Source organism: Streptomyces candidus, assembly GCF_014207445.1.
Taxonomy (GTDB): domain Bacteria; phylum Actinomycetota; class Actinomycetes; order Streptomycetales; family Streptomycetaceae; genus Streptomyces; species Streptomyces candidus.
Window position 1 is genome coordinate 1 of record NZ_JACHEM010000026.1, and the last position, 48,118, is coordinate 48,118.

Below are 48,118 nucleotides of genomic sequence, written 5' to 3' on the forward strand. Positions count from 1 at the left end.
CTGGGAGATACGCGACGACATCCACGAAGCCTTCCTTACCCTCGGATGCGCACTCATCTGCTGGCGACGCCTGAAGTCATTCCGATAGGAGTTCTTAGACAGGGGAGACCGGGTGCCGAGAGACGTCCACCAGCTCGTCGTGGAGCACGAATAGCACCGAGTGCGCGCCAAGCTGCAAACGACTGGGCTGGCCCCAGATCCCATGGAGCCAGCCCAGATCCTCTCCGCCCTGAGGGGCAAGGTCAGAGGTTGAACACGAAGTCGAACTCGCCGTCCTTCGCGCCCTCCAGCCACGCCTTTGCCTCAGACGGTGTGTAGACGTGGGGCAGCCGATCGGGATTCTGCGAGTCGCCGACCAGGACGTAGCCGCCCTGCACGCCGACTCGAACGCAGTTGCCACTGCCACCGCTGTGCGAGGAGACGGTCCACTCGACACTCTCGAGGTCGAAGCTGGACGGATCGGGCTTCACGACGGTCACTTTTGGAGCTCCTTGATCTTGTTCTCTAGGCGTATGTATGTCTCGTCGGGCTTGAGTGCCCGCTGCCACATTCCGGTGAAAGCATCGGTGTAGAGACGCACGCTTGCCTCAGTGTCGACGTACACCGAGTGGGTCATGGTCTCTGCCCAAGCGACCTCTCGGGCGGCTTCGGGGAAGTGCATGACGACAAACGGGCCCGCCATACCCGGGTGGAACCCGATCTTGGGCAGAAGCCGAATTTCCTGTTTCGGCTTCTCGCACTCCTGAAGCAGGCGCCGGATCTGGATGAGATCGCACGCTGCGTCGTTGACCGCTTCGAGGTTGATGAGAGCGCGGAAGGACGCCATGGCCCACTCGTCGACTTGCCGTTGTCGCTCCATGCGAACATCGACGAGAACCTTGACTTCCCTCGGGCTCAGGTCCGGTCGCATACCCGTGATCACGGCGTTCGCGTACTCCTCCGTCTGGAACAGGCCGGGAAGCAGATCCCTCTCGTAGTTGTCGATGGAGGACGCGCGGCGCTCCATCCGGAGGAAGCCCTCGAACTGCGTAGGACCCAGCAAGGTTGAGTTTCGGCGCCAGGAGGCTGGTCGGCGAGGACGGCCGGCGGGCGTCGTGTCCACACTGAGCAAATCAAGCACGTGCTGGCGCGCTTGCGGCTCGGCGCCGTACACGTCGAGCAGCGCTTCGACGAGCTCGCTCGGAAGCCGTTTCCTTTTGCCGTTCTCGATGTTGCTGAGCGTGGAGATGTTGGTCTTGACGCCGTGTTCCTGCAGCAGGAGGTCGACGGCGGCGCGCTGGGTCAGGTCGCGGCGCTCCCGCAACTCCTCCAGCCGGCTGCCCACCTCGCGATGGGTGAGTGACCACGGGGCACTGCCTGCGTCCGACATGACGTCAGTGTGGCGGGTCTGCCCAGCTCTCAACAACCGATTCTATGAAGAAATTTTCTAGTTTCTGTTGCGCAGGACACAGAGGGAGGAGCATCCTGACCGGGGTCACGATCTGTGTTGTTGGCGTCGCGCCGTGTGGGATGTGTGTGTCCGCTCCACCGTGAGAGCCGCGCTCCGTCGCTGTTCGAGGAGGGCCGTGTTGATGCCCCACCCCAGTCTGTTCCACGTCCTGCTCGTGGAGCGCCGGTGGGACCAATGGAGCGCATTCTGCCTGCAGTTCGAGCGAGTCGCCCGTGATCTGGCGCGAGAGCTGGGCAGGCCAAAGCTGGCCAGTGTCACGGTGTCGCGCAAGAGCTTCCACCGGTGGGCGAAAGGCGACTGGTACGGACGGCCCTGGCCCGACACCGCTCTGATCCTCGAGCACCTCTTCGAGGTCCCGGCAGCCGACCTGTTCAGCTCGGCACCGGATCCTGCGTCGGCAAGCACTTCCCCGTCCAAGGGCGGGGCTCTGCACGCCTCCGTGCTGGTCGCAGAGCAGTGGCCTACGACTCGGTTCTTCATGGGGCCCGGCGAAGCAGTCGGCGGGTGGGAGTTGGCCGGTCGGCAGGCGCTGGACGGCACGACAGCGGCTGTCGCCTTCCGCGCCGCCACTGGTGCAGGTTGCCAGGCCCACTTGGACGCCGGCGACGCGGGAGCGTTGGAGGAGTTTCTCCGCCCGGCCCGTCGCGGCTTTCTCATCGGCGTAGACGACCGGCAGCCCGCGCAACTGTTCGTTGCGACGCCGCGATTGCCCGCCGTGACCGGGCGGCATCGGCCGGCCAAGGTGCGTCACCCCTGCCGAGAGCTCACTTACTGGACGACCTCACGTACGGCTTGGTGTGGTCTCTCGTCCAGTTGGACGACGGACTCCTGGCCGATGACTTCGCTCTTGAGCAGGAGCAGAAGGTGCTGGAGACATACCTCGATCTTCCGAGATCGGCCCCCAGCCGCAGGACAGTTCCTGACCTCACGAAGGCGGGCGCCCAGTGGCTCGGATCCACCTACTGCGCCCGCCACATCATGCGGCGGCTGGACGGCCTGACGGATCCCCCGGCGTTCTGGACCCGGGAGCAGACGGGCGAGCAGGCCGCCGCGTGGCTGTGGCTCAGGCACAAGGCTGACTACCTCAAGGCGATTTCGGCGCGCTATGCCGGCTCGGCCCCGCTCTCCCGCGCCTTCTGCATTCCCGAGTCCGAGGTGAGCCGCAGCGGCAGGTACGAGCGGATCCTTCTGCTGCTGACGATCGCTCTGATGGAACTGCACGGCGTCCGCGTGGATGTGCTGTCCGATCCCGAGTACTCCCACGTCGACGGCTTCGTCCTCGTCCCCGGGCAGCGAGCCGTAGTGGCCAACTGGGCGCGGACAGACGAGGAGATCTGGGCTGTCGACACCGTCACACGGCGGCCGGCTCTGCGGGAGTACAGCGAGGCCCTTGGGGAAGCGCGGGAGCACAGCGTGATGCGGGGCCCCGACCCGGAAGCCCGGCTTCGCTCCATGGCCGGATACCTGGACATCGACTGGGTGTGGCTGGTCGAGAGGTCCCGTGAAATGAGCGAATACGGAACGGCGAGCATCGTCCGCCCCCGCAGCCGACACCTGACCGCGGAATCCCTCGACGAAGTATTCGCTTTCCTAGCCTCTCTAGCCCCGGACCGCTGAAAAGTTCGAAGCCGTTCCCGCACTCCTTGATCCGCTTCTTCGAAAGGCAGCTCTCATGGACCCCAGCCCTCGGGCCCAGCTCCCCTCCGCTCTGGTTCTCTCCCTGGGCGGCACCATCGCAATGGCGGCCCCGGGAGCAGGACACGGCGGCGTGGCGCCCCGGTTGACCGCCGAGGACCTCGTCGCCGCGGTTCCGGAGCTCGCCGAGGAAGCCGAGCTGGAGCTGCGGGACTTCCGGAAGATCCCCGGAGCGTGGCTGGAGATTGACGACATCGCCGCTGTTGCCGAGCTGCTCAACAAGCAGGCTGCGGCGGGTACGACCGGATTCGTGATCACCCAGGGGACCGACACCCTGGAGGAGGTCGCCTACCTTCTCGACCTGCTGTACGAGGGGGCAGCGCCCGTCGTCGTCACCGGCGCTATGCGCAACGCGCAGATGGCCGGGGCGGACGGGCCAGCCAACCTCCTCGCCGCTGTGCGTACCGCGGTCAGTCCCCAGGCACGTGACATGGGAGTCCTCGTCGCTCTCGCCGACGAACTGCACGCCGCTCGGCACGTCCAGAAGGTCCACAGCACCAGTCCCTCGGCCTTCTGCTCCCCGGGGGCAGGTCCGATCGGATACCTGGTCGAAGGCCGGCCGCGGTTCCACTTCACCCTCCAGCGCCAGCCGCACATCGAGCTCCCCCTGACCCGCCCTGCTTCCGTCGAGGTGATCGAAGCCACGCTCGGAAGCGAAGGCGCCTTCCTCGACGCGGCAGGCTCCCTGGACGGCTTGGTCGTCGCGGCCTTCGGTGCCGGCCACGTCCCCCGGGCCTGGGCGCCGCGGCTGGGCGACCTGGCTTCCCGTGTTCCTGTCGTCCTCACCTCACGCACAGGGGCGGGAAGCGTCCTTACCCACACTTACGACTTCGGCCCGGGCTCCGAAACCGACCTCCTGGGCCGTGGCCTGATCAACGGCGGTCGACTGGAGCCGCGCAAGGCTCGGCTGCTGCTCCTGGCACTGCTGCGCTCCGGCGCCGATCAGACCATGGTCCAGGCCGCTTTCGCGGCGCACCGCTGACCTACGCAACTCACGATCGGATCATCATGCGCGCCACCGAGATCACCGTCGGCCGGAAGTTCGCCGCCGTCTTCGAGCACGGCGAGGACTTCTTCGAGGCCCTGGACCGCTTCTGCCGCGAGACCGACGTCCGGGCGGGCCACCTCACCTTCATCGGCGGTTTCAGCCACGCCCGGCTGGTAGGAACCTGCGAGCCCTTGGAACACCCCGAGCGCCCTCTGTGGGATGAGATCGAAGTCGAGACCCTGGAGGTCCTCGGGAGCGGAACCCTCGCCTGGGACCCCGACGAGGAACGTGTCACGCCGCACATACATGTCTCCGCAGGGCTCAAGGCGGACTCCGCCGACGGACGCACCAGCCATCTGCAAGGCGGGACCGTTCAGTTCCTTGCCGAGGTCGTCATCGAAGAGTGGATTACCCCGGAGGTGACCCGGCCGCGCGACCCCGGTATGCACGACGTGCCTCTGCTCACGTTCGGCCGGACGGACTGAAGGCACCGGCTGGCGCGGCCAGCGCGCCGGGATCTGCCAGCAGAGCACGCGCATTCATCCGGAGCCCATCTGAAGGGGACGGCAGGTGAACACCACAACACGTTTCGCCCTCCTGGTGCAGGAACGGCGCTGGGACTCGTACGAGGTTTTCTGTATCCGCTTCGCCGACGCGGCCGCTCGAGCGGCCGAGAAGGAGAACAACCCCCGGCTCGCACGCACCGACATCGCCCGCAGCACCTACGCCCGCTGGATGGGACGTAAGGGCGCGATCACAAGCATCCCCCGCCGTGATGCCGCCCTCGTCCTTCGGCACATGTTCAACATGTCGCCCAAGCGGCTCTTCGAACCGATCGATGCCGGCGCCTGGAGCCCGGGCCCCCTCAATACCTCCCCTGCCGCGCCTGCGGACACCCTCGGGTTCGACGACCCCTTGACCATCGTGAGCCAGACACACAAGCTGACCAGCTCCAACACCGATGACCCCATCCTCGGCATGGTGAGGGGAACAATCGCCAGCATCGTGGCCCGGTACGAAACGCTTGGACCCCAGCATCTGGCAGGGGAGGCCAGGATCATCCGCGAGACGCTGCACGGCATCCTTGTCGGCCACCAACCACCCCGTACGAGGACGGAACTCTTCCGGCTTGCATCACAAGCCTCGGGACTTCTCGGATACATGGCCGTCAACGCCGGCGCCCGCTTCGAGGTGGTCGACGCGTACTGCACGGAAGCGGAGACCTTGGCCCGGGAGGTCGGCGAGGTGTCGATGGAGATGTGGGCGAACGGCACCCGCTCGCTCGGCTTGTACTACCAAAAGCGTTACGCCGAGGCGGATGACGCCGCCTCGGCCGGCATCGCCCTCGCCCCCGGTCACCCACAGGCCATCAGGTTGCTGGTCAACGGCCGATCGCGGGCACTCGCTCGCCTCGGCGATCGAGCAGGGGCTGAGACAGCCATCGGGCACGCCCTTGAACTCTCAGACCGCCAGACATCACTCCCCGACGGCCTGACCTCGTGCATCAGCTTCGAGCCCTACTCCATGGCGCGCTCCCTCGCCAACGCCATCACCACTCGCCTCTCCCTCGGGGACACCGCGGAGGTCCTGGCCCACGCCGACCAGATCGAAGAGCTGGTCGAGCATTCACAGTCTGAGTGGAGCCGTGCCCTGGTCGGGCTGGATGTGGCATCCGCGCTGCTGAAGCAGGGCTCGCCCGAGATCGAGCACGCCATGGCGCGAGGCCGTCGCGCGCTGAGATCCGGTACCGGCCGGCCGATCAAATCCGTCTGGGAGAGGGCGGTCGAGTTGTACCAGAACGCCGAGCGGTGGCACGACGAAGCCGAGGTAGGGGACTATGCCGAGGAACTGCGGACGTGGCAGTCACAGCCGCAGGTCGGACTGATCGCCGTCGGCTCGCCGTCGCGGATCGCACCCTGACCCTCCGAGGAGCCCTGTGTCACCCGAGCTGGACACCGATCCCAGCGCCTTTCCCAGCGCGCCGCCTGCGAGCCTTGATGATCCCGAAGTGATCATCGAGCACGATTGGCGCGCGTTCCAGAGCGTCGAGCGCACGGCCGATCACTGGGACCGGCCGGGGTGGTCGGAGCAGCAGCGCTCGTACTACTGGATGCACACGTTTCCGGACCCCGGCGAGTTGCTGCAGCGGACGGAACACTGTCAACGAGCCCTGCAGCATCTGGGCATGGATCCTGTCCCCGCGGACGGTCTACACGTGACCGTGCTGCGCGTGGGCGCAGTCGACCAGGTATCGACCGCGCAGGTGGAGCACCTCCTGGACTTGACGCAGCAGCTACCCGTCAGCGCTTTCCACGTCCTCGCTCACCCTCTCGCCGGCTCGCGTGGCGCCGTGCGCTACAGCCTCACGCCGTGGAAACCGCTGATCCGCCTCCACGCGGCTCTCCACGCCGCAGGAAAGCAGGCAGGAGTCCCCGGCGGCCCTCCGACGGCGGCGTTCCGTCCGCATCTGGGTATCGCCTATAGCAACCAGGAGCGATCCGCGTCCGCAGTCATCGACGCCGTCGCGCCTCTGCGGTCTCTTCCTCCGGTGCCGCTGCAGTTCACAGCCGTCGATCTCGTGGAGCTGCGGCGCCAGGACAGAACCTACCGTTGGAGAACGATCCGCTCGATTCCCCTGCCCTCTGCCGCACGCTCGCGTACGCCGTTCACCTAGGAGCCGATCGCGCGTTGATGGCCAGGGTCCGGCGGTGCTGCCTCGTCACATGCCGGTGCAGGCCGCCAGCCTCTCCTTCGGCTTGGGATGCGTCTGCGCGCGGATCTGGGCGTACGCGTCGTCGAGCAGCCGCAGCTCGACAGTGGTGAGGACGGGGCCGGAGAGAGACCCGAAGCTCTCTGCCAGATGGTCTTCGCTGGTAAAGCTGATGACCGAGGCACAGTGGCCGGCGCGCTGGACGCCGGACAGCAGCGCAAGGCGGGTCAGAGTTCCTGGAGCATTGCCGAAGTGGGCGTGCAGCGATTCCAGCCCGGCGGGTACCTTCTCGGCGCCGGCCGGAGCGAGAGCGGCCCGGAGACCCAGGGCATCCGGCGCCGCGAGGATCACGCCGACCCCGTGGCGTGCCGTGAACGCGAAGAGGTCATCGCCCTCCAGCGTGAACACCGGCGTGAGGGCGTTGCACCGAGTCCAGATCACGTTCGGTCTGATCAGTCGGAAGAGGTAGAGGAACCGCTCGGCGCAGGCAGCGCGTTCGGCGGGTGTCGCGCTGGCGGGTGTGTACGGCCCCCGCATACCGATGGCCTTGATGGCGCCGACTTCCCGCAGGGTGTGCATCTGATCGATTGCGGGGCCCAGATAGCGGTCTTGAGGACCGAAGTCCCACGACTCCAGGGTGTAGAGGTCCAGCTCCTCGACGTAGAGGTTCTCCAGGGTCTGCTGCAGCTGGTGGTGGATGTGCCGGTCGGCGTAGGCGTGCGGCGCGGAGCCTCGGACCTTCCCGACCTTGCTGCTGGTCAGGAAGGTCCGATTCGGATACTCCCGCAGCAGGCGCCCAAGCATTCGCTCGGCCCGCCCGGCTCCGTAGGAGTCGGCCGTGTCCAGGAGGTTGGCGCCGAGCTCCACGGCGCGGCGCAAGCCGTCGAGGAAGGGGCCGTCGTCCTCCTCGCGGGTGTGGCTCCCCAGCAGCTCCACGGCGCCGAGGTTGACGCCCAAAGGGTGAACTGCGAGGCCCTGTCCCAGATGACGACTCGTGAAGTCCAAGTCGGTCATCAGCGAGATCCTTCCCGCGTCAGCACAGCGATGACGATCTTTCCGTTCGCGGTTTCCTCGACCGACCAGGTGTCGGCGAGGTTCTGGATGATGAACAGCCCACGTCCGTTTGTGGCCACGGTGTCCGGCTTCACGGACGAGTTGCACGGGTGCGAGGGAAGGGCGTTGGTGTCATGGCCCAGGTCGATGACGCCCAGTGCCGTGCCGAGCTCGTAGACCTCGATCCTTATGAGGACCGCGCCAGGGCTGTGCTTGACGGCGTTGGCGATGAGTTCACTGGCGATCAGCATGGCGTCGTCGACCTGTCCCTCGTCGGCGTCGTCCAGGAAGCTGGTGAGCGCAACGCGTGCGGAGCGTTGCGGGGCCGGAAGTCCGGCAAGCTCGACATCGCAGTGGTCTAGCAAATTTCCGAGGCTCTGGTCGTGGACCAGCTCGGCGGTAGTCGGAGGCAACCTCGTCTCCTCATGATCGAGACGCCCTGCGGAGCGGCCGGAATCGACCCACCTCCACCGTGGCGGAACACCGCAGGCATCGGTACGCCAAACCGCGGCCACTTCTGTGTCACTTCGCCCTCTGCCCATCGCTCCACCGCACCCTCCACGGTGGGTAAAACGCACCAAACCGACCCTGATGTGTGCTCGCGCCTCGGGTGAAGTGGCCCAGAAGTGGCCGCGGTTTGGCGTACCGCTGTCCCCCCGGTTCCGTCACCGTTGAGTGAAGCCAGCGACCGCGGTCCCGGAGCCACCGGATTGCGGACCGCTGCTTGGACGGTCAGCTCTTCCCGGGGCGTCGTCCAGATCGGTGCCGCGCACGCCTGACAACTGCGGGACCCGTCCTTGTTCTGGTGCCGCGCCGGCCTCCCCCGCTACGGCGCGGCACCGGTACCCCTCTCACGATTCGTCCGACAGCGGTCTTCTTCTCTGGAGAGCAGTTCACATGAACTTACGGAGTCAGCACCTGTGGCAGGTCGCGATCGGCGAGCCACCAGGCGCGCTCCCCCGAGCCCACGACACTGTGCGCGTGGGCCTGGGTCTGGGGCTGCCCTCGATCGACGCCCTCGTGGCCGATGGCACGGGCGTCGGCCCGCTGATGTACTGCCTCGGCCACCAGAGGCTGCTGGTGCCGGTGGAGGCCGGCACGTTCCACCGGTGGAGGGCTGCCCACTCCGACTGCGTGCCCTCCGCCAGGACCGGGCGGTGCGTATCCGATGGATACAGCGGCCGCAGCTGTATGGGCCTGTGGGTGACCCGGCCGGAGGCGCTCGCTGTCTCCACCACCCCGGCAGCTGCGCTGCACGAGGCGCTCAGCCGGACCAGGGACCGCATGCGCGCGCCGCACAGCACACCCGTCCCGCAGCGCCGGGAAGTCTGCCGTGCCTAGTCCTTGCCAGACACGCCTCCGACGGGTCTGGCACCCCACCCCGCCGAGGCTGCGGTGACCAGCACCGGACTGATCATCATCGGTCTGATTGTCGGAGCCATGGCCGTCCTCGTCTTCCGAGGACAGAAAGCGAGCCGGCCGCCCCAGCCGGGCACCGACACGCGGTCATCTATGCCACGCGACCAGCCCTGAACCCCTCGGCCACATCACACAAGGACCATCATGCTTGACCTCCTCCCGCCGCCTACCGAAGTGCCCCAGCCACCTGCCCGGATCGTGCTGGGCGTCTACCTGCGCGGTCTGCGTGAAGCTAAGGGCATCACGCTGCAGGACGCAGCCTGCGTAGCGGGGGTATCGGCCTCGGCTGTCAGCCGGTGGGAGCGTGCCGAGTCCCCCATCCCACTCGACGCGCTGAGGACCCTGCTGCGCCACTTCGGCGTGACGGGGAAACACGCTGACTACCTGGCACTGCACCTGCCACCGAAGAACTACATCCGCCACGAGCGCGAGGAAGAAAGCTTCGCCCGACGCGCCCCGCACGATCACTGGGCGGACGTGGCGGGATCCGAAGCCGCGGCCCGCTGCATCGCGGTGATGCGCAGGGCGAGCACCCTCGTCGAGTTCTGCATGCTGGTCCCCGCCGGGCTGCGGACCCCCGCCTACCAAGCCGTGGTGCTTGACCCCGCAGACGGCCTGGACCCGGATGAGCCGGTACTCGGACTGCCGCGGTGGGTGCACCGCATCGAATGGGCTGGAGGGCAGCAGCGGACCGTCCTGCTGGACGAGACCGTGCTTGCCCGGCCAATCGGCGGCCCCGAGGTGGCAGCTGGCCAGCTCCGTCATCTGGCCGACCTCATGAGAGCTGAGACCCCGGACGGCCAAGGGCTGATCATCCGCATCCTGCCGATGGACCAGGCCCTGTTCATCCACACGGTCACCTCCCCCGCCGAAGTGACCGTCCACGGCCACCGCCTGGTGATGACTCGGGGCTTCTTCCCCGGCTACGAGACCGGCTCCGGCGCCGCGCACATCATGAGCGCCGGACTGCGCGAGGCCGTATCCGCCGCGTACAGCCGCGAGAAGACGTACGACCTGATCGTGGCCTCGGCACAGGCGATGGAACAGAGGGCTGCGTCGTGACCGCAGCCCGGCTGCTTGCCTTCCTCCTCGGACCGCCGGCCGGCACTCCCATGACCCGGCTCCTCATCCTTGACCAGGAGGCCTTCGACTGTCGTGCACGAAGCGCGCGGCGCGCCGACGGCGGGAACGAGGGAATCCGTCGCACCGCCTGCGCGCGACACAGCGCGGAGATGCCAGCGTGAACCGGGCCACGATCCCTTCGGACTATGTCGAGCGGCGGTGGTCGCCCGGGTGCAGGACTGCCTGGACGGCGGCACCGTCCCCCGTAGCAACACGACCCTTGCGGTGCTCCTCGGCCCGTGGAGCTTGCTGAGAGACCGCGAGCTTGTGACCACCGCCACCTGGCAGCCTCCCGGCGCCGCCTTCAGCCAACCGCCTTACGTGCACAGCTGGCTTGACCACTCACTCCCCCTACGCCGCACTCGCCCCGACCGGAGAACGGACCACATGACCCCCCAGCTCAAGAGCGCTCGCCCGCTCATCGAGGACCACGCCCTCATCGGCGACATGCAGACCGCTGCTCTGGTTGCCCGCGACGGCAGCATCAACTGGCTGTGCCTGCCCCGCTTCGACTCCGCCGCCACGTTCGCCGGACTACTCGGAACGGACAAACACGGGTCCTGGCGAATCGGCCCCGCCACTCCCGCGGGCGCGCCCGCTCCCTGCGCGGACCGCCGCCGGTACCGGGGAGAGACGCTCGTCGTCGAGACCGAGTGGGACACGGCCACCGGCGCGGTCCGCGTCTTGGACTTCATGCCACCCCGGGAGGGGCACGCCCCGCAGGTGATCCGCATCGTCGAGGGCGTCAGCGGCACGGTGGAGATGCAATCGAGGCTGTCCCCGCGCTTCGGCTATGGCAAACGGTTGCCGTGGATCCACGACACAGGCGGGCGAACGGCAGCGGTGTCCGGGCCAGACGCGCTCTGGCTCGACACGTCCGTGCCCGGCACGAAGAAGGACGCGATCGTGCATCACGCATTCACCGTCAGGGCCGGCGAATGCGTCGCCTTCACATTGAGCTGGCAGCCCTCCCACGCCCCGGCCCCCGAGGCCCCCGACGCCGAATTGGCCCTCGCCTTGACGACCTCCTTCTGGGAGGAGTGGGTCGAGCATCTGGTCTACGACGGCCCGCGCCACGAGGCTGTCACCCGCTCCCTGATCACGCTGAAGGCGCTCACGCACGCCCCGACCGGCGGAATCGTCGCCGCCCCCACCGCATCTCTGCCCGAAGAACTCGGCGGAGTGCGCAACTGGGACTACCGCTACGTCTGGCTGCGGGACGCTGCGGCCACCTTGTCCGCCCTGGTGCGGAACGGCTACATCGACGAGGCCGTGAGTTGGCGGCAGTGGCTGCTGCGCACCTTCGGCGGCGATCCGCAGAATCTGCAGATCATGTACCGCTTGGACGGGCGCCGGGACATGCCGGAGCGAGAGCTGGGATGGCTGCCTGGATACGAGGGGTCCCGGCCGGTCCGTGTCGGCAATGAGGCCGTGGACCAGCTCCAGTTGGACGTGCCCGGCGAGGTCATCGAGACGCTCGCTCTGGCTCACGCGCACGGCGTCGCGCGGTGCGAAAGCACGGAGGGGCTGATCCTGAAGCTCGTCGACTACGTCCGCGAGCACTGGCGCAAGCCCGACGACGGGATCTGGGAGGTCCGCGGCGGCCGCCGCCACTTCACCCACTCCAAGATCATGTGCTGGGTCGCGGCCGACCGCGTCGTACGCCTCGTCGAACAGGGCGTGCTCGATGCCGATCTGCGCGAGCTGGTGAGCCTGCGCGACGAGATCCACGCCGAGGTGTGCGAGCGGGCCTACGACGCAACCCGCAACACCTTCACGCAGGCCTACGGCTCTACCGAACTGGACGCCTCGCTTCTGCTGCTGCCACATACCGGTTTCCTGCCGGCCGACGATCCGCGGGTAGTCGGCACGGTGGACGCCGTCCGCCGGGAACTGGCCCCCGACGGGGTCCTGGTCCACCGTTACCAGACGGACGGCCCGAACGTGGGAAGGGACGGGCTCCCTGGTGGCGAGGGCGCGTTCGTGCTGTGCTCCTTCTGGCTGGTCGACGCGCTCGCGCTCACCGGCAGGCTGACCGAGGCCGAGAGGCTGTTCGAGCAGCTGCTGTCGCTGCGCAGCGACTTGGGCTTGCTCGCCGAGGAGTACGACCCGGTGGCCAGGCGGCAGTTGGGGAACTTCCCGCAGGCGTATTCGATGCTCGGTCTCGCGAACAGCGCCGTCCTGTTGAGCGATCTGCGGAAGGCCGCGGCCGTGCCGGTGATGGCCGCGTGAACCGACTGACGGACATCCTCTACGTGCACTTCCGGCCGGTGCGCTCCGCCCGGCCCGCCGAGCGCCGTCCGACAGCCGCGTCCGGCCGCGGCCGCGCTGCTACCTCCTGCCGTCTGCAGTCGACCCCCACGTATGAGGACACCCCATGCTCGATCCACAGATGACCGCAACTGCCCTGCTCAGCGTCGGTCTCTTCGCCACGTCGGCGGGTCTCATCGTGCAAACCCGCACCAAGCGGGCCCTCGTCGCCCGGGGCGAATCGCTGGAGAAGCAGCGTGATGCCGCCACGAAGCGTGCCGCGCACCTGGAGGCGGAAGAGCGGCACTTCGCCGAGGTGACGATGCCCGCCCTGGTGGACGTCCTGGCTCGCGGGCACCGCGGTGTGCCGGTCCCAGGCCTGTACCAGGAGGAGCTCGCCGGCTCCGCTGTCGACCTGTCGCATCAGGCTGTCCGACGGCTGCTGCAGGAGGCCGTGCGCGTCACGCGCGAGCAGATCGGGCGCGCGGCACGCGCCTCGGTACGCGACACCATCGACGAGGCCCAAACCCGTCTGCACCGCTGTCAGATGGGTGTCATCCAGGAGATGGAGCGGCATCCGGACAGCACCGCCTATCACCAGAGCCTGATGAATTTCGACCGCCTGGTCACCCAGGCGCTGCACACCCTCCAGCGCACGCGGATCCTGACCGGTTCGTGGCCCGGTCTGCAGCGGGCGGACTGCACGATGCGGGAGGTCGTGGAGTCCGCCCGGGGCAGGATCATGAACGACTACCTGCGGGTGACCTACACCTATGAGCCGGGCACCGGAGAGACCTGGCTGGAGGGGCGGGTCGTCGAGCCGGTCACCGTCGCGCTCACCGAGCTGCTGTCGAATGCTGCCGCGTACTCGGAGGGCAAGGTGTTCGTCGAGGTGCAGGCCTTCCAGACCGGGTACGGCATTGTCGTCGACGACGGCGGGCTGTCGATGAATGCCTTCCAGCGCGAGGAAGCTGCCCGGCAGCTGGCGCAGCGCGAGGTGCTGGACATCGCGACCGTGCAGGACACCGGTCGGCTCGGCTTCGCGGTCATCGGCCGTCTGGCCTCCGAATACGGCTTTGCCGCCGACGTCACCAGCACCTCCCCCTACGGCGGCGTGCGGGCCGTACTGCGCATCCCTCGGGCGCTGTTCGGGCACGGCCCGACCGCCGAGGACGTGCAGGCCGAGCGGCAGGCGGCCCAGGCGGCCCTCACCGCCGAAACGGCTTTCACCTCAGCATCCAGCGAGCCCGCCGCGGACGGCTACCCCGCATCCGGCACCGGCAGTGGCGGGCTGCCGAAGCGGCGCCGGCACGCCCCCCGCGCCGCGGTGGCTGCCGCAGACAGTGGGCCCGCGCCCCTGGACGACCCTGACACGTTCTTGGCTGGCTTCGCCAGCCTGGGGCGAACAATCCATGCCGCCGAGACGCACGGCACCGAAGGAGACCTCCATGGCTGAGCAGCAGCCGACCGCCGACACCCACGACATGACCTGGGTGCTCACCCGCCTCACCAGGGAGAAGGACGTCCTGCACGCTGTCCTCTTCACCACCGACGGCCTGGTGCTTGCGCACTCTGAGGATCTGCACCGCGATGTCGCCGACCGCACGGCCGCGGGCTCCTCGCCGCTCTTCTCTCTGGGCCGCAGCTTCGCCGAGTTCACGCAGACATCACCGAACTTGCCGCCCCGCAGAATCATCATCGATCTTCCCGACGGGTGCGTGCTCGTCTTCGGCGCCGGACACAACACGGCGCTCGCTGTCGCGGTCGCCGCGGAGATGACGGACCCTGCGGTGGCGGTCGCTTCCGCGGCGACCATCAAGGTCATCAAGGGGCTGGCCCCCGCCTTGTCTGCGCGCAGCCGGTCCAGGACGTCGTGACCTCCCGCGGACGGCGGCGCGCCGGGATGGTGCGGCCCTACACCCCCACTGGGGGCAGGGCCGCGCCCACCCGGCGCACCCTGGATCTGGCCACGCTCCTAATCGCCAGTCCGGACAAGCCCCTGGCCGGGCTGGATGCCCATTCCCACCGGTTGATGCTGCACTGCTTGCCCGGTGTGCTGTCGGTGGCCGAAGTCAGCGCCGACCTGCAGCTCCCGGCCGCGGTGACCAAAGTCCTCGTCGCCAGTCTCGTCGACAGCGGTCACCTCCACAGCCGCAACCCCGTACCCGCCGCTCAGCAGCACGACCATCAACTGCTGGAGAGGATTCTCGATGCGCTCCACAAGATCTGAGGGTCAATACCTGGCGCCCGGGATCGCTCAGTCCGTGAAGATCCTCGTGCTTGGGCCGTTCGCCGTGGGCAAGACCACCTTCGTCGGTGCGGTGTCCGAGATCAAGCCAACCTCTACCGAGGAACGCCTGACCAGAGCCGGTGAGACCGTCGACACCCTGCGCGGGCTGACGGACAAGACCACCACCACGGTCGCGCTCGACTTCGGCCGGCTCACCCTCACCGACGACATCGTGCTCTACCTGTTCGGCGGCCCCGGCCAGCCCCGGTTCAGCTTCATGATCGACGAGCTGATGTGCGGCGCCTTGGGCGGCGTGGTCCTGGTCGACACGGCGAGGTTCACCGAATCCTGGGACGCGATGGAGCGCCTGGAGGAAGCCGGCCTGCCCTACGTGGTCGCGGTCAACACCTTCGCCGCATCTCCCCACTACGGCGAAGCCGAACTGCGCCAGGCCCTGGACCTCCACCCGTCCACCCCGCTGGTCATGTGCGACGTGCGGCACAGGGAGTCGGCCAAGCAGCCGCTGATAGCGCTCGTCTCCCATCTGCTGTCCCGCCCCAGCCTGGAGCCCGCCTCATGACCACTCCTCCCCCGCTCACCGCCTCCGGCTGCCCGATGCTGCACGGCGCCGCCTTCGCCGCCCGTCCGGACGCCGTCTACGAGCAGCTGCGCTCCCAGGGCCCAGTCGGCTGGGCGGAGATCGCCCCGAACGTGTACGCGCTGATCGTCACCCAGCACCGGGCCGCCGTCACCCTCCTCAACGACCCCCAGACCTACTCCAAGGACTCCCGTTTGTGGGCGGCCCTGAACAGCGGTCAGGTTCCCCAGGACAGTCCGGTACTCGGCATGATGAGCTGGCGACCCTCCGTCCTGTACACCGACGGCGATGAGCACGCCCGCCTGCGCTGGGCCATGGACGACTGCATCGCCCGGATCGACCCCCACCAGCTCCGCGAGATCACCCGCCGCAGCGCGCTGACACTGATCGCACGCGTCATCGGCGCCGGCCGGGCCGACCTCATGAGCGACTTCGCCGACGTGGTCCCCATGCTCGTCTTCGCCGAACTCCTGGGCTGTCCTCCCGAGATGACCAGCCGGATGGTGACTGCCTGCCAAGACCTCATCAGTGCCGGCCCCGAAGCGGCCCGGGGTGCAGAGGACTTCGCGGGCCTGCTCTTCGAGCTCATCCAGATGCGACGCCAGCGGCCCGGGCAGGACCTCACCTCCTGGATGATCAACCATGCCGCGAAGCTGAGCGACGAAGAGGCACTCAACCAGCTCTTCTGCGCCGTCGGTGCAGGAGTCATCCCCGTCGCCGCCTGCACGGCCTGGACCCTGCACCTGCTGCTGCGCGACGACGCGTACGCCGGCAGCCTCGCCGCCGGCACCCTCACCGTGCGACGGGCTCTGGAGAAAGCGTTGTGGGAGCGCGCGCCGATGGCGAACTTCTCCGTCCACTTCGCCCGCCACGACACCCAACTCCAGGGCGCGCCCGTACCGGGTCATGTCCCGGTGCTGATCTCCCACGCGGCGGCGAACACCGACCCGTCGCTGCCGCACCTCGGCTACGACAGCCGGGCTCACCTCGCCTGGTCGGCCGGTCCGCACCGCTGCCCGGCCATCTCCCAGGCCACCACGATCGTGCAGACCGCTGTCGAGACGATCCTCGACCAGCTCTGGGACATGGCGCTGAGCGACGAGAGCGCTGATCCCCCGCTGCGTCACGGCCCCTTCCACCAGTGCCCGCAGTCGATGCCCGTCTCCTTCCCTCCCAAGTCGCACGACCGTCTTCCCGCAACCGCTCTCGCAGGAGGTTCCTCGTGACCAGCAACCCCGCCCCCATCCCGGCCGTCACCCTCGACAGCAGCGGCGGCCGCCGTTTGTTCGCTCAGGCTGAAGAGCTCCGCGCGGCCGGCCCGGCTGTCCAGGTCCGCCTGCCGGACGACGTGATGGCCTGGTCGGTCGTCCGCGGGGACGTCGCCAAACGGCTCCTGACCCACCCGCACGTGTCCAAGGACGCCCGGAGGACGTGGCCCTCCCACACCCCGGGGTCCATACCGTGGCTGTACGCCTGGGTCGACGTCGTCTCGATGTTCACCTCCGACGGCGACGACCACAAACGCCTGCGCCAGCTGGTCAGCCGCGCTTTCACTCCCGGCCGAGTCGAGGCGATGCGTCCGGTCCTTAAGGCCATCGTCACCGACCTCCTGGACGGCCTGGCCGGCCAGGACCGCAGCGTGCCTCTCGACCTGCGTGCCCACTTCTCCTACCGGGTACCCACCCGGCTGATCTGCGACCTCTTCGGCGTCCCGGCCGACCAGCGCCCCGAGATGCTCCGCGTCATCGACTCCGTCCTGACCACCGACGTCACCGCACAGGAAGCCGAAGCCACCAAGCGCGACCTCGGCCAGGCCATGCAGATGCTCGTCGATGTCAAGCGGACCGCCCCGGGAGAGGACATGACCAGCCTGTTGCTGGCCGCCCACGAAGAGGACGGCGACCGGCTCAGCCATACCGAGCTCATCTCGACTTTGATCCTGATGATCGGCGCCGGCAGCGAAACCGCCGTCGCCCTCATCAACGCCGCAGTACGCGAGCTCCTCACGCACCCGGACCAGCTGGCGACCGTGCTGGCCGACCCCGCACGCTGGCGCGACGTCATCGAGGAAGCCCTGCGGCTGCACCCGCCGATCATGCACCTCCCACTGCGCTACGCCACCACGGACATCGACCTCGGCGAGGGCGTCACTATCCGGGAAGGCGACGCCATCCTGATCGGCTTCGGCGCCCACGGCCGCGACCCGGGCATCCACGACGACCCCGCGGCCTTCCGCATCGACCGGGCCGACAAGGACCACATGGCCTTCGGCCACGGCGTCCATTACTGCCTGGGCGCCCCGCTGGCCAGGCTCGAAGCCGAGGTCGCACTGCCGGCCCTGTTCGACCGGTTCCCCCAGATCGCTCTGGCCGCCAACTCCGAGGACCTCAAGCCGCAGCGGTCCTTCATCGGCAACGACGTCGCCGCCCTGCCCGTCGTGCTGGAGGCCACGCCGTAGGAACGGGCACCGATCGCATCCCGGGTGGGACGGCCCGCTTGCCGACCCACCCGGCGAACCCCGTACCCCGTCCTCCCACCACACCAGCCGCCCTCCTCCGACCGGGACTTCAGATGGCCACCGCCCTACCGATCACACTCCTCACCGAGCCGCAGAGGCGCGTCGCCGCGCCCCTGGTCTACGGCATGTCCAACGAAGCCATCGCCGCCCAGCTCCACCTGTCGGTGAGCGGCGTCGCCAGTCAGCTCAAGGTGGTGCGCAAGAAGGTGCACCGCACGGGCTGCTCACGGGCCGTCCTCGTCCACACTCTGATTACCGCCAGGCAGGTCGCCCCGCCCGCGTGCCAGCGCCCGGCACCGGACTTCACCGATATCGAGCGGACGCTGCTGCACGCACTCGCGGAGCACTCCCTGAGCGAGGAGATCGGGAACACCATCGAAGTCAGCGCCTCCGACGTGCGAGCCGAGATCGACGCCCTCCTGAGCAAGGCCTGCGCCGACAACGCCGCCCACCTGGTAGGCCTGGCGCACACCTGGGAGATCCTCGGTGACAGCTCGCACGCGCAGCCCCCAGCGACGGCCGGGCGGGCGGCCCGATGAGCACCACGAGCACCGCCGTCGAGTGCGACCGCCCCCGGCCTCCGTGGAAGGGTCCCGCCGAGACGGCCTACGAGATGCTGCCCATCGACTCCGATGCCGCACACGCGGCAGTGGCCGCGCTGGCGGAAGACCGCGTGCACCTGCTCGCCAGCCAAGGCGTCACCGTCTCCGCCAGCCGCGCCACGGCACTTCTTCGCGAACCCGGCGCCCTGGGACTGTACGAGGACGGCCTCCTGGTCGGCTGTCTCGTCCTGCGCACCGGCCCCGACGTGCGGCATTGGGCCGCCGACGGCCACGACGCGGGACTTCTCGTCGCCCTCGATCCGGCCACCGTCGGCACGACCCAGGTCGGACGGCTGCTCACCCTGTGGCTCGCCGACCACGCGGCCCGGAAGCAGCTGTCATGGGTCTGGTGCGAAGTCCCCTCCCCGTCCGGCTCCACGGCCGGGACGAGCCAGTGGCTGCTCACGTATCTGTGCGACCTGGGGTGGGAAGCGCGGTACCCGGCCGTCCGGAGCCCCGCCGGCGGCCGGGTTGTCCGTTTGCGGCTGCGCGCCGAGGCCAGGGCTGCGATGGCCGCAGCGATCTCCGGCCCGCACACCGGCGCAACCGCGGCGGTGAGCGCGCCGTGAGCACACCCGCCCCTGCCAACCCGATCCGAGAAGGACTCCTCATGACGCCCGCGCGCCGCGCATCCTTTGGTCCCAGGGAGCCCTACCTCGCCCTGCCGGACTGGGTGCCGCCGGACGGTGGCCTGCGCACCTGGCAGTGCGGTGAGCACTTCGACGCCCTACGGATCCCGGCCCAGAGCGCGCCGCCGCTGATCGCCGCGCTGCAGGCGGCCGGGGGCCGAGGGCCGGTCCTGGCCGACCCTTACAGCGGCAGCTGGCACATCCTCCTCGACCCGGGCTCCGGAACCTCTGACCGGTGGGCGCTGAACGGGATGCGCCTGCTGCGGCGCGGGACCCGCCTCACCGTGCCGGCCGCCAACGTCACCGGGGGCGCGAGCCGCCGCTCGTCGACACCCTCGACTCCGTCGACCTGCGAACCGGCGGCGACAACCCCCTCCTGCGACGCGGCTACGCCCGCGCGTTGCAGATGCTCGCCGACCCCACCTGCCCGGTGCGCGGTGTGGTCGCGGTCAGCCGGACCGCGATCACCTCCGTCGACCGGCTCTACCAGGACCAGCTGACCTGATACGCCGACCGCCACGCCGGGCTGTGGCTCGTACGCAGCGAAACCCAGCTCTGACCCCCTACCGGACACAACGACGAGGTATCTGGCGATGACCGAGCAGGCCCCCGGGACTCCGCTCCCGCCCGCGGTGGTGACCAACACCGTCGGCGGGGACGCCGCCCTGCACACCAGCGTGCAGGCGGGCACGGTCGGCGCCGTCCATTTCCACCAGCCACGCCACGAACCCCCGGTGCCACGGCAGTTGCGACCGGTGGCTCCCGCGTGGACCGACCGGGAGCGGGAACAGGCCCAGCTCACCCGGTGGATCGAGACCCAGCCCGAGTACGCCGTGCCCATCGCCGTGCTGACCGGCCCCGTCGGCATCGGCAAGACCGCGCTGGCCGAACGACTCCTCCACGGGTTGTCCGCCCGCTACCCGGGCGGACAGCTCCATGTCGATCTGCGCGGACAGTCCCCGAACGGTCCCGCCCGCCCGGGGGAGGTCCTCGGCCGGATGCTGCGCTCCATCCTGCCGGGCCCGTTGCCCGCCGGGGCCGAGGAGCTCGCGGCCTGGTGGCGCTCCGCCTCGGCCGCCCGGCCTCCGATGTGCCTGCTGCTGGACGGGGTCTCCCACGCCGACCAGATCCACCATCTTCTGCCGGGCGGCAGCGGGCACCTCGTCGTCGCGACCAGCCGCATCCCGCTGCCTGAACTCGCCCGCCACGGCGCTGCCACCCTCGCCTTGAGCCCCTTCGACCACGCGGCCGCCCGCTCCTACCTGACGCGCTGCCTGGGACCTGACCGCGTGCAGCAGGAGACGGAGGCCGTCACCGAACTGACCGGGCTCACCGCCGGTCTGCCCCTCGCGCTCGCCCTCAGCATCACCCAGCTCGCCCGGCACCCGGACCGGCCGCTCAGCGCCGCCGTGCGCGCCCTGAGCGAACGCCGCCGCTGGACCGCGAGCACCAGCCCCGCTCCCGACCTCCCCGGAGCAATCGTGACCTCTGCTCTCGACACCGCGTACGCAGACCTCTCCCGCCCCGCCGCCCGCCTGTACCGCAAGCTCGCCCAACTGCCGGTGGAGAGCATCGACGGCTCCCTCGCGGCCGCCGTCGCGCTGTTCACCCCCGCCGAAGCGGCCGACCTCCTCCAGGAAGTCTCCGCCTGCGGCCTCCTGGTCCAGGACGGCGACCATCCCGTACGGGGCCCTGTCTGGCGCTACTCCAGTGCCGCTCTCGCCCACGCCCGGCACCACGCCACGCTGGAGCATCTGGACGGAGCGGAGACCGAGGCCCGTCGGCGGGCGGCCGACTGGTACCTGGCCGCGGCCACCGCGGCCGAGCGACTGCTGACACCCAGCCACCGCCAACTCGACCGGACCTACGTCTACCCCGCCGAGCACCCGCTCGCATTCCCGGACCGCGCGGCTGCCCATTCCTGGCTCGACGCGCAGTCCGCCAACCTCCTGGCCATGATCCGTAGCGCGCACGCGGCCGGCTCGTACGGAACGGTGTGGCAGCTCGTCCACGCCATGTGGCCCTGGTGGCGCGCCGCCAGGATGTACGACGCCTGGATCGAGGCGCACCGCCTCGGCCTGGAAGCTGCCCGCCTCTACAACAACGACCTCGCCGTGCAGGAGATGGCCAACACCCTCGGCATCGGCCTGCGCGGAGCCCGCGCCTTCGACGAAGCGAGCCGGTGCTTCACCGACGTCCTGGCCAGCGCCCGCGAGCGCGGCGACGCGCGGGGCGAGGCGCAGGCGCTCCACGAACTGGGCGCCACCGCATACGAGAACGGTCGGTCCGAGGAGGCCGTGGGGTATCTGGAGCAGGCCCGGACTCTGCGCGAGCGCAGGGAAGACCGCCGCGGAGACGCCCTCACCGGCATCCTCCTCGGGCAGGTCCATCTCAACCGCAGCGATGCCGCAGCGGCCGTCGAGGTCCTCACCGCCGCCCGAGCCGCCCTCGTCGAGGTCGACGATCCGCACGACGCGGCCCGGGCCCTGGCCTGGCTCGGCCGGGCGTACTCCATGGCCGGACGCCACGACGAAGCCCGGCAGGCCGGCGCGACGGCGCAGCAGGAGTTCGCGCAGACGGGGTCTCGTCCGTGGATGGCCCGGAGCCTGGAACTCCTGGGAGAAAGCGTCGCAGCGGCAGGCCACGAGGAAGAAGCTCGAGATTTCTTCGCCCGCGCACTGGCGTCGTACGAGCGGCTGAGCACCACGGACGCCGCACGCGTCCGCGCTCGACTGACCTGACACACGACCCGTTGCACGGATGGCTGACGGCCTCCGCGCCTCCCCTTCCCTCTCCCGGAGGATCCTCTGTGACCACGGCATCCGAGACCCGCAGTGCGCTGGGACAACGTCTGATGAGGCTGACTGACGACGACGCGAACCGGGGCGCCTGCAGCAGCGAAACGGCCCCGGCCCCGCCTGCAACACCACCCAGCCGTTCCCGGCTCCGGTCGGCCCTGGCTCGGGCCCACTGCGCGCCACAGCATCGTCATCCCACCGACGAGCAGCGTGAACGAAGCCTCCTGCGCCTCCGGGCCATCGTCGAGCCCTGGCTCCCGCTGGCCCAGGCTCGCCTCGCCCAGGCCGAAGGGTCACCGTCGGACCACGCACGCTGGAAGGCACTCGTAGCAGGCGTGCAGCCCCTTGTTGCCGCCGGGCCACCACCGACTCTCATGGCCTTGACCGACAGCGCTGTCGGTCTCCTCCAGGCCCTGAACAAGGCTGAGGCGGAGGGGCCTGGCGTCCAGGAGATTGCCGACCATGTACGGGCAGCGATCCGAGGCGGCGTCCTGCTGCCCGGCACGAAGTTGGGAGTAGGCCGGATCGCCTCCGACCTCGGCTGTTCTCGCTCCGTAGAGTCTCGGGCGGAGTTCGCGTTCCAGGATTTGCGGGCCGAAGGGCTGCTCAATTTCCGCGGCAGCATGTGGTGGGTCACCGAGCCCACCGATCAGCCCACCCAGATCGCCGGGATGATCCGCACCTTCATCCAGACCGGCGCCTACCCGCCGGGCAGCAGTCTTCCCGTAACCGTCGATCTTGCGCGTGCGCTCGTCGTCTCCACGATGAACCTGGGCGCTGCGTGGCACATCCTGCGCGACGAGGGAACGGTTGTCAGCCGGACCGGATTTGGCCCAGTGGTCTCCCCCGTGCCGCCGTTCCCCCTTGAGACACCGCTCGATCCTGACGCTCTGGCGACCCGGCTGCGCTCCTTGTCCGTGGGCAACGCGGATGTCAATGCTCATGCCATCAAGGAGAGCTGCGCTCAGGCACGGACCTGGTGGAGGACCCGAACATCTCCTCCCCCGGCGGCCCTGGAGCAGACATACGGCCACCTGATCACCGCTGTTCTGCACCTGCTTCGGTCGAACCCGGACACCCCTGAGGCGCACGTCCGACTGCGTCGCACCGCAGCCTTGGCCCTCGACCCGAACAGCGTCACCTCCAGCCGACTGTGGCGCACCGCCTGTATCGCGGTGGTCGTCGGCGAGCTCCTGAACCGGGGCCCCGCGTGAACCCGCGGCCGGGGCCGACCCATTCCGGTACGCCCGGCAAGCACGTTATTCGAAACTCAATTCCCGTACCCGGCAGGGTGAATGACCACACCCATGGCCGCGTACGCCACCTCAGTGGCGCCCGGGGACCGAGCTGCGGGCACCCCGCCCGGAAGTACGCGAACATCAGCCTTTTCGAGGAGCAGCGGCTGCGCCAACGGCTGGAGGCCGCTGGGGGCCATCCCTGCAGTGCCAGGACGGCCTGTCAGTGTTCCGCCTTCGTCCATGGCCTACTGGTAGGTCCAGTTCTGGCCGGTCCCGCGGTACTCCTCTACAGGGATCGGTTGCATGCCCGGTCGCATGCGCTCGCGGTACAGCACGCCGCCCAGGTGGTCGACCTCGTGGTGGACGAGCCGGGACAAGCCGTGGGTGAACCGCGACAGGTGGGTGGAGCCGTCGAGGCTGCTGTGAGCGACGACGATGCTCAGCGGGCGAGGCACGAGTCCTCGCACGTCGAAGAAGCTGAGGCAGCCTTCGTACTGTTCGTCCTCCTCCTCGGAGGCCTCGGCGACGTGGGCGTTCAGCAGCACGATGGGCTCTGTCCCGGCATCGGGTGGGAAGACGACGGCGGCGGAGCGGTCGATCCCGATCTGGGGGGCGGCGATGCCCATGCCCTTGCCGAACGTGTGAAGTTGGCGGACGCGGCCGACTGCGTCCATCAGCGAGGTGATGACCTCCTGGGCCTCTTCAGCTTCGGTGGGCAGGTCGAAGGGGCGGGCGGCGCGGGTGAGGACGGGGTCGCCGTCCTGGACGATGCCGGCGTTGGTCATGGCCTGGCTCGCGGACAGGGTGCTCACGGGGTTGTTCTCTTTCTCGTCGGCTGCGTTCTTCAGGCGCCATTCGAGGCGGAAGCGGGCGTGCAGGGGCGGGTCCAAGGTGGCCCAGGAGAAGACGCTGTGCTTGCCTCGTTCCGTGCGCTGTGGGGGTGTGCGCAGTGGGGCGAAGTCGGCGCTCATGGAAGTCTCGGTTCCCCAGACGGACGGCTCGCTGTCTCGGGGGAAGGACAGTTCCACAGTCAGACGCCGGGTGGGCAGTCGCACCGCGCGCTGGAACCAGGGTCCCCATTTCTCGGCGCCGACGCAGTACGAGTAGGAGATCTCGGCTTCCTGGCCGGGGTAGAGAGGGAAGCGGCTCGTGGGGTTCTGGAACTGGAGCCACACCTCCTTGAACGCGTCCCGGTCGTGTTTGACGGTCCAGCCCATCGGCTCGTCCGCGCAATGCGCCGTGAGCTGGAGCTCTTCCCAGGTCAGAGGGTTGCGGCGGTAGAGGGCGTTGGACCGTTCCGGTTCGGAGGGGTATCGGTCGACGGCGATTCGTACGAGGTAGCGGGTGACGGGCTCGGTGCCGTTGTTGTGCAGGAGCCTGCGCATGCTGAGGTGGAAGCGTCCGTCGTCGTAGCGGAGCGCCGCCTCGTCCTCCAGGACCAGCAGGCCGGTGCCGGACGGCGGATCGCTGTGCTCGGCCGCCTGCGGGGAGACGTCGGTGCGCTGCCATGCCCGCCACAGTGCTCCGCCGGCGTCGAGTTCTGTGTCCGCCCGGCGGGCGAGCTGGGAGCTGCCGTGTTCCCGGCCGGCTTCAAGGTGGCTCACGTACGAGGGGTCGATGTTCAGGCGCTGGGCGAGTGCTGCCTTCGACAGGCCCCGCACGCTGCGCCAGTGCGTGAGTTCCGCAGCGAACGTCGCTCGCTCCTCCCTCTCCAAGGTGGCTTTCCTCTCCGGGAGTTGCTGACGATCGTGAGTGAGCGCTCCTCATGGTCGCCTCATCCTGCCCGGTTGAAGCCCAATGGTGCTAGGCAGCGGCCCAGGCGAACCTGCAGGACGGCGTGCTCGTCATCCTCCGACCGTTGCCGCAGCGACCTCACCCGAGGTTCACGTTTCGTGTCACCGCGAGGGGTGCCGGTGATGGTGATCACCCGCTTGGTTCTGCCAGCCAGCAGGACGCGCCGTTCCGCCGAGGGACAGAGGCCCACATGAGCCCGAACACTACCTACTGGATGAACTACGCCATCAGCGTCGCAGAAAGGGCTCCAACCCAAGGTCGGCGAGTCGGCGTCGCTCTCGTTTCCGAACACAATGAGTTGCTCTGCTCCGCCTTCGAGGGCGAAGCGGCCGGCGGATCCTGGTATCGCACTCTGCGGAGCAAGATTCAGGAACTCGGAACGCCCAGCGTTCATAGCGCCTATCTGACGATCAACACCTTGTCAGCAGACGGCTCGTTCGAGCTCGGCGCGCTCTTGAAGGAAGTTCGCATTGACAGGGTCTACGTCGGTCTGCCGGACCCTGCGCTGACGACGTACCTCGACGAGGATCCCGTCACTGCACGAGGCCATGTCCACCGCTTCTCCGACGATTTGCAGCGTCAGATTCTTCAGCAGAACTACGACTTCTACGCAGCGAGCGAGCAAAGGATCGACTGCAACCCCCACTACTCCACACACCGCATCAGTGAAGCCGTCTCCACCCGGCTGGCGTCGAGGGGGTTCGCCCTCACCAGGAGTGATGTCACCGCGAACAGGGGTAGGTTCGCGCTCGCTTCTCTCCTTCGCCAGAGGTATGGGATCGAGCCTGAAGAGGCTGATCGCGCCGTAGGCGCCGCACTGTCCGAAGCGTTCGATGCGAAGTACGGCGCCTATGACCACGCGTACGACGCTCGCGCCGCAAACGCGAGGTGGATGGACGACTTCATGTCGGTCTACAGGCAGTCGTCCACACATTCGCTGCCTAGCGTCAACATCCTCAATGTCGGTGTCGGGGCTGGCCACGAAGCGGCCGCCCTGTTTTCTGGTTGCCCGCGAATAACATTTGTTGACATCGCGGAAAGCGGCCTTGCAAACATAAGCCGCCGTATTCCCGCATCCAGAACGGTCGTCTCCAGCGCCGAAGACCTGTCCGCGCTACCGGAAAGCAGTTACGATCTTTACGTCTCCTTGAGGACGTACAACTCCTCGTTCTTCGACACGTCCGCGGCAGCCTCAGAAGCCCGCAGGGTATTGAAGCCCGAGGCGGTGATTGTCGTCTCCGTAGCCAACGGATTCTTATATACTCAGCGGGGCTGCGTCGTGCCAGGATTGATCATCCCCGGTACCGAGTTCGTCGACCTCTACCGCGGAATGGACACGGCCGATCTGATTGGCGCGGAGTTCGAAAGTGCCGGGTTCAAAGACATTCGAATGCGCCCGACAAGCACCGAGATCTATCTGTCGGCTGTCGCCGCCTGACGCTTTCCCCAGTCGGCCACGTCCGGGGACGTCCGGGAGCGACCGAACTGTCCAGCGACCAGCGAGAAGGAAGGACTACTGCAATGAACGGGCAAACGACCGTTGCCGATCGGATCCTGCAGTTCAACCAGGAACTTGCGGAGACCACGCTTGAACTGCCGCCCGGATTCGCGGTCCTCAACCCGTTTAGCGGCCCCCAGAAGGAGCGCGTCCACGAGGTGACGACCGCGTTCTACCGCAAGTACTACGACGACGACAGGCCGCGCCGTCTGGTGCTGGGAAGCTCGCCCGCCCGGCGGGGCACGGCCGTGACCGGGGTCCCGTTCGAAGACGCCAAGCTCCTCGAAAGCAAAACGGGAGTCGATGTCGACGGCTATGCGGTGAGCCGGCCCTCCGCCGGATTCCTGCACGACGTCATCAGTCGCTACGGGGGCCGGGAAAGGTTCTACGCCGACTTCGTCATGAGCTTTGTGTGCCCTCTCGGACTGGTGAGAAAGAACCCCGAGGGAAGGGAGGCCAACTGCAACTTCTACGAAAACAAGAAGTTGCTGGAGCTTCTGCATACATTCCTCGTGGACGCTCTGGAGCGTCAGGTCACATTTGGAACCGACACCTCGGTGTGCTACTGCATCGGCAGCGGCGAGAACTTCAAGTTTCTCTCGAAGGTGAATGAGGGCCAGCGCTTCTTCAAAAGGATCGTGCCCCTGGAGCACCCGCGCTTCATCACGCAATACAACGGGGCGAGAACAGAGGAATTTGCCGAGAAGTACCTCAGTGCTTTCCGCGGAGAAGGCGACTAGCTGTGCCGCCCTCCGTAGCGCCTCTCGGCTGTTTCCCCGCAGGCTGACGGCTCCCGACGCGACGGATCGAAAAGAAGGAGAACAGCACAGTGGTGACAGAAGGCAGGGTCCTGGTCCACTTCGGTTCGGAACGCGTCAGCGTCCACCGCCTCCAGAGCGGCGAGCTGCAGCTGCTCACGAGGGAGCGGCTTCCATTCGGAGCCGGCCTCACGGGCGTGGCGCTCGCGGACAGCGTCAGCGAGTTCTGCGCCGGGCTCAAGGAGTTCACCGAGGCCGTTGACAACAAGAGCACGCGGGTGCACGCCACCGGGGTCTTCCAGCAGCTCCCGCAGCCGGAAGCGGCCACGCTGGTCAACAGCTTCTACGTCGACACGGGCCTCTACTTCAACATCGTGAGGCCCGACCTGGAACGGTTCTACCTGGACACGGGCATGTCCACCTGCGGCTCGAGCGACATGGTGGAAGGCCTGGTCCGGCGGGAGTTTCGGACGGCAGTCGTCTGCGGCAGCTTCCAGCAGTCCCTGGGGCACATCGAGGGCACCATCACCCAGCTGCGCGAAACCGGCACCCAGGTGCTCAGCCCCCGCAGCACCCGGATCAAGCCGGAGACCGAGGGCACTGACTTCATCCTCTTCGACTATCAGGACTTGCTGAAGAACGAACGCGACACGTGGCGGCACAAGTACGTGCACATGGACGCCTTCAGGCAGGCCGACGCTGTCGTCGTGTGCAACCCGGGCGGTCGCGTCGGAAGCGGCACCGTCTTCGAGCTCGGCTTCATGTCCGCGCTCGGTAAGAGGGTCATCTTCACGGAGGAGCCCCTGGGTGTATATGTCTCCTTCCCCTGCGAGGTGGGCCTGGGCGCCTGAGCAACCCGCGCAGGGCTGCCGCACCTCACCCCGCTCCCGCGTCTTCGCCTGGATCGAGGCTCGGTGAACAGCGCAGTCCCCGCACGCAGGCCGCCTGCTCGTTCTCTCTGCCCACCCCGATCCCGCTTCTCGGCTACGAAGATTCGGAAAGGACTCCCGCCGGTGGAACACATCGACATAGCGCGCGACAGACTGCGAGAGATCGTGGCGTCTGTCCTTGAGGTGGAAAAGGAAACCATCGCGCCTGGTGCCCAGTTCTACGAGGAACTCGGCATGAGCTCCCTGGAGAAGGTCGAGGTCGTGGTCACGGTCGAGCGCGAGTTCGGAGCCCTGTCCGCGCAGGAAGCGGCAGCCTTCACCAGCCTGGACGCCGCGGCGGCCGTGCTCGGCGAGCGGACGAGGACCCTCAGGGATGTCGACCTGATCGACCGCTTGGTGGCCGGCCATGTCTGCGCCGGCCGGGGTGACCGGGCCAGCTACCTCGACCCCCAGGTCGGGGAGATCACCTACGCGGGCCTCCTGGAGGCAGCCCGCGCTTATGCGGGCGCCCTGCGAGCCGCCGGCATACCCGAGAGCGCCCGCGGGCTCCTGGTCGCCGACGACTCCGTGGCGACCGTAGTCGCCGTCCTGGGCTTGTGGTGGCACGGCTGCGTCCCGGTGGTGATCAGTCCGGCGCTCACGGACGGCGAAGTCCGTTACATCGCCGACGACTGCGCCGCCGCGATGGTGCACCTGGACGCGGCCTCCGCGCGGCAACGCGCCCTCGATGAGCTGTTCGCCACGACCCCCCGATTCTCCGGCGCTGACGTCCGCGCTGCTCTGGCGACGGCCAAGGCTGGCCCCGCGCACCGCCCGCAGGAGGCCGGGCTCCCCGCCGCGTGGAGCGCGGGCCGTGAGGCGCTCGTGCAATACACCTCCGGAAGCACGGGCATGCCCAAGGGGGTGCGGCACTCGGCGGGCGCGATCGCGGCCATGACCGACGGCATCGGCACCGTACTGGGCCTGACTCCCGAGGACACCGTGCTGTCCAGCGCCCGGATGAACTTCGGCTACGGCTTCGGCAACTCCGTCCTGTGCCCCCTGGCGGCCGGCTCCCGCGTCGCGCTCATCCGCGGCACGGTCGACGTCCACTCCCTCGCCGCCGCGATGCAACGCCACCGGCCCACCGTGCTGTTCTCCGTCCCACGGCTGTACGCGGCGCTGCTGAACGCCTCCGGGACCACGCTCGCCACCGACTGCGTCGACTCCGTGCGGCTGTGCGTAGCGGCGGGCGAGAATCTCCCGGGCCCGCTCAGCGAGAGGATCCGCACCGCCTTCCAGGCCCAGCTGCTCAATGGCCTCGGCGCAACCGAGGTCCTCCACATCGTCGTCGCCACCACACCGGGGAAGGAGCGGCCGGGCACCTTCGGCATCCCGGTGCCCGGGATCACGGCCACCGTCCGCACCTCCGACGGCACGCCCGTTGCCGACGGCCAGGAGGGCCGCCTGCACATCGCCGGCCCGACGGTCGCCCTTGGCTACATCGGTCGCTCGGAGTCCGCAGCGCTCACTTTTGCCGACGGCGGCGCCTACACCGGCGACGTGGTGCGCCGTGCGCCGGACGGCACGTTCACTCATCTGTGCCGCGTCGATGATGTGCTCAACCTGGGCGGCTACAAGGTCGTACCAAGCGAGATCGAGAGCGTCCTGCGCGACGTGGAAAGGGTTCAGGACTGCGTGGTGGTCGGTGGCCGCGACGCCGACGGCCTAGAGCAGGCCGTGGCGTACCTGGTGGCCCAGCCGGGATCCGACGTGGCCGTGGTGCGGCGCGCGGTGCTCGCCGCGATCCGTGGCGGTCTCGCCGCCTACAAGCGGCCCGCGCGCCTGGAGTTCCTCGACGTGCTCCCGACCACGTCGACCGGCAAGCTGGCAGCCTTCGAGCTCAGGAAGGCGGCTGCACAACCGTGACCTGGGACATTACGGGCATGGCCGCCGTCGCCAACATCGGTGCCAACCCCTCCGAGATATTTGCCGCGTTGTGCGCGGGCCTGGAGAGCCGCAAGCCTCTGCGCGCATTCGACCCCGACAACTACAGGGCGAAATACGCCTACGAGATCGACGACCGGCCCGAGGGCGGTGGCGACATACCGCGGCGCGCCACCCGCTGGCTCACCACCGTGGTCCGTCAGGCAGTCGCTAACGCGGGCCTGGGCGAGGACTTGTCACAGGTCCCCGTACTGGTCGGGACCACCATGCGTGAGCAGCGCAGCCTCGAACTGTGGTGGCGTGGCGATGCGGAAGTCGGCCTTGAGGACCTGCATTTCGGCACCGCCCTGAAGGCGGCCTTCGGGGCGTCCACCACGTACACCTTCGCCAACGCCTGCTCCGCCACGCTGTACGCGCTCGGCATGGCCACCGACATGATCGAGGCAGGCATGGCCGACACGGTCGTCGTCGCGGGCACCGACGCCGCCACCGAGAGCGGCTTCGGCACGCTCGACCGGGTGCAGAACGACATCCCCGACGCCCTGCGCCCCTTCGACGCCACGCACAAAGGCATGCTGATGGGTGAGGGCGCGGCGGCCGTCGTCGTCCAGCGCACCGGCACCCCCGGGGGCGGGCCCGTGCACGCCCGGGTGCGCGGTGTGTCCATGAACTGCGACGCTCACCACGCCACCGCGCCCGACCCCGACGGCATCACGAGCGCGGTGCTCGACGCCTACCGCAGAGCAGGGGTGCGGGCCTGCGACATCGACCTGGTGATGCTGCACGGCAGCGGCACCCCCCTCAACGACGCGACGGAGTCGAGCGTCCTGCGCCGCATCTTCGACGGCGCCGGACCCGGTCCGCGGATGACCGCCATCAAGGCGATGACCGGCCACACCCTGGGCGGCTCGGGACTGCTCAGCCTCGTGATGGCGGTGCTCGCCATGAAGGAAAGGACGGTACCCCCGGTCCTGGGACTCGCCGATCCGATCCCCGAGGCCGCAGGACTGGGCCTGGTGCAGGGCTCCCCCGTCTCCGGCGATCTGGCCATCGCGCAGATCGACGCGTTCGGCTTCGGAGGCATCAACGCCGTCGCAATCGTGGAGGCAGCGCGATGAGCACCGCGCACATAAGGAACCCGAACGTCCGGGAAGTCGCCGTCACGGGCATCGGACTGGCCTTACCCGGTGTCGCGACGTACGGCGACCTTCTCGGACCCCTGCCCGGCGAGGGCGGCTTCGACCCCGCCACCGAACTCAGCGGACGCGAGCTGCGCCACAAGGACCGCGCGTCCCGGCTCGCCCTGCGAGCCGCCGAGTTCGCCCTCCACGACGCGGGCCTGACCGACGCCGACGCCACGTTCACGGGCGCCGCTGATGCGACCGCCGTCGTGGTCAGCACCAACCTGGGCAACGTGGACAGCATCTGCGCAGCCACCGACACGATCGCCAGAAAAGGCGTCAGGGGACTCAGCCCGCTGGGCCTGCCCCAGACATCAAGCAACGTCATCGCTGGCTGGGTGGCCATCCGCTACGGGCTGCGCGGCCCCAACCTCACCGTCTGCAACGGCGTCACGAGCGGTCTGGATGCCCTCGCCTGGGCCCGGAACCTCATCGTGGCCGGGCGCGCCGAAGCCGCCGTTGTCGTCGGCGTCGAACCAGCCAACGACGTGACGGCGAAGCTGCTCGGCAAGCAGTCCACCGACGCGGCGGTCGCCGTCGTCCTCGAACCGGCGGACGCAGCCGCTTACCCTGGCGCCCGGCCGCGCGCCACGATCACTGGGTACGCACGGGCCAGGGACCTCGCCGCGGCGCTGACCTGCGCCGGTGTGGCGGAGGAGGAATCCGTCGGACTGTGGCTCGGGGACGAGGTAGGTGCCGGGGAGGGCCAGCTGCTCACAGCCACGCGCCGGATCGACCTGGAAGCCCAGCTGGGCCCGCTGTCCGGGGCACTTGGCGTCCTGCAGTGCGCCGCCGCGGCTGCCCACTTCGAGGGCCGCGCCACCGGGAACGTGCTCGCCACGGCCGGAGGCCCTCACCACGACGCGGCAGCCGTCCTGCTGCTGACCTCATGACCGTCCACTTGCCCATGCACGCAGGAGCCGGGGGAACACCCATGACCCATACGACCGTAAGCATCGAGGATCTCCGCACCCTGATAGCTGGCGTACTGGAGATCGAACCCGAGGAGGTCACCGACGAGGCGCGCTTCACCGACGAGCTCGACATCGACTCGCTGCTGATGCTCGAGATCTCCACACGCGTGGAGACCGCCTACGACGTCCCGGAGAACACCGTGGCCATCAGCGGTGCCAGGACCCTCGCCGAGCTGCACGCCCTCGTCATCTCGAAGCACGTCGGAGAAACGTCGGCGGGCCCGGTCATCCGCCCGAGGCCGCTGAGCGACCCAGCGGCGCGTTTGTTCCTGTTCCACCACGCCGGCGGCTCACACCTGCTCTACCGAGGCTGGGCGAAGCACTTCCCCCAGGACTGGGAACTCTGCCTGCTGGAAGCCCCCGGCCGAGGCCACCTGCAGACACTCCCGCTGATCGACGACTGCGACCGGCTGGTCGACTACTTCCACCACGCCATCGCTCCCCTGCTCGACCGGCCCTTCGGGTTTTTCGGTCACAGCCTGGGCGCCCTCATCGCCTACCAGCTCACCCGCCGCCTCCATCACGAGGGGGACCCGCTCCCCACCTGGCTGGGTGTGTCCGCCTACGGCGCCCCGAGAGTCGAGGCCGGCACCGGCGACCGCCCTTACCTGATGTCCGACGACGAACTGCGCGGCTGGCTGCGGAGCGTCGGCGGCAGCACACCGCAGCTCCTCGGCAACGACTCCGTCTGGCCCGCGTTCGCCCCGGTGTTCCGCAGTGACCTCAAACTCCTGGACACCTGGGTGCCTCCCCACGACCCCGCGCCGCTGCCCGTTCCGCTCTCGGTGTTCGGGGGCCGCCACGACAAGCTGATCGGCGAAGACCGCCTGCTGTCCTGGCGAGCGTTCACCACGCACTTCCGCGGACTCGAGAGGTACGAGGGCGATCACTTCTACGTGATGGACCACCGGCAGCCTCTGGCTGCCGCCATCACGGCCGCGATGCGGTCCGCCGCTGCATGAGGCCGCCTTCACCAGGCCACCCGCTGGATGATCAAGTTTAAGAGGGTGCCCGCGGAGCGCGCGGGGGCGGGCCTTCAGGCGCCGGGATCGACTTCGGGGTGCGTGAACCGCACAGGCTTGCCCAGCGACCGGGAGTAGGCAATTTCGGCCCGGGTGCTGTCTCCGATGTAGTCGCCGACCACGAGCACCTCATCAGCGAGCAGGATCTTCGACCGGTGCAGCTCGTCGAGTCGAACCTTCAACGCCTTGGCCTCGACAGGATCGGACCAAAGATCGTGCGACGACTTCATGTCGCAACCCGGCTTGACGACAATCTTCGCGGGCCGAGCGGTGGTCTCCCGCAGCTCGGCCTCAGCCATCTCAGCCATGAAACGAGTGGAGCCGCAGATCGCGACGATACGCGGGAAGCCCAGCTGCCTCTTCGCCTCGGCGAGCTTCTCCTCGGCGGTGATCACTTGCGGGGACGACACTGCTTCCTCCTGGTGGTGCGGGCCCGAGGGGTGCGTGCGGAGACGAGAACAAAGGCATCCAAGATCATCTTCTGGTGAGCGACATGGACACCCGCGCGCCCGCACTCTATGTGACGAGCACCCCTACGTGCTGCCGCGCCGCCCGTCGGCCAGCCCTACGCCCCGCCTGTGCGACGCCCAACCGGTCACCCTCGCCACGAGAAAGCCGGTACCGCTCACCGCGTTCAACGCCTCGATCAGCCAATTCACACGGCAGGGCGCTGCGGTGCCGGCTTGGACGGCCTGTCCCCTTCCGGCTGCTGCTGGTGGTGGTGCCGGGTCGGGCTCGGGCACTGCCACAACCCGAACGAGGGTGGCGCAATCAGATGACCGCGTTGACGGAGCAACAGTGTCCGCCAGCAACCTTGCGGCCCCGCTGCACTTGGCGCGGCCCGCCGCAGCTGGCGGCCGCGATTCATGCCCGCGTCCGCAGCAAACCGACCGCCTGCCGCCCGCTCAGCATCTGAGCACTTCGCTGCACTTCGACGAGGAGACCATGTCCACCGCATCTCACCAGCCCGCCACCAAGCCCGTCGCCGCCCCTTCAACAACCGGCCGCACCAGGGAGGGGGAGCAGATCAAGGCGGTCGCCGACACGCTGGTACACGCGTACGGGCTGCATCCGGCAGACATCACGCGCATCCCGGAGGGCACCGCGACGGACAACTACGCCGTCGTGGACCAGGCAGGCCGGCGGCACTTCGCCAAGGTCTACCGCACTCGAGAGCACTTGGATCTGGAGCGGGCGTCGGTCGAACTATCCGAGTACTGCGCCGACGGAAGTGTCGCGACCGCGCGGGCAATCCGCACGCGCGAGCTCGAACTCATCGCGGCCCAAGCCCCGTTGCCGATGTCCCTGTGGTCATACGTACCGCACACCGAGACCGCCGAGGGCGGCCTGAGGGGTGCCCGGTGGACAGCCGTCGGCACAGCGATGGGCCGCCTCCACAGCCGGCTCAGCGCTCACCCCGCCGCCGCGCCCACTCTGGAACCTGGTGCCGCGGTGTGCGACGTGGCCGCCTCACAGGACCGCTTCGAGCGTCTAATCCAGGCGTACCAGCAGAAACCCCAGCTTGGGGAGTTCGAGACGTGGGCGCTGCAGGCGGCGCGTGAGCGACAAGCCATCCTGGGGGACGTCGAGCGCACCCTCGCTTCGCTTCCACAGCTCACCGTTCAGATCCTGCAGGGCGACATGGCCGGCCCCAACGTGCTGTTGGAGAACGACGGGGTAGCAGCGATCGTGGACTTCCGACCGCCCGCACCCGGGTACCTCGCCTGGGAGATCGCGCGTCTTGGTTGCGATCCCAAGAGCGTGCTGGACAACAGTGCGGAGAGCTGGCTCACCGGGTACACCGATCTCACCCTGTCCTACCGGGACGCCAATCCGAAGGCGTCCTCGGACGACCTCTTGTTCTCGCTTCGTGTCGGCTGTGCAGCCATGCTCTGCTCGGCCTTTCCGCTGTCGGTGCCAGTGGAACGACCGCACATCGTCGACGCCGCACTTGAGGCCTACGGGCAGGTGCGGCACGAGGCAGCTCTGATGCTGCTGGACCGGCTACCTGTCATGGAGGAGGCTCTGCGTGAGACCCTTCGCTGAGTTCATGACTCCCGTGGGCGGCGTAAGTCACGCAAGCCGCAACCCCGGACGGCGAACTCGCCTATCTGGGCCAGTTGTAGCAGCAGGGCATTTAGGGTCGGCCAAGAGCGCAGAGGCCGGCGCGCCAAGCCCGGGGTGGAACCGGGCATCGGCCGCGGTCAGGAGAGCGGGGCGGCGATCATCTGGTGAGTTGGTCCACCCGAAGCAGGTCGTCGGGGTTGATGCGGATCGCAGCGATGTTGGCGAGCCACTGCATCCACACCGCCTCGATGCCGGGCGCGGCCTCGAACTCGGCGTCTGTGATGCGTCCCTGGGCGTAGGCGACCGTCCGGTCTGCCAACTCCTGGAGAGCGTCGGGAGCGATCCAGCGGACGTTCTTCGTCTCGCGGGCACTCGGGGTGAGGTCGCCGGTGACGGTGGCCTGGTAGACGGTCCAGTCGTGGCCGGTGCCGCGTGCGCCGGGAAGGCGGCGGCATGGGTTGTCCCGCCAGGAGCCGGTGACGTGGGTGAGGCCGGTAACGGTGAGGCCGAGTTCTTCCTCGACCTCGGCGCGGCCCGCGTTCTCGGCGGTCCCATGGTCGTCGATGTGGCCGGCGGCAGGTGCCGTGCCGGGCGGGAAGGTGGCGCGGTCGAACATGAGGTAGCGGCTCTGGTGATCGGTGATGACGATGCCGACCGAGGTGTTGTCGCAGGTCTTCATGGTCTCGTTCCCGGTAGTTGCTGGAGGTCAGGCGGCTACAAGCAGAAGATGGCGATTCTCGCCGAGGTCTCCGCCGGGACCAAGCCAGACGACGTCACGGTGACGAGTTGGCTCGTGGTCGTCGCCGAGCTCCCGGAGATGGGGTGACGCCGATCGCGCCCGCCCCAGTGCCTTCTACGACAGAATGTTTGCTGCCCGTTAGCTGGCCCCCGCGAGACCTTCCGGTGGCACGGGGGTTACCTGGTTCCGGTCGATGTGGTGAGCGCACGCGCGATCCGGGGCCCGACGAGGCGCTCCGTCACATCGAGTGGGTACCAGCGGGCACCGGTCACCTCGGACTCCTGGATACGTCCGAACTCGGCGTCGACCGTCGCGAAGGTGTAGCCGATGTCCAGGTGGTAGTGGTCCGGCTCGTCCTTCGCGGGCCTGGCCGGCTCCTGGCCGAACTCGACCTAGGCGGGGTGCGCCGAGACGGGGACGTTTTGCGCGGGGTCGATGCCGGTCTCCTGCGACAACTCCAGGATTGCCGCGCCGACCAGCGTCGTATCGGTCGGCTCAAGATGCCCACCCGGCTGCAAGGTGATCCCGTACGCGAGGTGTTCGATCAGGACAACCTCAGCGCTGTCCCGGACCAGCAGCGCCCAGCGGTGACGTGCATGGGGAAGGTCCGCCGCGAGGCGAATTCCTGGCCTTCGGCCAACAAGCGAAGCGGCTCGGCCAACTGTCCGGCCTCCTGCGGGTAGCGCTCAAGGTAGGCGGCCAGCACGGCCGCGATGTCGGAATCAGTGATCGCCACAGTTCATCGCCCTCCTGTCGGCCCGAGGAAGAATTCCGCCGAGACCGGCCGCTCGAAGTCGGTCACCAAGCACGTGCACCGTCAGCCCTACAGGAGCCCTGGCGTACCAGAAGCCCCGCACTCTACAAGTCCGTCCGGCCCCACACGTCCCAACGGCTGTGTTGCACACGCCGCTTGGGAACCTCGGCGATACGGCCAACACCCATCCACTCACTGCTTCTTGCCCTGCAAGGGCCCGTGCACCCAGCACCTTTCAACAGCCGCCTGGAACCGGGGTTCGGCACTCGGCCGAATGACCTGTGCTCGAAGAGCCGACGGTCTCGTTGAACCGGACAGGCTCGTCACCATGTCAGAGGGGAGCGCAGTGTGAAACGCACCGGATCACGCGAGAACGCGAAAAGCACCGCAGCCCAGGAGACGATTTACAACGCGGAGCGCGAGCAGCGAGGGCCGGGTGGCCCAGGAGGGCACCCACGAGCAGCTCATGGCCCGCCACGACGGGATCTACTGCTCGATGTCCACCGCGCAGGCCGCCCAGTACGAAGCCACGGGCCCTGTCGTTCCCAGGCAGAACCGGAACGCCCCGGCGCTGAGGGTGAAGGGCGGTCCGCAGTGAACGCCGCCGCACCGGGCAGCACCTTGTGGCGGCACACGGACTTCCGGCGCTACTGGGGTGGGCAGGCCGTCACCGTCGCCGGTTTCGGGATCACCACCATCGGCACCTCCGTCATCGCCGTGGTGGATCTGCACGCCTCGACCATGCACGTGGCGCTGATCGCCGTCGCGGGGAAGCTGCCCCCGCTGCTGCTCAGCCTTCACGCCGGCGTCCTCGCCGACCGCCACCGCAAACGGCCGATCATCATCAGCTGCGACGTGCTGTGCGCCCTCATCCTGGCCAGCCTCCCCCTCGCCCAGCTGGTCGCGGAAGTCACCCTGGGACAGCTGTACACGGTCGCGTTCCTCGTCTCCGCGCTCCAGGTGATCGGCAGCAACGCCTCGATCAGCTACCTCCCGGTCCTGCTGAGCGGCGAGCAGCTCCGGAAAGGCAACTCCAAGCTCGGCGCGACCAACTCACTCGCCGATATGGCCGGCAACAACCTGGGCGGGCTCCTGGTCACCCTGCTGGGCGCCGCCCGCGCGATCGCCCTGGACGCGCTCTCCTATCTGATCTGCGCCTTCTGCATGCTCCGCATCCGCCACCGTGAGCCGAAGCCGGCGCCTCGGCCCGCGGGCACGAGCCAGTGGACGGAGATCCGCGAGGGCCTCGACTACACCCTCAACGCGCCTCTCGTACGGTCCATCGTGCTGTCCAACGCGACCACTTCGTTCGCCCTCGCCGCCAGCTCAGCACTCTGGTCCCTATACCTATTGCGACGCCGGCCGGGTCCTGCTCGGGCGCTCCCGGCGTGGCATGTTCGAATTGCCCGGTGGCAAGACCCGCGGCCCGGAGGGCTTTGCCGCCGCAGCGGTCCGCGAACTCGCCGAGGAGACCGGCCTGATCGCCGACCCGGCCGACGCGCACGTGGTGTCGATGCTGGCCGACGACAGTCACGGCACTCCGCGGCTCACGGCCGTCGTACGGATTACCGGCTGGTCCGGAAGGCTTGCCAACCCCGAGCCTGACAAGTTCGATCGCTGGGAGTTCTTCGATCTGCACGCTCTGGCCTGCGCTGGGGACGTGTTCGTCCCGGCCGCGTCCGCGCTGGATGCCGTATGGCCCGGAGTCATTCCCGACCTGCCGCCCGTGGTCTCCTACCCCCTCGCCGCCGAGCAGCCGCCCGTGCTGGGTGAGCCGGCCGAGGCGGTCCGGCTGCGTCAGGCGATGGCCCAGATGGTGATCGATGGCGGCTGGGCCCCGTCCGAGCCGGTCCAGGGCGCGCTGCGGACCGTGCCCCGCCACCGCTTCGCCCCGGAGGCGCCCCTGACTGACGCCTACGACGGCGGCGACCGGGCCGTGATTACCCGGCGCGACAGAACCGGGACGGCGATCAGCTCGGTGTCCGCGGCGTGGCTCCAGGCCGACATGATCGAGCACCTGCGCCTGGCGCCGGGCGCGATCGTGTTCGAGGCGGGATCCGGCGGCTACAACGCCGAGCTGATCGCCCACGTCACCGCCCCCGGCGGTCGTGTGGTGACCGTCGACATCGACCCGTGGGTCGTACGCCGCACCCGCCGGTTCCTCACGGAGGCCGGCAGCGGACGCGTCACCGCCGTCGAATCCGACGCGGCGCTCGGCGCACCCGGGCACCTGGTGCCGCGCGGCGGTTTCGACGCCAGCATGATTACCTACAACTGCTGGGACATTGCCCTGGCCTGGCGCGAGCAGCTGGCCGAGGGCGGCCGCCTGGTCCTGCCGTTGGAGATGGGCGGTTACACCCGAGCGGTCACGTTCGAGCGGCGCGGCGAGGTGCTGCACGCCCGTCACTTCACGTACTGCGGATTTGTTCGCGACCGGGGGCAGCATGCCCACGCCGTTTCGGTCGTCTCCCTTCTCGGCGGCAGGCTGACGCTACGCTTCTACGACGGCGCCATCGCCGAGACGGCGGGCCTGGAGGAGGCGCTGCGCGGGCGGCGGCACGAGGTCGCAACCGGCGTGACCATGGTCGGCGCGAACTCCTACTTCGGCTCCCTGCAGCTGTACGCGGCCACCACCCTGCCTGCGTTCTGCCGACTGGCCGCCCACCAGGAACCGGACGAGGGCGTGACCGGCATCGCGAAGGACCGCGACGCACCGGCCATCGTCGGCGACGCTTCGCTCGCCTACCTGATCTACATCCAGACCAAGGACGGCGACAGCCCGCAGGGCAAGACGTGGGAGTGGGTCGTCCACGCCTTCGGCGAGCAGGGGCCCGAGCTCGCCGAGCGGCTGGTGGCCACGGTCCGGGCCTGGGACCGCCATATCCGTGCCGACGACAACGACCTGCATGCCGATCCCGTCCTGACGGTCCACCCGGCCGGCACGCCCGACGATGCGCTGCCCGCCGGTGCTGTCCTGGACAAGGAGCACTGCCGTCTGGTGTTCCGGTGGCCCGGGCGTGACGCGGTGCTGCCCGGGCCCGTTGAGCGTCCAGTGGCCGACATCGTGACGGAGGGGGTGTGACGGTGGAACGGGCCGTACGGCAGGCGGTGTTCGTCGCTCTGGCGCAGCGCGACGCGCTCGACCGGATGCGGCGTCGGCCGCCGCCCAGCAGTTCCGGGTGTCCGTATGGGGGTCGGAGGTGTGGGGGTGGCAGGCCCCCACACCTGGGGCAGCAGGCCGGGTACTACTTCACCGCGGCCTTCAGGTGGCTGCACGCCACCGGGACCGTCATCGACAACACCGACCTGACCGCCGTCCAGACCCCGGCCCGCTTCTCCACCCACCTCGCCTGCACCCCACGGTGCGTACCCATGCTTGCTACGCCTTGGACGAAGTCATCGAGTTCGGTGTCTGGGGTGGCATGACCGAACGGGAGCGCCGCGCACTGCGGCGACGCCGACCGAACGACGCGTCATGGCCTGCGGCTTCGGGTGTGGTGGTGGAGAGTGGATACGACTATCAAGGCCCTGCACTCATGGCCCCTCGAGCACTGAACGGCGAGCATGATTCCCCACGGCCCTGCCGTCGTCCGCACGACGGCAACGAAGTTTCCCGCCAGCGCGGGCGTCCCTTCCGTCCATGACCTGCTGGTCACACCATCTGTTCTGGCTCGGGCTCTCTTCGTCACCGGAAGAGCTCCATGGGACCGGCACAACCACGGAATGTCGTCGACCCACGAGTTCATCCATCGGATCGCCGCGATCCCCGCCTACCTCCAATGGGATACATCTGGGCGGATCGAGCGTACGGACCTCGCGCTCGAGCTGGACGGGTCGGAGAAGAGCATGCTTTCCTACACCCTCGGTCAGGCCATGTGCCAGATCTTCGCGGAGCGCGTGCTCTCCGTCCGCTTCCTGGGCCCCACCTGGGCAGGGATGGCGCACTTGTCACGGCGGGCCACCTTGACCGGATCGGCCTTCGGCGAGGCAGGATCCCAGCTCCCGGGCATGAACAGACGCCAGTTCACCGCCGCCGAGGACCCGTTGGAAGCCAGGTGAAGCGAAACCCCGGCCTGGCAGTTGGTGACCTTGCCCGCGGTGCCGGTGTACTGCCGGGTCACGCACGCCGACGCGTCCCCGTCCTTGAGGAACCCCGTGTCATCAATGACCAGCGCGGTGGGTTTGATGACCGGCTGCATGCGCCAGGCCAGCCGGGCCCGCACATGCGCCGCATCCCACGGACTGGAGGTCACGAAGTGGGCCAGGGCCTGCCGGTTACCGTCCTCGCCCAGGCGGGCGGCCATCGGCTCCACCGACTTGCGCCCGCCGTCCAGCAGCAGGCCCCGCAGATAGACCCCGCCCCACCGGCGCTGATCCGCCCGCGCGAACGGCTCGAACATCTCCGCCGCGAAGTCCTCCAGATCACACCGGACCGCAGCCAACTCCTCGCTCAGCACGCCCGGTCAACGACACCACCGATCAAGAAGACACGCCATCACAAACCACACATGACCAAGCCCTACTAGTGCCTGAGGTGAGTTCGAACCTGTAGTTTCGGCGCCGTACTCTCGCTGCTGCGAAGCAACACCATCGCGACCGAGACAACGATGAGCGCACAGCCACCTCCCTGGATCGGGGTCAGCCGCTCCCCTAGGAACAATGCGCCCCACAACACACCGAACGCCGGCGTCAGCAGGCCGACTGTCATCGCCCGGGACGGGCCTACGTCGGCGATCAGGCGGAAGTAGAGCAGGAAACCGATCGTCGTGCACAGTACAGCCAGAGCGAGAACGTTGAGGATGATCGTGGGAGTGACATCCACAGGCGGGATATCCGTGACCCAGAAGGGTACCAACAGCACACCCGCCAGCAGTTGGGAGCAGCCCGCCGTGCCGATTGGGTCCACATGCGAGGCGAACCTCTTCACATAGATGCCAGACAGCGAGTAGCTCACCGCAGCTGCGAGGCAGGCCCCGATACTCCACCAGAACAGCCGCGAGTCCTGATCGGTCGAACCCCCGCCCGCGACCAACGCGACCCCGATCATGCTGAGGGTGAGCCCGGCTATACCACGCACGGTGAGGCGCTGGCCGAGGAACACAGCCGCGAGTAGCGTGCCGAACAACGGAGTGCTGGAGTTGATGACGACCGAGTACGACGCGGGGATGTGCACGGCCGCGAAAGAGAACAGCAACATCGGCGTGGCCACGTTGAACAGCCCCACTACCAGGTACTGAACCCAGTGCTCGCGCCACCGCGGAGCGAAGCGGATCGCGGCGAAATAGGGCAAGAAGGCCAGCCCTCCGACCCCCACCCGCAGTCCGGCGGTCGTCGTCGCCCCCAGTACGGGCGCCAGCACACGCAAAAAGATGAACGACGCCCCCCACAACGCGCTCAGGACGACAAGACGTGACCAGTCGGATGGCCGCATGACCTCAACTTCTCACTCTGCGCACGAACTCCCCGATCTCCTTGGGCGCCACGCCGAGATCGTCCAGCTTCTGCTCGACGAGGAGGCTGGAATGACTTCCAACGATCACGCCGTTCGATCCTGCTGTCCAGAAATCGATCACCTGTTCCCCGCGGGTGATTCCAAAGCCCATCACGAGCGGCTTGTTCGACAGCTTGCGCAGGCAGGCCACGCGCTGTAAAGAGTCGTCATTGCCACCCACCCCACGAGCCCTTGGCCTCACCTTGTCGCACCTGGACAGATCACCATCACGCAATGACCCTGCTACACCTGTCGTCAGTCCCAAGCGGCTTTCAGTCAGGAGGCAGAGTGTAGCCGGATTCCGCCTTGTCGTTGGCGGCGTTGGGCGGGAACATGCTACTTGTCTGCATGAACTCGACAATTGCACCGTGATCGCCCTGCGGTGCCAAAATACGAGGAGTTCCATGCCCAACCGTGCCGTACGCACGTTCGCCGCCGCAGCCTTGCTGGCAGTGCCCGCCATAGGCTTCACCTCGCCTGCGCATGCCTCTAGCCAGGGCACCTTCATCCAATGTGTGACTGGCTTTAGCACGCAGACGTTCACCCCCCCGCTCACGTTCGAGCCGAAGCCGACTCACCTCAAAGAGGAAGGCACGGTCGGTACCTGCGTCTCGGATGTGCCGGGCCTGTCCTACGGCACCTATGAATACAACGGTAACGGCACCCTCAGCTGCCTCACCGGTAGCGCCGCGGGCAAGTCCAACTGGAAGTGGCACAAGAGCGACGGGACCGTCATCGGCACCACAGTTGTAGGCGAGGAAGGCGCCCTCGCAGTTGTCCTCCGGCCCAACGGCAACAACGTCGTCGTCATCACCGCCAAGACCGCCGCTGGATCAATCATCCACCCAGGCCGCATGGTCCACAACGAACAGCTCGTTGCAACCGATCAGACAGCTTGCGCGCAGGACGGAATGAAAACTCAAGACGGCATCAACCTGGGTCTGAACTTCACCCGCGACCTCATCTGATCCCGCGCAGGACACTCGAAGCCAAAGTCTTGGCAGAGAGGCGCGGGCGAGTCGGTACAGGGGAGTGAACCGCTCGGGAAGGGTTGTTCACCAACATCACTGAAGCCTTTTCAGAGTGGCCGCTGATGGGGTGACCACCAGAAGGGCCGCAACGCACGAGGCACCTGTGCCGTTGAGGGAGATGTTCGAAGACTCCACTCATCGGCATGGGTGCCTCATTGGTTACTTATCCTGACGCACTCGACCTACCGCACGCGTTGATCGAGTGCGTCACCATGCTCATCGTCACCCGCGAGGGTGACCGCCGCCGGCCGCCGCCGGCTGCCGCCGCACCAGCGTGCTCTGGTCGGCCTGGTGCACCTGCGCCGCCATGACACGCTCGCGCAGCTCTCGGCCGGGTTTGGCATCTCCGCCGGGACCGCTCACGCTCAACGTCAGCGCCGTCGTCAGTCTGCCCGTCACTGGTGCATCGAGCCTGCTGACGGTGTTGCGGGAGGCGGATCCTGACTTCGCCCTGCTTCGACGGGACTCCCGCCGAATACGATCACGTAGGCGACGGCCAAGCGATTCTGTCGAGATGGCCGATCACGCGGACTTCTCCGTCGCGTCCGGCATTCCGGTCTTCTTCTGCGATCCGCACTCGCCCTGGCAGCGCGGAACCAACGAGAATACGAATGGCCTGGTCCGGCAATACCTGCCCAAGGGAACTGACCTTTCTTGGTACACTCAAAAGGAACTCGATGAGATCGCGTCGCGGCTCAACATGCGGCCGAGGAAAACCCTCGGATATCGCACTCCGGCAGAGAGGCTGGACGAATTGCTAAGCGCCGCTTGATGCTCTCACTGCCTGAATCCGCCGACCCCAGGCGGCAGGGTGGTTCTCGCGCAGGGAGTCGGTCAGTTTCAGGGCAGCCGGGTACTCATGACGGTCTACGAATGTGATCCAATCGCCGAAGTAGTGAGGCTTGCCTTTCACCAGGAATTTGTCGGACAGGGGTGGGTTGCGGTAACTGTCGTCGTTGTCCCGTCGAAGCAGGCCTAGCGACGTACAGGCAGTCAACAGCAATTCCGTGGGCCGCGATTGAAGGCCATGTCGGGACATGACACCGGTAGGCGTCGTTGAGCCTCCCTCGGCAAGCTCGCTGAACAGGCCCAATTCGACGGCTATGGCCAGGGCCTTGAAGGCGTGTATCCCAGAGGTGATTTCCATTAAAGGTACGGGTGACGTCGGTTTGTTCAAGGTGTCCTTCTTGGAGCGGTTTTGATCTTGCGGGCGAGGGTCACGCCGTCGGCGATAGGCAGCATGACCTGCTCCACCCGAGCATCGGCCGTGACGTGGTCATTGAAGGCGCGAATGGCTGCGGCGTTGCCCTTGGCCTCAGGATCCGCGGCGGCCCCGCCGTAGAAGACGTTGTCGGCCACAATTAGTCCGCCCGGCCGCAGACGTGGCACCAGCTGCTCCCAGTAGTCGATGTAGCCGATCTTGTCCGCGTCGATAAACGCCAGGTCCACGCCGGACTCGTGAGGCAGCGACATGAGGGTCTGGGCAGCCGGGCCCAGCCGCAGGTCGATACGGTCGCTCACGCCGGCTCGCTGCCACGCCTCGCGGGCCATGTCCGTCCATTCCGAAGACACATCGCACGTTATTACCCGGCCGCCCGGCGCCATCCCACGAGCCAGGCATAGTGTGGAATATCCGGTGAACGTTCCAACCTCCACAACCAGGCGCGCGTCCACAAGCTGCGTCAGCAAGGTGAGTAACGATCCTTGTTCCGGCGGAATCTGCATCTCCGCGATCTCACCGAGGGCATGGGTACGTGCAATGAGCTCATGGCCCACGGCGTCGGGCACCGCTCCGTGTTCGATCATGTACCGGCGCAGTTCACCGGTCAGTTCGACATTCTTGACCCGTTTCATTGAGCCTCCGTGTTCCTGCGTGCGCGGCCCGGCCTCCACAGAGTCCGCAGAGCCGGTGCGAATCACTGGTGGGGTTTGTCCTGCATCGAGGCGGCGAGTTTTGTACCCTGCGCCCTGAGCCGGGTCAGGACGGTCTGCTCGAGTTCCGCGATCTCATTGAATCCGCCCGACGCCGCCGCGGACACAGGCGGGCCGCCGTAGTACAGTCCGCCACCCTCTACGTCTACGAGGATCCTCAGCAGCCGATGCAGCAGCTGCACGTCCAACGCGTGTGTGCACACCGGCCCTCTGCTGACCAAGAAGAAACGGTCGTACAGGGCACGTTCCTGACTGCTGGGCGGTCCGCCTGCGCTGCGCCCAGCCTGCTGAAGCAGGGAGACGCCCCCGGGAACCAGATGCTCGGCCACGGCAACGTGCACGCGATGACTACGCCGCACGGCCCCGGCCACCGTCGGCGGACCCACGTCCGCCGCCCGCTTGAGGAGCTGGGGCAGCCCCTCGTGGTCAGGCGCCCACTCCCCGCTGAACGCCGGATGAGCGCGCGCCATCCGAGGTCGGATCGCCTGCTGGTAGAGCACGGGGGGACAACTACCCGCGTATAGCAGCAGCGTCGAGTACAGGTCCAACAATTGCACGCTTTCGTCAGCTGATTCGGGCCCTTCCCGTAGCAGCACGGCTCGCAGCAAGGACCACTCCAAGAACGCGGCTTGGTGGCCCACGACCCAGCGGTACCAGGCAAGGTCGCATGCACGAGACGGGGGGACGTATACCTCCGGGGGAGAACCGCCTTCGGCGGCCCGTAACAGTGCGGCCCACTGCGAGACCTGCGAAGGGCCGGGGTCGACTGCCGCGCAGGACCGTCCACACACGGTGTTCGACCGCCCAGCGTCTGGATGCGGCAACACCAGGCGCAGCGCCTCGGATACCACCTTCGTACCTCCGCGTCACTGATTCCTACACCCCCATGGGCGCGGGGTTGAACGGGACTGCGCCGAGCAGAGGAGACGGGGTTGGGCTCGGAACACGGGGTCTATGGGGATATAGGTGCCCAATTGCGGGGGGGCTCAAGCGCAGGGCTAATTCATAGTCTGGTTGATCATGTCCCGTTGCAGGTCGGGGGTAGTCCGAGTAGGTCGAGCGGGCAGACGAAAGGTGTGTAGGAGACCTCTCGGAGTCCCGCTGCGATGCTGTGGTGGCCGGCGTCGCGGAGGGTATTCATCGCGAGGTTCCGCAGGGTGGCCATGTTCTCCGGTCCGTGTCCGGTCCGGATCTTGGAGGCGTCCTCCGCGAACGTCGTGTCCCTTATGTGGTGGACGGCCTCGATGCCCCATTGCGACCTGGCGATGCGGCCGATGGCCTGTGGTGATGCCTCGCGTGCGGTCATGTCGGTGATGGCGTGGACGGTCTGCCGGGTGACCTTGCCGGTCTTCAGATCGGTGCGGTACCGGTGGATCTTCACCGCCAGGACCAAGTAGGGGAAGTCCAGGGCGAGGCCGGTGACGGTGACGGTGAGGGTGCGTATCGAGCGGGTCTCGCGGCGGCCGTGCCCGCGCTCGCGGTCGTATCGGCGGGCGGTCACCTCCTTCCACGGCAGGGCTCTGACAGCCTCGTGGAGTTTCGGCTGGTTGCCCTTGACCACCAGCAGGTAGTGGGCGTCCTTGACCTCCACCAGCCATTTCGCATGCTCGCGCTGGGGAGGGCGTCGGCGGTGGCCACCGCGCCGGCCAGGTCGAAGGAGTCCAACAAGGCGGTGAACGCGGTGATCTCGTTGGTTTTGTCCGGCACCCTCAGCTGGCTGACGGCGCGGCCGGCGGCCGTGACAGCGGACAGGAGGTAGGCGGCCGGAGCGGTCTCGGTGCGTGAGCCGCGGGCACTCTTGCCGTCGACCGAGACACAGCACTCAACCAATGTGCGCTTCAGTCAACCTGCACAAGTCCAGGTCAACAACATGACTACTCAGTTTCAGCCGCGTGCGCCGGGGTGTGCTTCGCCTCACGTACCACGCCATCCTGCTCAGGAGCATCGAGAGGGCTTGTTCGGGCGGATGGGGCACGGGCATCGTTTCGCGTGGCTGTGCGAGTCCTCGCAGCAGCGGACCTGTCGAACGAAGGAACTTGTCATGACTCGAACGCACGTTGTGGGACGTCTCGCGGCTACAGCGGTGTTGTTTGCCGTTCCCGCCCTGGGCTTCGCCCTCGCATCCCCCGCAGCCGCTGCGGCGTGCGACGGGGTGGAGGTCGTCGCTGTCGTCGGCGGCGCTACATGCCTGGACGCCTCCGGTGAGAGCGTGTCGGTCAACGGGACCTATTCCCTGTTCAACAACCGAGGCACCGCGGTTGAGGTGGAGGTCGACCCCGACGGCCCCGGGGAGCACGAATTCGGGGTCCTGGTCCTGGGGGCGAAGGTGTTGACGCTGGAGGGCGAAGTGGGGGTTGACGCGGACATACGACTCCGCTGAGCAAATGCTCGCCTGCCAGGTGCGAGCGGACATCCAACCCCCGGTGGAGCCGCCCTAGATGAATGAGTCCGATGTTCGTGCTGGTCGCGACCATGGCGAAGGGCGCCCGTTGGTCAGTGTGTGAAGACAAACCTGGACGCCCTTCTGGCGGCACTGTACGTGTTCATCGATGACCACATGGCGCCTTGTCGCCGGATGGGGCGACCCCCGAAACTCACGGACGCCGAACTGCGGTGCCTCGCCGTCGCCCAGGTCCTGCTCGGCTTTCCCTCAGCCCGGCACTGGACCGCTTCGCCCACGCACGCCTGGGCCACCTCTTCCGCTACCTGCCCCAGCAGTCCGCCTACAACAAGCGCCTGAACGCCGCCGGGCCGCTGATCA

The 48,118-nt window shown here is 68.0% G+C and carries 48 protein-coding genes and 4 pseudogenes; 36 read left to right on the top strand and 16 right to left on the bottom strand.

Annotated features, from left to right (window positions below; translation table 11 throughout):
- Positions 1-242: 242 nt before the first annotated feature.
- On the bottom strand, positions 243-479 hold the full coding sequence (locus HNQ79_RS30275; RefSeq protein ID WP_185036184.1) for a DUF397 domain-containing protein: 237 nt from the start codon (positions 477-479) through the stop codon (positions 243-245).
- Positions 476-1,369 (bottom strand): helix-turn-helix domain-containing protein, encoded by an 894-nt coding sequence (locus HNQ79_RS30280; protein WP_185036185.1) that lies wholly within the window; start codon positions 1,367-1,369, stop codon positions 476-478. The genes HNQ79_RS30275 and HNQ79_RS30280 overlap by 4 nt, the downstream gene beginning before the upstream one ends.
- Before the next feature lie 876 nt (positions 1,370-2,245).
- On the opposite strand from HNQ79_RS30280, the gene HNQ79_RS34210 reads away from it, so the two are divergent.
- The 5 genes from HNQ79_RS34210 to HNQ79_RS30305 all read left to right on the top strand — a co-directional run bounded on the left by HNQ79_RS34210 (position 2,246) and on the right by HNQ79_RS30305 (position 6,807).
- A complete protein-coding gene (locus HNQ79_RS34210; RefSeq protein WP_229923781.1) occupies positions 2,246-3,067 on the top strand; it encodes a hypothetical protein in 822 nt (273 codons plus the stop codon).
- A 55-nt stretch (positions 3,068-3,122) separates the two neighbouring features.
- Positions 3,123-4,127: an asparaginase gene (locus tag HNQ79_RS30290; protein WP_185036186.1), complete on the top strand. Its 1,005-nt coding sequence runs from the start codon at positions 3,123-3,125 to the stop codon at positions 4,125-4,127.
- A gap of 26 nt (positions 4,128-4,153) precedes the next feature.
- Positions 4,154-4,618, top strand: coding sequence for a PPC domain-containing DNA-binding protein (locus HNQ79_RS30295; protein WP_185036187.1), 465 nt, complete (start codon positions 4,154-4,156; stop codon positions 4,616-4,618).
- An 85-nt stretch (positions 4,619-4,703) separates the two neighbouring features.
- Positions 4,704-6,053: an NsdA family TPR-like regulatory protein gene (locus HNQ79_RS30300; RefSeq protein ID WP_185036188.1), complete on the top strand. Its 1,350-nt coding sequence runs from the start codon at positions 4,704-4,706 to the stop codon at positions 6,051-6,053.
- A gap of 16 nt (positions 6,054-6,069) precedes the next feature.
- Positions 6,070-6,807, top strand: coding sequence for a 2'-5' RNA ligase family protein (locus tag HNQ79_RS30305; RefSeq protein ID WP_185036189.1), 738 nt, complete (start codon positions 6,070-6,072; stop codon positions 6,805-6,807).
- Between the two features lie 45 nt (positions 6,808-6,852).
- Here the strand turns inward: HNQ79_RS30305 and HNQ79_RS30310 are convergent, their stop codons facing one another.
- Entirely contained in the window at positions 6,853-7,857 is a 1,005-nt protein-coding gene (locus HNQ79_RS30310; RefSeq protein ID WP_185036190.1) for an aldo/keto reductase, read from the bottom strand.
- The gene (locus tag HNQ79_RS30315) at positions 7,857-8,309 is read right to left on the bottom strand and encodes an ATP-binding protein (RefSeq protein WP_185036191.1); all 453 of its coding nucleotides are present in this window, start codon (positions 8,307-8,309) and stop codon (positions 7,857-7,859) included. The genes HNQ79_RS30310 and HNQ79_RS30315 overlap by 1 nt, the downstream gene beginning before the upstream one ends.
- Before the next feature lie 568 nt (positions 8,310-8,877).
- Here HNQ79_RS30315 and HNQ79_RS30320 point away from each other — a divergent pair.
- From HNQ79_RS30320 to HNQ79_RS30385, 14 genes are all read left to right on the top strand, one after another.
- Complete coding sequence (locus tag HNQ79_RS30320; RefSeq protein WP_311772324.1) at positions 8,878-9,237, top strand: hypothetical protein; 360 nt, start codon at positions 8,878-8,880, stop codon at positions 9,235-9,237.
- 222 nt (positions 9,238-9,459) lie between these two features.
- The gene (locus HNQ79_RS30325; RefSeq protein ID WP_185036193.1) at positions 9,460-10,377 is read left to right on the top strand and encodes a Scr1 family TA system antitoxin-like transcriptional regulator; all 918 of its coding nucleotides are present in this window, start codon (positions 9,460-9,462) and stop codon (positions 10,375-10,377) included.
- 447 nt (positions 10,378-10,824) lie between these two features.
- Positions 10,825-12,669: a glycoside hydrolase family 15 protein gene (locus HNQ79_RS30330; protein ID WP_185036194.1), complete on the top strand. Its 1,845-nt coding sequence runs from the start codon at positions 10,825-10,827 to the stop codon at positions 12,667-12,669.
- Positions 12,670-12,829: 160 nt separating this feature from the next.
- Positions 12,830-14,143 carry a histidine kinase gene (locus tag HNQ79_RS30335; RefSeq protein WP_229923780.1) on the top strand — a complete coding sequence of 438 codons (1,314 nt, stop codon included), beginning with the start codon at positions 12,830-12,832 and terminating at the stop codon, positions 14,141-14,143.
- Positions 14,136-14,564, top strand: a complete 429-nt coding sequence (locus HNQ79_RS30340) for a roadblock/LC7 domain-containing protein (RefSeq protein WP_185036196.1) — start codon at positions 14,136-14,138, stop codon at positions 14,562-14,564. The genes HNQ79_RS30335 and HNQ79_RS30340 overlap by 8 nt, the downstream gene beginning before the upstream one ends.
- 26 nt (positions 14,565-14,590) lie before the next feature.
- Positions 14,591-14,917: a DUF742 domain-containing protein gene (locus HNQ79_RS30345; protein ID WP_185036223.1), complete on the top strand. Its 327-nt coding sequence runs from the start codon at positions 14,591-14,593 to the stop codon at positions 14,915-14,917.
- Complete coding sequence (locus HNQ79_RS30350; RefSeq protein ID WP_185036197.1) at positions 14,898-15,497, top strand: GTP-binding protein; 600 nt, start codon at positions 14,898-14,900, stop codon at positions 15,495-15,497. The genes HNQ79_RS30345 and HNQ79_RS30350 overlap by 20 nt, the downstream gene beginning before the upstream one ends.
- Positions 15,494-16,741, top strand: a complete 1,248-nt coding sequence (locus HNQ79_RS30355; RefSeq protein ID WP_185036198.1) for a cytochrome P450 family protein — start codon at positions 15,494-15,496, stop codon at positions 16,739-16,741. The genes HNQ79_RS30350 and HNQ79_RS30355 overlap by 4 nt, the downstream gene beginning before the upstream one ends.
- Positions 16,738-17,973 (top strand): cytochrome P450 family protein, encoded by a 1,236-nt coding sequence (locus tag HNQ79_RS30360; RefSeq protein ID WP_185036199.1) that lies wholly within the window; start codon positions 16,738-16,740, stop codon positions 17,971-17,973. The genes HNQ79_RS30355 and HNQ79_RS30360 overlap by 4 nt, the downstream gene beginning before the upstream one ends.
- A gap of 113 nt (positions 17,974-18,086) precedes the next feature.
- Positions 18,087-18,572: a helix-turn-helix domain-containing protein gene (locus HNQ79_RS30365; protein ID WP_185036200.1), complete on the top strand. Its 486-nt coding sequence runs from the start codon at positions 18,087-18,089 to the stop codon at positions 18,570-18,572.
- The gene (locus HNQ79_RS30370) at positions 18,569-19,204 is read left to right on the top strand and encodes a hypothetical protein (RefSeq protein ID WP_185036201.1); all 636 of its coding nucleotides are present in this window, start codon (positions 18,569-18,571) and stop codon (positions 19,202-19,204) included. Before HNQ79_RS30365 ends, HNQ79_RS30370 begins: the two co-directional genes overlap by 4 nt.
- Positions 19,205-19,499: 295 nt before the next feature.
- On the top strand, positions 19,500-19,769 hold the full coding sequence (locus tag HNQ79_RS30375) for a hypothetical protein (protein ID WP_185036202.1): 270 nt from the start codon (positions 19,500-19,502) through the stop codon (positions 19,767-19,769).
- 88 nt (positions 19,770-19,857) lie between these two features.
- Positions 19,858-22,005, top strand: a complete 2,148-nt coding sequence (locus tag HNQ79_RS30380; protein ID WP_185036203.1) for a tetratricopeptide repeat protein — start codon at positions 19,858-19,860, stop codon at positions 22,003-22,005.
- A 437-nt stretch (positions 22,006-22,442) separates the two neighbouring features.
- The gene (locus tag HNQ79_RS30385) at positions 22,443-23,276 is read left to right on the top strand and encodes a GntR family transcriptional regulator (protein ID WP_185036204.1); all 834 of its coding nucleotides are present in this window, start codon (positions 22,443-22,445) and stop codon (positions 23,274-23,276) included.
- 269 nt (positions 23,277-23,545) lie between these two features.
- Here HNQ79_RS30385 and HNQ79_RS30390 read toward each other — a convergent pair whose 3' ends face one another.
- The gene (locus tag HNQ79_RS30390; RefSeq protein WP_185036205.1) at positions 23,546-25,015 is read right to left on the bottom strand and encodes a peptide deformylase; all 1,470 of its coding nucleotides are present in this window, start codon (positions 25,013-25,015) and stop codon (positions 23,546-23,548) included.
- Between the two features lie 269 nt (positions 25,016-25,284).
- On the opposite strand from HNQ79_RS30390, the gene HNQ79_RS30395 reads away from it, so the two are divergent.
- From HNQ79_RS30395 to HNQ79_RS30425, 7 genes are all read left to right on the top strand, one after another.
- A complete protein-coding gene (locus HNQ79_RS30395; protein WP_185036206.1) occupies positions 25,285-26,532 on the top strand; it encodes a class I SAM-dependent methyltransferase in 1,248 nt (415 codons plus the stop codon).
- An 83-nt stretch (positions 26,533-26,615) separates the two neighbouring features.
- Positions 26,616-27,332 (top strand): uracil-DNA glycosylase family protein, encoded by a 717-nt coding sequence (locus HNQ79_RS30400; protein WP_185036207.1) that lies wholly within the window; start codon positions 26,616-26,618, stop codon positions 27,330-27,332.
- 92 nt (positions 27,333-27,424) lie between these two features.
- Entirely contained in the window at positions 27,425-28,201 is a 777-nt protein-coding gene (locus tag HNQ79_RS34635; RefSeq protein ID WP_185036208.1) for a nucleoside 2-deoxyribosyltransferase, read from the top strand.
- A gap of 162 nt (positions 28,202-28,363) precedes the next feature.
- A complete protein-coding gene (locus HNQ79_RS30410) occupies positions 28,364-30,148 on the top strand; it encodes an AMP-binding protein (protein WP_229923779.1) in 1,785 nt (594 codons plus the stop codon).
- Entirely contained in the window at positions 30,145-31,284 is a 1,140-nt protein-coding gene (locus HNQ79_RS30415; protein WP_185036209.1) for a beta-ketoacyl synthase N-terminal-like domain-containing protein, read from the top strand. Before HNQ79_RS30410 ends, HNQ79_RS30415 begins: the two co-directional genes overlap by 4 nt.
- Positions 31,281-32,240 (top strand): beta-ketoacyl synthase N-terminal-like domain-containing protein, encoded by a 960-nt coding sequence (locus HNQ79_RS30420; protein WP_185036210.1) that lies wholly within the window; start codon positions 31,281-31,283, stop codon positions 32,238-32,240. Before HNQ79_RS30415 ends, HNQ79_RS30420 begins: the two co-directional genes overlap by 4 nt.
- A 41-nt stretch (positions 32,241-32,281) precedes the next feature.
- Positions 32,282-33,283 carry a thioesterase domain-containing protein gene (locus HNQ79_RS30425; RefSeq protein ID WP_185036211.1) on the top strand — a complete coding sequence of 334 codons (1,002 nt, stop codon included), beginning with the start codon at positions 32,282-32,284 and terminating at the stop codon, positions 33,281-33,283.
- Positions 33,284-33,357: 74 nt separating this feature from the next.
- Here HNQ79_RS30425 and HNQ79_RS30430 read toward each other — a convergent pair whose 3' ends face one another.
- Positions 33,358-33,753 (bottom strand): hypothetical protein, encoded by a 396-nt coding sequence (locus tag HNQ79_RS30430; protein WP_185036212.1) that lies wholly within the window; start codon positions 33,751-33,753, stop codon positions 33,358-33,360.
- Positions 33,754-34,288: 535 nt separating this feature from the next.
- Here HNQ79_RS30430 and HNQ79_RS30435 point away from each other — a divergent pair.
- Positions 34,289-35,389: a phosphotransferase enzyme family protein gene (locus tag HNQ79_RS30435; protein WP_229923778.1), complete on the top strand. Its 1,101-nt coding sequence runs from the start codon at positions 34,289-34,291 to the stop codon at positions 35,387-35,389.
- 178 nt (positions 35,390-35,567) lie between these two features.
- On the opposite strand, the gene HNQ79_RS30440 is transcribed toward HNQ79_RS30435, so the two are convergent.
- Both HNQ79_RS30440 and HNQ79_RS34225 read right to left on the bottom strand, forming a co-directional pair.
- Complete coding sequence (locus HNQ79_RS30440; RefSeq protein ID WP_185036213.1) at positions 35,568-36,089, bottom strand: NUDIX hydrolase; 522 nt, start codon at positions 36,087-36,089, stop codon at positions 35,568-35,570.
- Between the two features lie 604 nt (positions 36,090-36,693).
- The gene (locus HNQ79_RS34225) at positions 36,694-36,885 is read right to left on the bottom strand and encodes a hypothetical protein (protein ID WP_229923777.1); all 192 of its coding nucleotides are present in this window, start codon (positions 36,883-36,885) and stop codon (positions 36,694-36,696) included.
- A gap of 454 nt (positions 36,886-37,339) precedes the next feature.
- On the opposite strand from HNQ79_RS34225, the gene HNQ79_RS30450 reads away from it, so the two are divergent.
- The 3 genes and pseudogenes from HNQ79_RS30450 (at position 37,340) to fxlM (ending at position 39,985) form a co-directional block, all read left to right on the top strand.
- The gene (locus HNQ79_RS30450) at positions 37,340-37,501 is read left to right on the top strand and encodes a hypothetical protein (RefSeq protein ID WP_185036214.1); all 162 of its coding nucleotides are present in this window, start codon (positions 37,340-37,342) and stop codon (positions 37,499-37,501) included.
- A pseudogene (locus HNQ79_RS30455) lies at positions 37,498-38,241 on the top strand (MFS transporter); the annotation flags it as partial. The gene HNQ79_RS30450 and the pseudogene HNQ79_RS30455, both read left to right, overlap by 4 nt.
- A 55-nt stretch (positions 38,242-38,296) precedes the next feature.
- A complete protein-coding gene (gene fxlM, locus HNQ79_RS30460; RefSeq protein ID WP_229923776.1) occupies positions 38,297-39,985 on the top strand; it encodes a methyltransferase, FxLD system in 1,689 nt (562 codons plus the stop codon).
- Positions 39,986-40,148: 163 nt separating this feature from the next.
- On the opposite strand, the gene HNQ79_RS34230 is transcribed toward fxlM, so the two are convergent.
- Positions 40,149-40,277, bottom strand: coding sequence for a hypothetical protein (locus HNQ79_RS34230; protein ID WP_260421878.1), 129 nt, complete (start codon positions 40,275-40,277; stop codon positions 40,149-40,151).
- Here HNQ79_RS34230 and HNQ79_RS30465 point away from each other — a divergent pair.
- The gene (locus HNQ79_RS30465) at positions 40,254-40,547 is read left to right on the top strand and encodes a WhiB family transcriptional regulator (protein WP_221508315.1); all 294 of its coding nucleotides are present in this window, start codon (positions 40,254-40,256) and stop codon (positions 40,545-40,547) included. The two genes, HNQ79_RS34230 and HNQ79_RS30465, sit on opposite strands and share 24 nt — an antisense overlap.
- Positions 40,548-40,769: 222 nt before the next feature.
- Here HNQ79_RS30465 and HNQ79_RS30470 read toward each other — a convergent pair whose 3' ends face one another.
- From HNQ79_RS30470 to HNQ79_RS34640, 3 genes are all read right to left on the bottom strand, one after another.
- On the bottom strand, positions 40,770-41,360 hold the full coding sequence (locus HNQ79_RS30470; RefSeq protein ID WP_444545302.1) for an IS701 family transposase: 591 nt from the start codon (positions 41,358-41,360) through the stop codon (positions 40,770-40,772).
- A 65-nt stretch (positions 41,361-41,425) separates the two neighbouring features.
- Positions 41,426-42,334, bottom strand: a complete 909-nt coding sequence (locus tag HNQ79_RS30475; protein WP_185036216.1) for a DMT family transporter — start codon at positions 42,332-42,334, stop codon at positions 41,426-41,428.
- Positions 42,335-42,338: 4 nt separating this feature from the next.
- Positions 42,339-42,575: a tryptophan synthase subunit alpha gene (locus HNQ79_RS34640; protein ID WP_221508307.1), complete on the bottom strand. Its 237-nt coding sequence runs from the start codon at positions 42,573-42,575 to the stop codon at positions 42,339-42,341.
- 223 nt (positions 42,576-42,798) lie between these two features.
- On the opposite strand from HNQ79_RS34640, the gene HNQ79_RS30485 reads away from it, so the two are divergent.
- The 3 genes and pseudogenes from HNQ79_RS30485 to HNQ79_RS30495 form a co-directional block, all read left to right on the top strand.
- The gene (locus HNQ79_RS30485; protein ID WP_185036226.1) at positions 42,799-43,362 is read left to right on the top strand and encodes an Ig-like domain-containing protein; all 564 of its coding nucleotides are present in this window, start codon (positions 42,799-42,801) and stop codon (positions 43,360-43,362) included.
- A 218-nt stretch (positions 43,363-43,580) separates the two neighbouring features.
- Positions 43,581-43,928, top strand: a pseudogene (locus HNQ79_RS30490) (helix-turn-helix domain-containing protein); the annotation flags it as partial.
- 8 nt (positions 43,929-43,936) lie between these two features.
- A pseudogene (locus HNQ79_RS30495) lies at positions 43,937-44,197 on the top strand (IS30 family transposase); the annotation flags it as partial.
- Here the strand turns inward: HNQ79_RS30495 and HNQ79_RS30500 are convergent.
- The 4 genes from HNQ79_RS30500 to HNQ79_RS30515 form a co-directional block, all read right to left on the bottom strand.
- Positions 44,183-44,572 carry a methyltransferase family protein gene (locus HNQ79_RS30500; protein ID WP_229923782.1) on the bottom strand — a complete coding sequence of 130 codons (390 nt, stop codon included), beginning with the start codon at positions 44,570-44,572 and terminating at the stop codon, positions 44,183-44,185. The pseudogene HNQ79_RS30495 and the gene HNQ79_RS30500 sit on opposite strands and share 15 nt — an antisense overlap.
- Before the next feature lie 26 nt (positions 44,573-44,598).
- Positions 44,599-45,279: an O-methyltransferase gene (locus HNQ79_RS30505; RefSeq protein WP_185036219.1), complete on the bottom strand. Its 681-nt coding sequence runs from the start codon at positions 45,277-45,279 to the stop codon at positions 44,599-44,601.
- Between the two features lie 62 nt (positions 45,280-45,341).
- A complete protein-coding gene (locus HNQ79_RS30510; protein ID WP_512700961.1) occupies positions 45,342-46,208 on the bottom strand; it encodes a 3-methyl-L-tyrosine peroxygenase-related protein in 867 nt (288 codons plus the stop codon).
- Positions 46,209-46,375: 167 nt separating this feature from the next.
- Entirely contained in the window at positions 46,376-47,179 is an 804-nt protein-coding gene (locus tag HNQ79_RS30515; RefSeq protein WP_444545301.1) for an ISAs1 family transposase, read from the bottom strand.
- A 219-nt stretch (positions 47,180-47,398) separates the two neighbouring features.
- On the opposite strand from HNQ79_RS30515, the gene HNQ79_RS30520 reads away from it, so the two are divergent.
- Complete coding sequence (locus HNQ79_RS30520; protein ID WP_185036222.1) at positions 47,399-47,737, top strand: hypothetical protein; 339 nt, start codon at positions 47,399-47,401, stop codon at positions 47,735-47,737.
- 120 nt (positions 47,738-47,857) lie between these two features.
- Positions 47,858-48,118: pseudogene (locus HNQ79_RS34975) on the top strand (IS982 family transposase); the annotation flags it as partial.

Excerpts from the sequence above, each read along its gene's own strand:
- HNQ79_RS30280 (WP_185036185.1), bottom strand. The coding sequence starts at position 1,369 with ATGTCGGACGCAGGCAGTGCCCCGTGGTCACTCACCCATCGCGAGGTG.
- HNQ79_RS30290 (WP_185036186.1), top strand. The coding sequence starts at position 3,123 with ATGGACCCCAGCCCTCGGGCCCAGCTCCCCTCCGCTCTGGTTCTCTCC.
- HNQ79_RS30295 (WP_185036187.1), top strand. The coding sequence starts at position 4,154 with ATGCGCGCCACCGAGATCACCGTCGGCCGGAAGTTCGCCGCCGTCTTC.
- HNQ79_RS30310 (WP_185036190.1), bottom strand. The coding sequence starts at position 7,857 with ATGACCGACTTGGACTTCACGAGTCGTCATCTGGGACAGGGCCTCGCA.
- HNQ79_RS30325 (WP_185036193.1), top strand. The coding sequence starts at position 9,460 with ATGCTTGACCTCCTCCCGCCGCCTACCGAAGTGCCCCAGCCACCTGCC.
- HNQ79_RS30330 (WP_185036194.1), top strand. The coding sequence starts at position 10,825 with ATGACCCCCCAGCTCAAGAGCGCTCGCCCGCTCATCGAGGACCACGCC.
- HNQ79_RS30335 (WP_229923780.1), top strand. The coding sequence starts at position 12,830 with ATGACCGCAACTGCCCTGCTCAGCGTCGGTCTCTTCGCCACGTCGGCG.
- HNQ79_RS30340 (WP_185036196.1), top strand. The coding sequence starts at position 14,136 with ATGGCTGAGCAGCAGCCGACCGCCGACACCCACGACATGACCTGGGTG.
- HNQ79_RS30345 (WP_185036223.1), top strand. The coding sequence starts at position 14,591 with ATGGTGCGGCCCTACACCCCCACTGGGGGCAGGGCCGCGCCCACCCGG.
- HNQ79_RS30350 (WP_185036197.1), top strand. The coding sequence starts at position 14,898 with ATGCGCTCCACAAGATCTGAGGGTCAATACCTGGCGCCCGGGATCGCT.
- HNQ79_RS30355 (WP_185036198.1), top strand. The coding sequence starts at position 15,494 with ATGACCACTCCTCCCCCGCTCACCGCCTCCGGCTGCCCGATGCTGCAC.
- HNQ79_RS30365 (WP_185036200.1), top strand. The coding sequence starts at position 18,087 with ATGGCCACCGCCCTACCGATCACACTCCTCACCGAGCCGCAGAGGCGC.
- HNQ79_RS30370 (WP_185036201.1), top strand. The coding sequence starts at position 18,569 with ATGAGCACCACGAGCACCGCCGTCGAGTGCGACCGCCCCCGGCCTCCG.
- HNQ79_RS30380 (WP_185036203.1), top strand. The coding sequence starts at position 19,858 with ATGACCGAGCAGGCCCCCGGGACTCCGCTCCCGCCCGCGGTGGTGACC.
- HNQ79_RS30395 (WP_185036206.1), top strand. The coding sequence starts at position 25,285 with ATGAGCCCGAACACTACCTACTGGATGAACTACGCCATCAGCGTCGCA.
- HNQ79_RS30400 (WP_185036207.1), top strand. The coding sequence starts at position 26,616 with ATGAACGGGCAAACGACCGTTGCCGATCGGATCCTGCAGTTCAACCAG.
- HNQ79_RS30420 (WP_185036210.1), top strand. The coding sequence starts at position 31,281 with ATGAGCACCGCGCACATAAGGAACCCGAACGTCCGGGAAGTCGCCGTC.
- HNQ79_RS30425 (WP_185036211.1), top strand. The coding sequence starts at position 32,282 with ATGACCCATACGACCGTAAGCATCGAGGATCTCCGCACCCTGATAGCT.
- HNQ79_RS30435 (WP_229923778.1), top strand. The coding sequence starts at position 34,289 with ATGTCCACCGCATCTCACCAGCCCGCCACCAAGCCCGTCGCCGCCCCT.
- HNQ79_RS30440 (WP_185036213.1), bottom strand. The coding sequence starts at position 36,089 with ATGAAGACCTGCGACAACACCTCGGTCGGCATCGTCATCACCGATCAC.
- fxlM (WP_229923776.1), top strand. The coding sequence starts at position 38,297 with ATGTTCGAATTGCCCGGTGGCAAGACCCGCGGCCCGGAGGGCTTTGCC.
- HNQ79_RS34230 (WP_260421878.1), bottom strand. The coding sequence starts at position 40,277 with ATGGGTACGCACCGTGGGGTGCAGGCGAGGTGGGTGGAGAAGCGGGCC.
- HNQ79_RS30475 (WP_185036216.1), bottom strand. The coding sequence starts at position 42,334 with ATGCGGCCATCCGACTGGTCACGTCTTGTCGTCCTGAGCGCGTTGTGG.
- HNQ79_RS30485 (WP_185036226.1), top strand. The coding sequence starts at position 42,799 with ATGCCCAACCGTGCCGTACGCACGTTCGCCGCCGCAGCCTTGCTGGCA.
- HNQ79_RS30500 (WP_229923782.1), bottom strand. The coding sequence starts at position 44,572 with ATGGAAATCACCTCTGGGATACACGCCTTCAAGGCCCTGGCCATAGCC.
- HNQ79_RS30505 (WP_185036219.1), bottom strand. The coding sequence starts at position 45,279 with ATGAAACGGGTCAAGAATGTCGAACTGACCGGTGAACTGCGCCGGTAC.
- HNQ79_RS30520 (WP_185036222.1), top strand. The coding sequence starts at position 47,399 with ATGACTCGAACGCACGTTGTGGGACGTCTCGCGGCTACAGCGGTGTTG.